Genomic DNA, 57,671 nt, shown 5'->3' with positions numbered 1-57,671 from the left:
GAATGTGAACGACGTGATGTGAAAGGATTATATGCCAAAGCTAGAAAAGCGGAAATTCCACAATTTACGGGCATTGGAGATCCTTATGAGTTGCCGGAGCAGCCTGACATCGTGATCCGTACGCATGTTGACGAGCTCGAGAGCAACGTAGCCTTAATCATGGACTTCATGGCTACGAAAATAGGTCGGGGTGAGTCTGTATGAATATCGTCTTCATTTCTTTGGACACCCTTCGCGCTACTCGGTTGGGCTGCTACGGTTATGCGAAGCCTACGTCACCGTACATGGATCAAATAGCCGCCCAAGGAGCATTATTTGAAAGAGCCTATGCGGCTGATATTCCGACTGAAGTGGCCCACACCGGCATTTTCACGGGAAAAGTTGGCTTACGAACGGGGGTTGTCGCTCACGGTTCGCCGCTAACTCACCTGCCTAAGAAGGAAGCGTGGCTCCCGTCTCTTATGCAAAACAATGGGTTCACGACAGCAGCAGTCGATAATTTATATCAACTGAAGGAATGGTTCGCAAGAGGATATCGGTATTACATTAATTCGGTAGGCAAGAAGCGCAGCATTGACGGAAAAACCATAAATCAATTGGCATTTCAATGGATTCGTGAGCATAAGCAGGAAGATTTCTTTCTATTTCTTCATTATTGGGATCCACATACACCTTATCAGCCACCGGAAGACTATATTTCACCGTTCTATGAGCAGAGCCGCGATCCGTATGATCCTGCGAATCGCAGTATGCAAGCCGCATATAATCATGCGGCTTACCCTTTTTTCAAGCACCATCATTATGATTTGTTAGGTCCTGTGACGGATGCTACCTATGTAAATGCATTGTATGATGCGGAAGTTCGTTATCTCGATGATCGTCTGCGCGAGCTTGATGAACAGCTTATTGCAGAGGGGTTATATGAGGACACCCTGTTGATTTTGTTCGGAGATCATGGAGAAAGCTTGACGGAGCATGATATTTATTGGGATCATTGCGGTCTCTATGAGACGACGGTTCAAGTCCCGATGATCATGAGATACCCGAGACGAATTCCAGCCGGACGCAGAGTCAAAGGGTTAGTCCAGCAGGTGGACATGATGCCCACGATATTAGAAGCCGCCGGGATTAAGGCGCCTCCTTCATTGGATGGCCGCAGCTTGTGGCCTAGCTTAAGGGGAGAAGCTGATGGGACGCATGACTTCGTTTACTTGAGTGAATGTGCTTGGCAGGCCAGCAGAGGTGTGGTTACGAAGGATTATAAATTTATCCGCACGTTAGACTCTGGGCCTTTTGTGCGTCCACATAGAGAGCTATATGATCTGCGCTCCGATCCAGAGGAAGTGAGGAATGTAGCCGAAAGCTCCGTTCCTATTGCGAATGATCTCGCTTATCGCTTGGATGAGTGGGTTGCGCAAATGCTAAATGGACGTATAGATCCTATGCTGACACAGATGGAAGCAGGACTCCCGTTCCGGAATAGAATCCATGAGATACTACAGCAGTATGGCCTGACTTGGTCGGAATGGATGCAAGATCCAAGGCGTGAGCGATTCGATGAAGCGTCCGCAGCCGCCCGACATACGGGGAGGCATTCGATTTGACTAAGCTGGCGCAGCAGCCCAATATTCTGATCATTATGGTCGATCAGCTAAGGTATGATTGTCTTGGTTATAGTGGTTTAGCCCCTGTCTTAACGCCGCATATAGACCGGCTTGCTGCCGGGGGCATGTGGTTCAACCGTGCCTACACCCCAATTCCTGTATGCGGCCCGGCGAGACAATCGTTCGTGTGCGGCAGGCGAGCTGAAGCCTTCGGCGGACTTTGGAATTTCAAACTTGGTATGAAGGTAAGTGCGCTCGAGCCCACTGACTATTCGTGGGCTCGCTCCTTACAGGAGGCGGGTTATCACAATGGTTATATGGGAAAGTGGGATGTTCATCCAACTAATGACCCTACCTGTTATGGGTATGACGAGTTTGTTCCTAGTGATGAAAGATACCGCACATGGCTGCAGGAGGCTTATCCGGAGCTAGCTTACACTAGTGGTTACTTCGGAGAAACGGATCCTCTACCACTAGCGGATACTCGCACACACCGAACAGGAGAAATGGCAGCAGTGTTAATGAGGCAGTTGTCCAAGGGAGGCTCCCCTTGGCATCTTCGAGTGAATTTCCAAGAGCCCCATCTGCCGTGCCGTCCGACAGCAGTGTTTGCTGAAAAGTATGCCATAGAGAGTATTCCGATGTGGGGCAGCTTCAGCGAAACGTTCGCTGATAAGCCTTATATTCAAGAGCAGCAGCTTCGGAATTGGCAGATCGAGAACTTAGACTGGGAGGACTGGGCACCTATCGTCGCCCGTTATTACGCTATCATTAGTCAATTGGATGATGCCATAGGCAGGCTTTTAGAGGAGCTAGATTTATTGGGGGAAAGCCAGGATACGGTCGTGATTTTCACATCCGATCACGGGGACATGTGCGGTGGACATCGGATGTTAGATAAACACTATGTGATGTATGAGGATGTCGTGAAAGTTCCGCTCATTATACGTTGGCCTAGTGTCATTCCCCCTGGCAGACGCTGTGATGAATTCGTGCAATCCTTGCTGGATCTGCCGCCGACACTGTTAGAGATCAGTTGTTCAACTCCGCCACCTGATCATCGGTTTCACGGAGAATCCTTACTGCCATTGCTCCGGGGCACCCATCCTGCGGTTTGGAGGAATGAAGTCGTCGCGACATACAATGGCGGGCAATTTGGGCTCTACACACAGCGAATGATTCGCAGCAAAGAATGGAAATACGTTTGGAATTCTACGGATGTCGATGAACTCTACGATATGATCGACGACCCATACGAACTTCGAAACGTCATTCAGCATCCTGCAAACAAAAGTATTGTTCTGGAGCTTCGCAAGCGGTTGTATGATATTCTGCATCGAGATGACGACGGCTTAGTACATAATCCATGGATGCGTGATCAATTGACCAAAGGACGGAAAAAGTGATGAAAGTACACGGTTTAAAGGAGGAATCAACTATGCTAACACAGGAGCTAATCAAGCAATTCGATGAAATAGGGTTTCTGAAAGGCGATGTCGTTTTATCCGATGAAGAGGTAGAAACATTACGTGAGGAATTGGCTATGGTGATGGACGGGAAATCCGTTAAAAAGCCCATTCTGAACCGAAATATGCTCGATAACTCCCATTATGGGATGACAATAACGAAGAAGGAAACGGTTGTTCAAATCGTGAATATTTGGATGGCTAGCGATGTCTACTTGCAACATGCAGCCAATCAAAGAATTTGTGAAGAGGTGGCGCAATTGAGCCATACGGACACCCTTCGGATCTGGCATGATCAGATTCAATACAAACCGCCTGTGATGGGAGGCCCAACGAATTGGCACCAGGATCATCCGTTATGGCCTGTTATTCAACCGGCTGATCTCGTTAGTGCTTGGGTAGCTTTGGATGATGCTGTGATTGAAAATGGTTGTATGTGGATGGTGCCTGGCAGCCATAAATGGGGTAATCATCAAAAGTATTTAAGCAGTAATGAACAATTTATGCCATATCACAAGCAGCCGGAGCTTCTTCCTGAAGGGGCTAAAGTGGAAGCGGTTCCTTTTGAAATTAAGAAAGGTCAGGTTGGTTATCACCACAGCTTGACTTGGCACGGTAGCCCAAATAATCGTTCTGAATTAAAACGCAGAGCCATTGCGGTTCACTATATGCCGGGGCACACGTATTTTGCACCGACGGGCAACCATCCGATGGAATCCCATATTCATGTACAGCCGGGCGAAATAGTATCTGGTGAGAGCTTTCCGGTTGTCTATCAAAGATAACGCTGCTGTAAAGGGGGGGGACATGGGATTTCAAGCACCGAATCCTACGCCATTTCCAGACGTAAATATTGTGCTGGAACAACTGCTCGTTGGGGTTGAAAGTGTTCTCAGACATCACTTTATCGGTCTATATATTCACGGTTCATTGGCAGGAGGTGACTTCAATCCGGAAAGCAGTGACATCGACTTTCTAGTTGTAACGTTGGATGAGCTGGCTCCCAAACATTTGCCCGCGTTGGCTCAAATGCACGCCAATCTTCGAGACAGGGGTCATAGGTGGGCTGCGAGAATGGAAGGCTCCTATATTTCGCAAGCCTCCTTGAGGTGCTATAATCCGCTTCAATGCTGGCATCCTGCGCTTCGCAGTGATGGAAGCTTCGCGGTGGATGGGCATTCCAGCGATTGGATCATTCAACGCTCGATTATTCGTGAGCATGGCATCGTTTTGTACGGACCTTCCCCGCCCTCGCTGATTGATCCCGTCACACCTTCGGAACTGAGGAAAGCGACTCAAGGGATTTTAAACGAGTGGTGGGCACCTTTATTCCAAAATGCGTCACGACTCCGTACGAGTGAATATCAAGCATATGCCATACTTACGATGTGCAGGTGCCTGTATACAATAGAGACAGGATTAGTTGCCTCTAAACCCGCCGCGGCAAAATGGGTGATTAAAACCCACGGCAGCAGATGGGAAGTGCTAATCCAGCGAGCTTTGACATGGCGCGAGGGTATAGAACTGGATGCGTTAGATGAGACCCTTGATTTGGTTAGGTATACGATTGAAAGCGGACAAAAATAAAAATCGTCCTATTTCCACATTACTGTGGGAAAAGGACGATTTCCTTTTTATAAATAATACAAAGCCTCACCCGCAACAGCCCCTAAGAGGACGATGCACCAAGGCGGTAATTTCCAGAACACCAGCAGGCCAAATAACACGATTACTAATGCAAAATCATAAGGACGAATAATGGCGGTTGTCCATAGCGGGTTATATAGTGCCGCAAGCAGGATACCGACAACGGCTGCATTAATGCCTACGAAAGCACTTTGAATTTTGACATTTGTTCGTAATGTATTCCAAAAAGGCAAGGCCCCTTTAATCAGAAGATAAGCAGGCAGGAAAATGGCGAAGGTTCCCACGAGGGCCCCTCTGAATCCGTCAATCATAGCACCCAAATACGTGCCAAATGTAAAAAGCGGACCCGGAACTGCTTGCGTAGCCCCATATCCGGCCAAGAAGACTTCTTTACTAACCAAACCTTGAGGGACAACTTCGCGTTCCAAAAGGGGGAGAATGACATGGCCGCCGCCGAAAACCAAGGAACCTACCCGATAAAACGAATCGAAAAGGGATAAGAGCTGCGAGTGCCATAAACCGCTGAAAATTGGAAGAAGCAGCAGCAGTAACACATAAAGGATCAAGCAAAAGATTGCAACAGAGCGATGAACACGTACTTGAATAGTACTGTTATCTTGGTTTGAAATGGTTTTGAAAGAAAATAACCCGATGATTCCGGCGAGTACAATAATAACAACTTGGCTATAAACAGCCTGCCATAGCAAGGTTACCGATGCGGCTGCAATGGCTATGGAGGCCGTGCTTTTATCTGACGCTAGCTTTTTTCCCATGCTGAGAACAGCTTGTGCGACGATGGCTACTGCAACGATTTTGAGACCGTGGATCCAACCGGTGCTGCTCACATCCATGGCTTTCATCAGTAGGGAAAAGAGTAATAAGAGGATAATAGAAGGTAACGTAAATCCTAGCCAAGCAGCTGCGCCCCCCAACAATCCGGCCCGAATGGTACCGATACCAACACCAACCTGACTGCTGGCTGGGCCTGGGAGAAACTGGCATAGCGCAACGAGATCGGCGTAGCTTTTCTCATCCATCCATTTACGTTTCTGAATATATTCGTTGTGAAAATAGCCCAGATGGGCAATAGGTCCACCGAAGGACGTCAATCCTAATTTTGTTGATACGAGAAATACTTCAAGCAATGCTCTTCGTTTACTTTGCTGTGGTTTTGCAGCGGTGTCCAACCCATTTCCTCCTCAATGACGCTTGATGAACATCTAAGTCATTTAAGTGTATCGGAAATTGCAGCGCGGTTCTACCGTTTAACACAAATAATACAACAATGAGGACCATCCGATTCTCTCTACGCATATAAAAGGATCATGAACTCTACTTAAGTAGAAATCATGATCCTGTTTCGTAACACGATCGTGGGAGCTCTTCAAATCATATTACTCCAGCTGATATTCCTTCATCTTGTTGTAAAGAGTACCGCGGGAGATGCCGAGCAGTTTAGCTGCTGCGCTTTTATTGCCTGCCGTTTTGGCCAGAGCTTCTTCAATCAGATGAATTTCTTCCACATCAGACACCTTCGCTTTTAATGAATTCGCCACATTATCTGCTTCTGAAGAAGCAAGACTTGGTTGCTGCTCCTGTAAAGTGACTGGCAAATGTTCTAAGGTGATCAGGTCTTCATCATTAAGTATGATGCATCGCTCGATGACATTTTTCAATTCTTGGATGTTCCCTGGCCATGAATAGTTGGTCAAAGCCAAGATGACCTCTGGCGAAAGTGTGGGAACAGGCTTCTGGTATTGCAGTGAAAACTGCTTGAGATACATTTGGACCATCGCAGGAATGTCTTCGGTTCTATCCCGTAAAGGCGGAATCCGAATGGAAATCACATTGAGCGCATAGTACAGATCCGAGCGAAATTCTTGATTGACTAGCTTGCTTGCTAAATCTTGTGTTGTTGCGATTATGATACGGGTACGCACGCTAATAGGTTGACTTCCTCCAGAGCGAACGATCGTTTGCTGTGTAATGTAATGATAAAGCTTAGCTTGAAGCTCTAAAGGAAGCTTCTCTATTTCGTTAATAAACAAGGTGCCGTCTTTGGCTAGCTCCAATTTACCAGCTTGTCCACTATCACTTCCTGTGAAGGCGCCCCCTTGATAGCCAAATAGTTCAGCTTCCAATAGACCTGAGGGAACGATGCCACAATTGATTGTCAAGAAAGGCTGCTCGGATCTTGAACTCGACTGATGGATAATATGAGCAAGCTGCTCTTTGCCAACACCCGATTCTCCAATCAGGAGGACGGGTGTTTCTGTAGCTGCCACCTTCTTGGCCCATTGGATGACTTTGCCGATAGCAGGTCCTTTTCCTTTAATTAAGGTAAAGAGATCTTCAGCCTGATCTTTTTGTGGTAGTCCGAAGGAATCGACGGTTGTTAATTGTTCGTTCAATCGTACCAATTGTGTGATATCCTGCTCGGTTGCAATGCCACCAATGATTTGCCCCTGAGCATCTCTGATAGGTGACGCATTAATAAGGACATGAGTGTCGGGCCGAGGGCGGTGGTAGGTATTACGAATCATCCTGCCTTCGTCCAAAATTTTCAGGACCATCAGTGTTTCGATATCAAAATGTTCGCCAATGCGTTTGCCTAAAATATCTGCTGCCGGAAGATGATAGAGTTCTTCAGCGACGGAATTCCAGCAGATCACAGCGCCGGCTCGATCAACGACCGTGACAGCATCGGTGACGGTATCCGCGAGTGCATTGAAATAGGCAGACCACTTTTGCAGCTCGGAAAGGGCGGAATTGAGATACGTGGATAAAACGGAGTATCCCCCGATGGTTCCATCCTTATCTTTGAAAAGTACCGGTCGATTTGTTCGTTGAGGCACAAGCGGCAAAGGGATGTTTTCGTCCACAGTAATAATCGCGGATACAAAGTGTTTGCTGCTCTCTACTAATTCTTGGATGTTTCTAGCTGAAAAGGCCGTCATAAGGCCTGCATCTTCCGGCGTAAATAAGCATATTTCATCATGCCAATGTGAAATAACAGCCGTTCCATTGTTTAAATAGGAAGAAAGCTCTTCAAGCGTTGTTTCAACAGGGAGTGTGATTATAGGGTTGTTCAATGGAAAGTGTTCATTAATGAACATAATTGACCTCATTTGTACCATTTATTTGGTTTAAATTTACCATGAAAGCAAGGGAGATTCAACACAGGAAGCCGAGAAGGTGAGTATGATAAAGGAAAAGAAATAAAAACTGTTCAATAATCAGAGAAATATGCATATAAACAAATAGTGTTCAAAATTTAAATTAAAGTGTATAATAAAATTAATATTTTTGACACTATTGTATAATTCCTTTTGGGGGAATAACAGATGGAACTTCTGATGAAAAATGTGTTTCAATCTTTAGGTAAAAGTCGCACTGCTAATCGATTAGCCAAAAAGTATGGTTTACGCTTTGGTGCAGCGCGTTTTGTAGCAGGAGAGACCATCCAGCAATCCATCGAAGCTGTGCGCGGACTTAATCAAGATGGTCGTGTAGCGACTCTGGACCATTTGGGTGAGTTCGTCTTCAGTGAAGAAGAAGCGTTGGAATCAGCAGCCATGTGTATTCAAACGTTAGATGCGATTGCTAGTTCAGGCGTCAAATCCAATCTGTCGCTTAAAATGACTTCACTTGGGCTAGATATCAGCAGAGATCTCTGTGTAAACAACATGAAACGTATTCTTGATTGTGCTCGTCAGCATGGAAATTTCGTGCGAATCGATATGGAGGATTATGCGCATTGTCAAATCTCACTCGATATTTACAGAGAGCTTCGACAAGAATATGACAACGTAGGAATCGTCATTCAAGCTTATTTGTTCCGGACCATACAGGATATCGATGATTTACATGCACTCGGAGCCAATCTGCGACTTGTGAAAGGTGCTTATAAGGAATCTCCGCAAGTTGCTTTTCCAGAAAAAAGCGCAGTTGATGAAAATTACAAAAAAATCATTCAAAAACATCTTCTGAACGGTCATTATACAGCTATTGCAAGCCACGATGAGGCGATCATTCATTTTACGAAAGAATTTGTAAGGTCAAATCTTATCTCCATAGATCAGTTTGAATTCCAGATGCTCTATGGGATTTGTGAAGATTTGCAAAAGCAATTAGTGAAAGAAGGATATCGAGTTCGGGTCTATGTCCCGTACGGTGTAGATTGGTTCGGATATTTCATGAGAAGGTTAGCAGAGCGCCCAGCAAATGTCTGGTTTGTTCTGAAAAATATGTTTAAATAACACCCCATTTTTCCATTTGGAGAGGAGCACTTATATGAATACATTTACGAAAGTTAGTCCGTATGCAAATGAAGCTTTTACAAATTTTGGCTTAGAGGAAAATGTGAAGGCGATGCAAGCTGCTATTGCCAAAGTGAAAAGTGAGCTGGGACGCGAATATCCGCTATATATCGGTACGGAGAAAGTAGTAACCGAGGCAAAAATCACATCGATTAACCCGGGGAATGTAGACGAAATTATTGGATATGTAAGTAAAGCAGATAAGAAGCTTGCGGAAAAAGCGATGAATGTTGCCCTCGAAACTTTCGAAACTTGGAAGAAGGTTCCAGTAAGAGAGCGTGCGGAATATTTATTTAAAGCTGCTGCGCTAATGCGTGATCGTAAGCATGAATTCTCAGCGTTGATGATTTTGGAATCAGGCAAAAACTATGTAGAAGCGGATGTAGATACCGCTGAAGCGATTGATTTCATCGAGTTCTACGCGCGCGAAATGATTCGTTTGAGCCAAATTAACGAGACGCAGCCATTAGCCAAAATTCCTGGTGAAAATAACCAAATTAGTTATATCCCATTAGGCGTCGGCGTTATCATCCCGCCATGGAATTTTCCATTAGCGATTTGTGTAGGCATGACGATTGCGGCGGTTGTTTCTGGCAATACCGTTTTGCTGAAGCCAGCTTCAACAACGCCTGTTATTGCTCACAAATTCGTGGCTCTTATGGAGGAAGTAGGACTTCCTGCTGGTGTAATTAATTTCATTCCAGGGAGCGGTGCGGAAGTAGGAGACTACTTAACGACTCATCCGAAGACTCGTTTCATTAGCTTTACAGGCTCCAAAGAGATCGGTTTGCGCATTAACAAGTTGGCCGCGGATGTGGCGCCTGGTCAAATTTGGATCAAGCGTGTTATTGCGGAAATGGGCGGCAAAGACGGTATTGTCGTGGACGAAACAGCGGATCTCGACGCGGCTGCCGCTGCGATTGTGGCTTCTGCTTTCGGCTTCCAAGGACAGAAATGCTCGGCTGGTTCGCGTGCTATCATTGTTGAATCTGTTTACGACGTAGTTGTAGACAAAGTAGTTGCTCTGACGAACCAACTGCAAAGCGGTCTACCTGAGCACAATTTCGCAGCAGGTCCGGTCATTGATAAAAGTTCCTATGATAAAATTTTAGATTACATTGAAATTGGGAAAACCGAAGGAACACTCCTTTCAGGTGGTGAAAAAGCCGAAGGAAACGGCTATTACATTCAGCCAACTGTGTTCGGCGATGTAAGCGGCAAAGCGCGCGTTATGCAGGAAGAGATCTTCGGACCAGTCTTGGCTATCGCTAAAGCGAAGGACTGGAAAGAAGCCATCGCGATGTACAACGATACGGAATTTGGTTTAACGGGCTCATACTTCTCCACGAATGAGGAGCGGATTTCTGAGGCATTAGACACTGTTCACTGCGGCAACTTGTACATTAATCGCAAATGCACAGGTGCATTAGTGGGTGTACATCCTTTCGGCGGCTTCAATATGTCGGGAACAGATTCCAAAGCAGGCGGTTACGACTACCTCATGCTTCTTACACAAGCGAAGCTGACTTCACGCAAAATATAATGGTTAGCAAAAAGAGGGCGGACGATGAGTCTGGCCTTCTTTTTTATTAGGATCGGCAGGTGAGGTTCCGGAAACATAGGGGACTAGGTTCGCTGCAAGGATTGGATGCGAGTAACGAAAGGAACTAGTTTCTCATAATGATTTAGACGAGAGAAGTTGTCGTCGAGAAGAGAAGGGAGCAATTCGCCTCAATGATCGGTCGTCGAGCAGCGAAAGGGAACTACGATCCGCTATTTATCAATATAGCTGCATTTTCGTGATCAGAGGGAACGTCGATCCGCTATTTTGCCATTTTTTGCTGAAATGCTGAACAAAATGGGGAAATAAGGGCTTGTAGTTCCGTCAAGGTAGCTAAATAGGCAAAATTAGCATAAATAGCGCTCGTACGTTCCCTTTCAGTAGTATTGATGACATTCTCGTCCCGACATGGGTGAATTCAGCCTTCCGGTCGAATTGCGTACCCAATGCTGAATAGGGGAGAATGGTCGCAATAGTCTTCGCGCGAATCGGACTGTTTCGCTTTCTAGCCAAGAGAGTGACTCTGGTACATTGGATGAGATGAATTTGCCTACAAATGAAAGAATAAGCTGCTGACACTGCTTCGGTGACTCAACAATGGATGGGTAGGCGATAGGCATATCCAGCCATCCATCCAAGGCAAGATGGCAATGCCGGAGACAGAGGTCTTTGAATCTCCAAAGATCAAGATCTCGAGCATGGGAGCTGTAGCCTTGGATTTCAATTACACCCCTAGTATCTCCTGGCATATAAGCGAAGTCCAAATAGCGGTAGCCGAACGGTTGTTGGTTAAAAACAAAACCCGCTTCCGTCTATATTTGCGAGGAGTTGACTCCTTACGAAAATAGATGAAAGCGGCGCATGCTTCACGACCAGCTTGATTGAATAACTCTAGAAAAGTGGAAAATGATACTGTTGTGCCACCTCATTTTTGGAGGATCGATGCTTTACAAAGGTAAATCACGCTTGCGGAACAGCGCGATTCCCGCCGCAAAGGTCACGAACCCAATCACAATCAATACCGACCAAGCAAGCGCGGTTTCCGTCTGTCCACCGATAATGCCACTCGGATCATATAACGAGAAGTACGTCAGGTTGCGCAGCCAATTGATTTTTTCGCTCAATTTGCCGATAAAATCCAGACTGAAGAACCCGAAGGTCAGCACGGCCGAAATCCCGAGCGCCTTCTTCTCATCGTTGGCTAAAGAAGAGACGAGGAAGGCGATTCCGCCTACTGCGAAGAACAGCAGCAATGCCGCCAAGTTCATCCGTAGAAATGCCGCTCCGTGAAAGTCGCTCAATTCCCCTATAAATAGGGCATACCCCGCAAACCCGCATAATGTCGTCACCGCCATGATGGACAAAAGACCAGTCACAAAAACGGCTGCCTGCGTCATCGCCACTTTCCCGCGAGTGGTGGGAGTCGCGAGCAAATACGCCATTGAACCTTGGTCAACCAACTTCGCCATCAGCTGTGTGGAGAACATGATGCAAAAAATCGAAACGATCAGTACGAGCAGCAGGCCGTAATATTCGCCTGAGATGAATCCCTCCACGGTGCCGAAGCCGCTGCCCAAGTTGAACGCATTGGTCATGCCGGGCGGCAAGGACTTGATCAACTCATCTAAGGCCGCATTATTTCCTGCGAAGCTTGGGAACAGCCAGAACATGAGCAGGATATAAAAAGCTGATCCGAACGCGTAGTTCATCATCCCTTTGATATGAATCTTCATCATGTGTTTATAGAGAGCGGAATTCATTGTAATGTCCCCTTCCGGTCGTAATAGTTCATGAACACGTCTTCGAGGCTTTGCGTGAATACGTCCAAGTTTCGGACAGGGTACTTAGACGTCTCCGAGAGGAAACGAGCATACTCTCCCTGCACAGCCACCCGCACTCGATTACCTTCACGCGATTCGACTATTATGCCGGAAGTCCGCCCGAATGTTTCCGCATCCTCTGCACGTTCGAACGTCACTTCGAACAATTTTCGCTGCATCGACTGCAGCTCGTGAATATCTTTGACGGTAAGGATGACCCCGTCCTTAATAATGGCCGCGCGGTCGCATGTCCGCTCAATCTCGGGAAAGCTGTGGGACGACATCAGGAATGTTGTACCCCGGGCTTTCTCCTCCAGCACGAGGTCGATAAACACCTTCTGCATGAGCGGGTCTAGTCCCGAAGTCGGTTCATCTAGGATGATTACCTCCGGCTGATGCATGAAAGCGGCGACGATGCCGACCTTCTGCTTCATTCCTTTGGACATTTTGCGGATAGGAGTCCGGACGTCGAACTGAAAGCGGTCGATCAGCTCTTCCCGCCGCGCAGAATGCTTCGACCCTTGCATTTCCGCCATAAAATCAAGAAACGTTCGCCCGGTCATGCCTTCAATAAACGCGATCTCTCCTGGCAAATAACCGATATACCGCTGGACGGTCCCCTGTTTAGCCCAAGTATCCAATCCGCCAACCTTCACTGAGCCTTTCTCCGGTTTCATGAATCCCATGATATGCCGAATCGTTGTGGATTTTCCGGCACCGTTTGGACCCAGAAATCCAAACACCTCTCCTTTTTTGACCGAAAACGATACGTCAAAAATCCCTTTTCCGTTCGGGAATGTTTTGGTCAGCTGCTGAACAGTCAACATGCGCGGCCACCTCCAAATATGAAAGTTATGAAATATTCATTATTTATAATTTCAAAACTTATGTTACTCCTGAATGTTCACCTCGTCAATACTTTTGAAATATATTTATGCTATAATTTCATTATTCCAAAAAAACGGGTGATTCAAATGAACGGCTACGAAAAAAGAGCCCAGCAAAAAAAAGAAAAAATCATGCACGCGACCTTGAATATGTTGAAAACGTCCGATCCCAGAAAAATGCGGATCGCCGAAATCGCTGAAGCTGCTGGCGTATCACAGGTAACCATCTACAATTACTTCGGTAGCAAGGAAGCCTTGGTTCGGGAAGTGTTCAAAGATTATGCAAGGACGGCATTGAAAGAATTTGGGGAGTTTCTCTCCGGCGATCACTCTCTGAAGGAGAAGATCGAGTACATCGTTTTCCAGAAGAAGAAATCGTCAAGAACGTTTAGTCTTCAGGTCATGAAGCAGATATGGCAAGACGATCCGGAAATGGGACACTTTCTCAAAGAGGAATATATGGCCAAGGGTGTTCCACTTGTCATTCAGCTCATTGAAGACGGCAAGAAAAATGGGGAAATCACCGGGGCGCTTTCTACATCCACTATCATGATGTATATGCAAATGTTGACGAGCCAGGCGGACACCATGCTGGAGTATGCCGGAATACATGGTAATATGGACACGTTGATCGAGGAAATGGTGCATTTGTTTTTCTATGGGATCGCCAGCACGCCTCAATCGATCGTTCATACATAAGTTTGAGTTTTGTTGCTCCTTAGAAGAGGATTTGAGATAATGCTGATATTGATAACAGAAGAATGGGAGTGGCATTTTTGGAAAAGAAGAAAAGAACGTTAGCTTTTATAGGTTCATATGCGGATTCGAATAATCCTGGGGTATACACCTGCCGATACGATGAAGAGAATGGAAGCTTGGAAATCACCCATCAAGTAAATGGTTTGCAAAACCCGACGTTCTTGAGTGTGGATGCGAGCAATTGGAAATTATATGCGTTAACAGAGGGTGTTGACGCTAATCAGCAGCGCTGCGGGGCGGCATCTTCTTATGATATTGATTCAGCTACAGGAGAATTAACGTTTCTGAACAACGAGATCACGCTGCCTGCGACGACGTGCCACATTACATTAGACCATACGAACCAAGTGGTGATGGTATCCAGTTATCACGGGGGTATGGTAGGCTTGTCTCCTGTGTTAGCAGACGGTCGTTTAGGTACAACGGCTGATATCCAGCAACATCATGGCGCAAGCATACTATCGGTGCAGGATAGACCGCGTGCTCATTCTGTTTTCTTGGATCGAACAAACCGTTATGCGGGAGTCTGTGATCTAGGTTTGGATCGGATTATGATGTACAAGCTCGATATCCCTGCCAAAGTGCTTATTCCTCATAATGAAGTGCAAGTAGCACCCGGTTCAGGTCCGCGGCATTTTACTTTCCACCCGTCCTATGCCTTTGGCTATGTTATTAATGAACTTGGCTCCACAGTTACGGCATTCAGCTATGAGGAAGAACGAGGAGAGCTGACCGAAATCCAGACGATTTCCACACTTCCCGAGTCTTTTGAAGGGGAAAATGCCTGCGCGGACATTCATGTTTCACCAGATGGAAAGTTCCTATATGGATCTAACCGCGGGCATGATAGTATTGTCGTGTATGCCATCGATCCAGTTACGGGTAAGTTAACAGTAGTGGAGTATACGCCTACGTTAGGGAAGCATCCACGTAATTTTGCGATATCGCCGGATGGACAATTTCTGCTGGTAGCTAACAAAGATTCGGATCATATTGTATCGTTCTCACGTGACACTCAATCGGGGAAACTCGTTCCAACCGGAAGTGTGCTAAATGTGTCTAAACCGGTATGCATTAAGTTTGCTAGTGTAGAATGACACCTTTCACGGAGCGAGTCATTCACATCATTCGGAGTATCCCCGAGGGCAAAGTCATGACCTATGGTCAGATCGCCAGGCTCGCTGGAAGCCCAAGGGCGGCTCGACAAGTCGTACGCATTTTGCATGCAATGAGCAAGAAGCATCGCCTTCCTTGGTACAGAGTCATTAATGCAAAGGGAGAGATTGCCATCATGGATGATGAAGGTTCTCATATGCAAAGTTTTTTGCTGCAGGCTGAAGGAGTCATAATCACGGATCAGCGGTATATTTCCCTTGAGCATTACCAGCATCAAATAGAAGAAGATGCTTGAATGTACATAGAAAGCCTCACTTCTTGCAACTGGAAGAAGTGAGGCTTTTTGCAAGAAGGAATTGAGCCTAAGCTTTGTCGAATCTTGTAAGAAGGAAGATCAATTCGCGGAGGTTGTTATGAATCAGGATCAAGCTTCACCGGCAACGATATATAATTTAATAACGATGAAGTCAAATCCTTCACAGCGGCGGTTTGCTTTTATTATTGGGGCTATTGTGGCTTTGATTTCACTGCTTTCTGTGCCGTTTGTAAGGATTCAGTTGGTTGAACTGCAGGCCTATCAGCCGGCCATTTTTTCCACGGTTATTTGTTTCGAATTAATTACTGCTTACGTGATTTATAGTCAATTCAAAATCAATCGTTCACCGGCGGTACTCGTCCTGTTTGCATTGTATCTGTACTCCGGTGGTATGAGTTTGGTCTATATCCTCACGTTCCCTCGTGTTTTCGCTGAAAATGGCTTGTTCCATGCAGGAACACAAACTTCGGCTTGGCTCTACGTGATCTTGCACGCAGGATTTCCTCTAGCGATTACCCTCTATATGATGATTGAATCGAAATATGCGAATGTTAATTATAGTGCAAGTAAGACTAGGAGATTAGGTCTGTACACCTTGATAGGTGTCGTTTTACTAATCACAGGATTAACTTACATCACGACGCATTTCAAAAATCAACTGCCAATCGTGTTGTCTCAAGGTAAGCTAACGCCTTTGTTTCTATATGGTCTTGGGCTGCCGATGTCATCATTACTTTACTTACATTAATTGTCTACTATAAAAGAACCAAAGCGAGTACGGTCACTTCGACTTGGCTATGTGTAGCCATATTGGCTTCAATGCTTGATGTGGCGATCATTCTTTGTGGCGGCGGGCGCTTCAGTGTGGGATGGTATGTGGCTAGGTGGAACAGCTTTGTATGTGCAAATATTGTGCTTGCGGGAATGATTTATGAGTTTACCAAAATGTATCTGAGAATGACGGAGCTCTTCCAGCAAGTGAAGGACAGTGAATATAATTATAAGGTGCTGCTTGGTGAAAGCCAGCTGGCTGAGAGGAAAATTTCGGAACAGAGCGACATTATTGAGCGAATGCTTGAATCCAGCCATGAAGCCATTATCATGTGTGATATAGAAGGACGGGTCATCTTTGCGAATCGCCGCGTGGAACATTTCTTTGAACGTCCACTCGAAAGTGGAGAACGAATGTCTAGCTATTGTCTAGGAATGAAAACCGTAGATGCTGCTTTTGATGAGGTCATCGACGCTTATTTCGAACAAACCATCCCGCCTTTTCGTAAGCGAATATCTAGGTTAACTTCGAAAGGCGAAACAAGGCACTACGAATGCTATGTCAATCCAATTTCAGGTGAAATGGAAGGGACGCTCAGGGGACATCTAGTCGGATTCAGAGATCGTACTGAGGAAGAGCGAATTGATGAGTTAAAAAATGAGTTCGTCAGCATTATTTCTCACGAAATTCGGACACCATTATCCTCGATTGTCGGTTTTATTGAAATCCTGGCAACACGTGCTGTGACAGAAGAGAAGCGTGCTAAATATATTGAGACGATTCATAAGGAATCCTTACGGTTATCTAATTTGATTAACGATTTTCTTGATTTGCAGCGCTTGGATTCGGGGCGGCAAGAATTTCATTTCCAATCTTTAGATGCTGTTCTACTACTCCGCGAAATCGTTGAGCAGTGGCAGGGGAAAGACAATCATGAAGCTGAGCTGCATGCAGCAGCTGAGCCCATATTTGTCCAAGGGGATGAAGACCGTTTAAAGCAAGTGTTCCATAATTTGATCTCCAATGCGATTAAGTATTCGCCGGGTGCGACGAAAATTGATGTTTATGTTGAAACCGATAATGGAAAAGTGTTAATCAAGATACAAGATTATGGTCTTGGCATTCCAGCCGATGCTTTGGACAAATTGTTTACAAGGTTTTACCGTGTCGATAATTCGGATCGCAGGAAAATCGGAGGAACGGGTCTTGGCTTATCTATTGTCAAGGAAATCATTGAAGCACATCATGGGAAAGTGGTTGTTGATACGGAGTTGGGCAAAGGCTCAATCTTTATTGTGCAGTTAGTTGAAATAGATGCAGATTAGTCGGGTAAAAAAGAGCATGATCAAACCGTGGAAACCTCGCGGATTGACATGCTTTTTTTCATTTTAGTAGTACTTGAATACTGCTCCTACCTAATGTCGAAATATAAAGGAATTTGTCAAAATATATCGAATTCACATGAAAGATTATTGATCAAATGGAGGAGTCATAAGGAATGAAGCCACAGAGAACAGCAAATGTAAAAGGATGGGTAAGAAAGCTATCATTTAAGTCGTTTAAAGCAAGAATGACAACCATGTTTCTTGTTATTGCGTTAGTACCGATGCTGTTTAGTATTATTTTTTCTTCTTACTATTTGAAGAGTGTCGTGACAGGTGAAGTTCACTCCAAGGAAGAGAGTGTCGTTAAAGCCAATGTAACAGCAATTGATTATTCCATCCAGCGGCACATAGCGATTTTGAAAGAAATGCAAAAGTTTGACGAGTTCAAGAGTGGTAATGAACAGGAAATTATGAAGACGCTTAAGAAATTTGAACTAGCCAACAAAGAAGTTGAACAGTATGTTTATGCAAATAAAGACGATACTGCGCTTACTTCAGCCGGTCAAAAGATTCCAATTGGCGAACGCGATTACGTTAAGCAAGCCAAGCAGACGAAGCTGCCTGTGAGTAGTGATTTGCTCGTCAGTAAAGCTTCGGGTAAAAATGTCATCATTGTATTTGTCCCGCTGCTTGATGATAAGCAAAACTATATTGGTGGATTATTCTGTCCACTAACAACGGATAATCTTACCGTCTACACAAAGACGATAAAAATAGGGGAGACAGGATACGGTTACTTAATGTCTCCTTCCGGAATGCTCTTAACCCATCCTGACGCAGGTAAAGTGGGCAAAAAAATGGAGGATGTATTTACGCCTTCGGAAGCAGCTAAGTTTAAAGATATTGTTTTGAAAGATGAGAAAGGAACGTTTCAATTTACTCGCGAGAATGGGGTCGCTGCAGAAATTAGCTTTGATACAATCCCGTCAACTGGTTGGCGCTTGATTACGAATTTAGTGAATGAGGAAGTATTTAGCTCGGTAAAAACAGCAAATCAAGTATCGATATGGCTGACTGTGATTACGACTATCGTAGTAGCAGCTTTCGCACTGATTGTCTCGACGAAAACAACGAAACCAGTTATTGCTATTACGGAAGCAGTGAAGAAGATGGCTGAGGGCGATTTAACTCCACGTCTTGCTATCAAGCGAAGTGACGAGCTCGGACAGCTTGCCGATAACATGAATCTTATGCTCGATTCTTTCTCAGACATTGTCGGAAAGGCTAGATACACCGCGGAACAGTTAGGCGCTTCGTCGGAGGAGCTTACGGCTTGCGCTGCGGAATCGGTCGACATTTCCACTACGATCGCCGAATCGATTCAAGAAGTGTTCAATGCGAGTAAAGGACAACTGCAAGGAGCGGAGCAGACATCTACCGCAATGGGGGAAATGGCTATTGGGGTACAACGGATTGCAGAATCTTCGTCGGTCGTGACAGAAGCATCACATGCTTCACTACAAGAAGTTCAGCAAGGACGCGTTGCGATCAATCAGGCTGTTGAACAAATGAAGTTCATTAATGAATCCGTCGGGAAATCTGCGGATGATATGAGAGCACTTGAATCGTACTCACAAAAAATCGGTGAAATTGTGTCGGTTATTACTGAAATTACAAGCCAAACCCAACTTCTCTCACTCAATGCTTCGATTGAGGCAGCACGCGCTGGCGAACAAGGACGCGGCTTTGCGGTGGTGGCGAACGAAGTCAAGAAGCTGGCGGAACAGTCGTCATCCTCTGCAGCAGATATTTCGAGTTTGATTCGGGAAGTGCAGTCTTCGACGTCAAGAGCTGTACAAGCAATGAATAAAGGTGTGCTGGACGTAGAGAAAGGTTCCGAGCTTATTGATGCAGCAGGGCAGGTCTTTAACCGTGTTACCTCGACGTTCCAAGAAATTTCCGACCAAATCCAGGAAGTATCGGCAGCATCTCAAGAAATGTCGGCTGGAACTGAGGAAGTAACGGCTTCCATGAGTGAAATTGTGCACATGACCAAAGCCTCTTATGACCACGGACAAGGCATTTCTGAAGGGTCGAAGAAGCAGCACGCGACCATGGAGGAAATATCTGCCTCAGCAGAAGATTTAAGCAATATGGCGCAAGAGCTGCAAGAATCGCTTGCTAGATTCAAAACTCGTTAATATTTTCAACATTTGATACAAGCATGCCAAATGGGATTTAGGAGGTCAACCAACGGGTTGGCCTTTTTGTTTTTGCCCAAAAATCCAGAAAAGAAAGGAAAAAGAGTTACAAAGTCTGTAAAACGAGAATAGACTAACGTATCAGTAGGCCATGCGGACAGGAGGCATGCTATGAATGACAGGACCTTATATCTATTCGATGGCATTAATAAAAGCTCTGTGAAAACCATTGTCGAGCAAATCATGAGAATTAATCAATATGATGATGACAAAGATAAGAAAGAAAAAGACTTCAAGCGTCTGCCCATCGACTTAATTATTAATAGTAATGGGGGTAGTGTCTATGATGGTTTAGGATTGATCAATGTGATTGATAACAGTAAGACGCCGGTGCATACATACGTGTATGGACTTGCTGCTAGCATGAGTTTACTAATCGCTGTTAGTGGTCATAAGAGGTACGCTGGCCGACTTAGTACATTCATGTATCATTCTGTATCTACACATATCGACGGTCATTTGGAACACTTGAAGAATCGTGTGGATGAAACGCAAAGGCTGCAAAACATTTATGATGACTACATCTTATCCAAAACGAAGCTGCATACAGACGAGCTGCATCGTGTTCAGGAGCATCAACGCAATTGGTATCTAAGTCCAGATGAGGCCTTATCATTTGGGATTATTGATGGAATTGTATAGGCATGGCGGAGAGGAGCCTGAGGGATTCTCTTTTTCTTTGTTTTTTCTTTGCTTTTGGTGTTTAATTGAGAGATAGAGAGAAGAGGAGCAGCCGTGCTGCCCCCTAATGAAAAGGAGATCCATACCGTGTATAAAATTGTATTTTTTGATATTGACGGCACATTAGTTAACGAAGAAAAACAAGTTCCTGCCAGTACGATCATTGCTATTCAACAATTAAAGCAGCAGGGGATCGAACCGGTTATTGCAACAGGACGAGCTCCCTACTTCATCAAGCCCTTGGCTGAGCAGCTTGGGATCGATTCCTATGTATGTTTGAACGGCGGCTATGCCGTTTATCGTGGTGAACCGCTCTACAGACGGATTATCGCAAAGAGCAGCATAGAAGCGCTGGTGAAATTGGCGGCTAAGCATAAGCATTCCCTCGTATTCGAAGGGGAGCACAACTTCTTCACGGATACTGATGACGACCATCCTTTTGTTGTAGGATCTATTTCTTCATTGAAGGTTGATTTGCCGGCGTATGACCCGGATTTCTGGAAAACCAACGATATTTATCAAATCTTCTTGCATATTGAAGACACGGATGAGCATTTGTACGAGGAATTACAATCGGAATTTAAGTTGATTCGCTGGCACCAGCATGCGATAGACGTATTACCAGCAGGTGGTTCGAAAGCTCAAGGGATTGCCGCGCTTTTAGAGCTTGTTGGATTGAAACCGGAAGATGCCGTGGCTTTCGGGGACGGGTTAAATGATATGGAGATGCTTTCGTATGTCGGATTTGGTATCGCGATGGGGAACTCCCACAAAGACTTACTACCTTATGCTGATCATGTAACGACACATGTGGATGAAGATGGCATTCGAAACGGACTTATTACAGCAGGATTGCTGTAGAAAAGAATCAATACATACAGGGTGAAGATAATGAGAATAGCTTTTTTTGATTCAGGGATAGGCGGTATTACGGTCTTACACGAAGCCATGAAGCAACTGCCTCATGAAGATTTTCTATATTTTGCGGATACCCTTCATGTTCCCTACGGGACGAAATCGAAGGACGAGGTTCTTGCTTTTGTCAAAAAATCCGTTGACATGATTATCAAAGAAGAGGTCAAAGCGCTCGTCATTGCTTGCAACACAGCAACTAGTATAGCCATTGCAGAATTACGAAAAACCTATGAGATCCCGATTATCGGCATGGAACCCGCGGTAAAACCAGCACTTGAAATGAATCGTTCATCTGGTAAAAGAGTGCTCGTTTTCGCTACGCCTTTAACGCTCAAGCAATCGAAATATAGAGAGTTAGTTTCTCGTATGGATGATATGGGTATGGTGGATTCGGTGCCGCTGCCGGAATTGGTTGAATTCTGTGAACAGTTAAATGTGGAGAGTCAACAAATCATTGATTATTTTCATGCCAAGCTGGAGCCCTTCGACCTGAAGATGTATGGGACTGTTGTTCTAGGATGCACACATTATCCCTTTTATAGGGGAGTTCTAAGAAAAATCCTGCCAAGTCATATCCAAATTGTTGATGGAAGCTCGGGTACTGTGAATCGGTTGATACAACTGCTTAGTGACCGAAACCAATTACTTGGCGAGGGACAGTCCAACATCAAATTCATGTGTTCCAGCAATGAGACAGCTTATATTCAGAAGATGGAAAAAGCCTTGGAAATCATTCAAGCTATTGCTGATTAAGGTTTGAGAACAAGTCAAAAAGGCATTGCCGTGCAGCCGTCGCTGCATGACAATGCCTTTTATTATGTTTAGTAGAAGGATTGCGTCAAGTTACGCTCTGATTTCAAGCAGCTCATAGCTAATGACACCCATTGGTGCATTAACACTAATCACATCGCCAACCGATTTACCCATGAGGGAAACGCCAAGTGGACTTTCGTAGGAAATTTTATTTTCATTCACATCGGCTTCCTGCGAACCGACGATTTTATACTCAATTTTCTCAGCAAATTCCACATCATTGAGAATAACGGTAGAGCCAACTTGAACTTTGGATGTGCCGATATTCTTTACAACTTTAGCCTTTTTCAGCATTCTTTCAATTGTCAATATTCTGGTTTCCATAAAAGACTGGTCATTTTTGGCGGAATGGTACTCACTGTTTTCCTTGAGATCACCATAGCTAATCGCTGTTTTAATACGGCTGGCTAGTTCTTTGCGTTTGACGGTTTTGAGATCTTCAAGCTCTAATTCTAAACTACGTAATCCTTCTGGAGTTAGAATAATTTCATCATTGGACATATTTTTTGCAGCTCCTCATTCATTCGATACTAGATATACTACTAAAGTAACTGAGGCAAGTAAAGTAAGTAAGACAAGGAGAACTGTCTAACTTGATCTCTTTTTCATAAGCTTGGCTGGATATAAGCAACTTTATGGCTATGACTGGCGTCTAATAAATGGTAAGTTTTACCTAATTTATTCAAGTCAGGATGTGATTGTTCCAGATGATTAAAATGAAGATCTTCGCTATCACGATCCTAGCTGCAGGACTAGGATTGGGCAGTTTGCCGCATCAGACGAAAGCTGAACCTATTTATGGAGGATCCTACGCGCCTGAAGGAATTAGATTCCCTGCCACGATTGAGCTTTTGGCGGAGACGCCCTATTATGCAGATCCTAATCAGCCCGATGATGCGCCGGAAGGTACTTTTGCCCCTCAGGAGGTAAATGTCCTCACTGTAGAAAGCTCATGGTCGACTGGTTTATCCACCTGGAAGATTGAAACGATGTTCGGGCCGCGGTGGATTAGGCCAAATCCATGGGAAGTTGACATGAAGCCACCAAATCGAATTACGCTTCTGGAAGAAACTCCGCTATATCGCAGTCAAAGCACCAAAGGCGGACCTGCAGCCTCATTATCCGCACAAGAGGTTGAGGTAGTTGCGGCCGAAAAACAATGGTTCTATACGAACAATCCCAGCAGTAAAGCTTGGATCAAGGTGCACACCACCTGGTTAGGTGATCTCTGGGCGCATATACCCGTCAATCAAATAGGTACTGTACATAGGGTGCAGCGAAAAGCGCATTATTATGGGCTACCATCCAATAGTGATCTTGGAACGGCTATGGGGATTGGCGAGCAGAAGCAAGATTGGTCAAACTCCAAGGCAGGCGATTACATGATCGCAAGGGAGTTCACAACGATCTATGATCGTGCATTCGAAGTTCAAACGGATCAAGGGACCACGTGGACACGCGAAAAGGGAGTCCCGATCCTTAGTACGAATGAAACCATAAATATCGTGCGAGAAAAGCCGCTAATTCATGATGTATGGGATGGACTGAAGAAGGAAGATGCCGTTCTAGCAGGTGAAAAGGTTACTGCTTTTGAGAAAATCGAAGAGCGATTATGGACGGGGAGAGGTCCTTATCCGATTTGGTACAACAGTACTTGGTACCATGTACGTTCATCCAAAGGCACAGGATGGATAAACAAAAATGTAGGCGAGCCTGAAGCAGCGATACCGGTTCATTGGAAAGTCTTAGTAAAGGATCCAAAGGAGCTGCAGCGCTATCCGGAAACTCCGTTCAGCTCATCGACACTACTGCTGCGTGATCAAACAGTGGAGGTTACCGAGGTTTGGAATTCACCCAATAGCGGCCCCATTTGGCTGAAAGCTCATGTGGATGGGCGGTCTGGATGGATTCCGTACTGGGATAGCTTGCAAGATACGATATGGGATGAAGATACACAAACGGTATCTCATATTTCAAAAACAAACACGAATAGTTTAGGAATTGCCCCTGCCGCGAAGGATGGATTACAGCTTTACAATGGTCAGCGGATTGGATATACGGAAAATAGTCAAACTTATTTGGATGTCATCCAGCTTGCCGAACATTTTCAATACAAAGTTGAAAAAGTACCGAATACGAATGCAATCTCATTGAGCAAGGGAGAATATTCCTTTGTGCTGCAGACTGATTTGGGCAATGCGTCGGTGAATTGGCACGGTACTAAGGATAAAAGTGTTCAATTGGCAGAGATACCGCGTCATTCCCGCGATAGTTGGTATCTTAATTTGAAAGACGTTCAAGCCCTTTTTGGATTAACTCAGGTATTTGCTGGGAAAGAATACAGTTTGTTTGAGAAGAATTATAACGTGAAGTCAGGAGAATTCCAGACCCGCGCGGAGAAGGGGCAGTTAGAATTGCAAGCATTTGTCTATGATTGGACCAGTCTGGAAGATTATAAGTCTGGGCAGCTGCCGCTTCAAATGGTCATTGAGGAGAACGGAGATCAAGGTGGAGTCGCACATGTTTCCAAAACGGAAGGGATCGTTAACAAGCCAGATGCTAGTGATTCGTCAGTTGCTTTGTTTAGCTTGAAAGCGTCTCGACCGCTGGCAGCCGGGACTCACCATGTGAATGTTGTTATACGTATCGGTGAAAGGATCATTTGGAAGAAGAGCGTTGAAATAGTAGCTAAGTAAACCTATCACATTATGAATAAACGAAAGAAGGGCTTCCTCCATCATTTTACAATGACCTTGGGATAGCCCTTCTTTTTGTCTTTTAATCATCCTATCATCAAAATCTCCCGAATCTCTTGCTCCGTCAAGGCGGACAATGCCTCTTGGCCCGGCTGAATCACTTCATCAATCAGGTTCTTCTTTTTCTGTTGGAGTTCATACATTTTATCTTCCACGGTACCTTGCGCAACAAGACGGATCACCTGCACGACCTTTTTCTGCCCGATACGATGTGCACGGTCTGCTGCTTGCTGTTCCACAGCAGGGTTCCACCATAGGTCGTAAAGGATAACGGTGTCGGCTCCGGTAAGGTTTAGTCCAGTACCGCCAGCTTTTAATGAGATGAGGAACAGGTCTCGCTCGCCTTCATTAAATTTGTTGCACAGCTCTACACGTTCAGCAGTTGGGGTTTTACCGTCTAAGTAGAAATACGGCACCCCTTGATAGCCTAAGTCACGCCCGATCATGCCCAGCATCGCTGTAAATTGCGAGAATATCAGCACCCGCTTGCCGGCGCTTCTGCATTCTTCGATAATCTGCATGAGCTGCTCAAATTTGGCCGAGCTTCCGGCATAATCTTCGACGAACAGAGAAGGGTGGCAGCACAGCTGGCGAAGTCGGGTCAAGCCTGCCAGAATTTTGATTCGATGTTTATTAAAGCTGTCTTTGTTCAGATGCTTCAGTGTTTCCTGTTGTAATTCGGCCAAATAGGCAACATACAGCTTCTTCTGCTCTGGCAGCAGCTCGGAAGCTTGCAGCGACTCGATCTTCTCCGGCAGTTCCTTCAGAACGTCGGTCTTCAACCTTCGCAGCAGAAACGGCCGTACCCGCTTGGCTACACTTTCACGTGATAAGTCATTGAATGCTCTTCTCCCGGAGAACAATTGAGGGAACACCGCGTCAAAGATGGACCATAGTTCCTCAAGCCTGTTCTCCACTGGAGTTCCAGTAAGGGCAAAACGGTATTGGGCCTGAATCGCCTTCACCGCCTGGGCCGTCTGCGTAGTGTGGTTCTTGAACACCTGCGCCTCATCCAAAATAAGTGTATGGAACGATTGCTCCGTGTACAGGTCGATATCCCTACGCAAAAGCGGATATGAGGTTATGAGGACATCCACTTGTGACGCATGTTTCAGAATCTTGCTGCGCTCTTCTCTGCTCCCATCGGCAATGGAGGCCCGAATCTCTGGCGCGAATTTCTTCAGCTCATTGAGCCAATTGTAGACGAGAGAAGCGGGAGCAACAATGATCGCCGGCAGCGCCTGTTTTCTGATCTCGGGCAGCACAGAGACAATAAAAGCGATACTTTGTATGGTCTTTCCAAGGCCCATATCGTCTGCCAAGATGCCGCCGAAACTATACTGGGCCAGCGTCTTCAGCCATTGGAATCCATACTTCTGGTAATCCCGAAGAACAGGTTCCAGACTGGCCGGCACAGTGAAATCCAGATTATCCGGATTCCGCATGTTTTCTAGTAACTGGCGGAATGTTCTACCCAGCTTAACGGTATTTCCTTGCCTCTCAGAGTCCATCAAGATGAGCCCGCGGACTAAGGGGAGGCGGATTTCTGCTGCCTTCACGTCCTCCTTGGTAATGCCCATTTCGTTCATGACGCGGACAATTTCCTGAAACTCCACGCTCTCGAGCGGCAATAAAGCTCCATCCGGCAGCCGGTGGTATTTGCGCTTCTCCCCAAGGGATTTCAACAGCTTGCGGATTTCCGATTCAGGAATACCTTCCATATCGAACTTGAATTCCAGCCAATCTGTACGTTCATCCACATCAACCTTGACCTTCGGGACATGTCCGGTTAGAAGTCTTGTTTTCACGGCAGACGTGGCATAAACAGTCACCAGCTTCTCCAATTGCGGAACGACGTGGTACAGAAATTCGTATTCCTCGTCTTCGCTATCCATGAAATATCCCCCCTCCGTCTTAGCGAAGGGACTTTGCTCCATAAGCTCTAGAATTCGTCGCTCCTGATCTCCGTCTCGCATTAGAATGCGGTCGGTTCCGCGCCTCTGTTCATTGCCTTCTAGTGGGTTAATGATAATATCGCCGTATTGAAACTCCAAGCCGGCAAGCAGTCGATCTTTCACTCGGTCCAAAAACAACTTAGCTTTTAACGGCGTTCGCATAATACGGTCAGAAATGGCCCCAGCGATATGGACACTGCCTAGCTTCATCAGGCCAGGAATCACTTTTTCCATAAAAGGTTCCATTTGTGCGGGCGGAATCTGAATTTGGTGCTTGCTGGAGTTTTCGAGCATTTGCTTTAGCTCCGAAAGGCGCTTGCACGGTTCAGCCTGGATGTGCAGCAGCTTTCCTTCAGAAAGGACAACCCCATACGATTCCATAACCGTAATCTTGTCCAGACCTTTGACATCCAATTGGAAGTCTTCGGCCTCTGTTTGGTCGAACTCAAAGTGGAGCGGGATGGGTTCATCGGATACACGTATTCCATCGAATGTGCGGTCATTCTGCTCAAGTTTTACGGACTTAGCCTCGGTAAGCGCGGGAAGAAAGGTTGTCCATGAGAAAGGAGGGATAAGAAGCATCCGATCACCACTCAAATGATTCGCACGAACGGAGTACGTAGTTGAAGTCTCAAGGTACATCTGCTCATTGCGATAAATTTCGATGAGCTGCCGAATGACCGCATCATCTTCTTTTTGAAAACTATGGAGCTTAGGGTCGTAGGTGAAATGCTTTGAAAATGCATAGGCTTCTCTCCGCTCAATATGATCAAGAAATTCTCTTAATCTTTGGACGATATACAGTCGTTTAGGACCGACCTTCATCTCAATCCCGAACATGAACTTCCGGTAGCCGTATTGGAATGGTTTGCAGGTAAACTCCAGTTCTAGTTCATCTCTTGTATCGAAAAGAGGTTGTGAACGGCTTGGACGCTGCGGTTTGTTCCCGAACAAATCCAGTATATGGCTCGTCAACCTACGATCTCCCTCTGAATGTCCAATAGGCCGGGCAATTGTACCGACGACTCGAGATACTTGCTGAATAGCATGAATATTCAGCAGCACGGCAGCGATATGTTCGCAGTATTTATCGTCCGGATCATACGCAGGACAGGTGCAATGGGCAATAACATCCCCGTTTGTATCATCTTCAACGGTTACTAGGTAGGTGCCGTTATATCCTTCGACCGTGGCTTCATAGAGTGGTGTTTCAGGATCTTCATTTAGGAAAGTCACTTGTCTTTCATGGTAGTAGGCTTCTCCTTTTTCATAAGAAAACCGGCCGCACAACAACCTAATGATCCCATCTGTCAGCTGAAAGCTCATTACCTTGATCCTTCCTTTTGAAAATATATATGTTCCAGAATTGTTATTGGTTGAATTCATTATAGCAAACATTCGTTCTCGTGAAAAACAAGCTCTAATCAAAGAGGACGCGTCCCCTACGATCCTAATTCTATTGATTTCTTCCCTATATTACCAAACGTTTTGATGCGTGTATATTAATAGATAGACAACGCTTTCGTATCCAACTATACTACTGAAAGAGGGATATTTCCTCGGTTTGTGTCGAAAATTATTTCACGTCTACGTTGTAATATTGAGTTTACATCAAAAAGAAAGTGTGAAACTTCATGAGAATCAACACCAAAGTCATTTATGTCACCTTTGCTATTGTTATTTTATTGCTTGTAACGAATAACACCTCTTATTATTGGTTCACGAAATCTCTCTTAACACAAGCGTTATCTGAACGCATGGAATCGACTGCGAGTCAAATTCGCACATCCATTGAGCAATCAGAAGAAGGTTCATTTTTTGTAGAAGATTTGATTGGCGAGAATCTTCGTTCAGTCGCGCTTTTCGCCAAGAGTCAGCTAGATCCGGATATTAATAAAGTTACGAATGAACAATTAATTGAGCTTGCCAAGCAAGCGGGTGTTGATGGTTTCTCGCTGATGAAGCGAAATGGTGATGATATTATGATAGCTAAGTCATCCGAGCCCAAGGAGCTTCAGATTACAAGTACCAAATCATTCGGGTATTGGTTTACGGCTTTTAGCCAGCTTCTGGATAACCATCAAGTTACGATTGCTGAGGGGCAAAAGCTGCCTAATTTCTGGTCGGGCATCTATGAAGTTCCGGCTTCAGGTTCGAGCAATGTTAGTAAGTTTGGGTACTTTTATGATGGAAGCACGAATTATTTAATATGTGTGTTTGTCAATGCGGATAAAATTCAGAAGTTCAAGCAAATCGTAGGCGCGGATACAATCGTGAAGAAAACGCTTGCTTCGAATCCAGATATCATGGAAATATCGGGACTGAACGGGACAACTTTTGGTACAAAGCCGATTGAGTATAAAGACAGTAATGGGGTTCCATTCATATCGGTCTATGACCGCCCGGTGTTATTTGGTACATATAACATAACGAGTACGAAAGATTTGGATAATTACAAGGAGTCTATACTGGAAAATAAACCAGTTAGCGTTGTAGAGAATTGGAATGGGAAGCCCATTCTGAAAACGTTCATGTATGTTCCTGTTAAGAAGAAATTGACCGAAGTTCAAAGGGAAGTTCCTTATGTGATTACCATCGTCTCGGATTATCAAACGATTCAACGCACTTTAAACAAGCAGCTCGTTCAGCTTACACTTCTCATTGTTTTATTTACGATTTTTAGCTGTGTATTATTATATTTGGTTTTTCGGTTTATTACGAAAAGCCGAGAAACAGCCGTTCAGTCCACACAAGAAATGTACATTCAAAACGTGGATCTCATGTTTGCTACGATACGCAGTCAACGGCATGACTTTCTAAACCATGTACAAACCATGTATGCTCTGCTGTCTAAAGGGAAAAAAGAAGACCAAATGAAATACATGAAGGAATTAATAGAAGAAATCAACGAAGTGAACGATATTATTCGAATCGGACATCCGGCTATTGCAGCTCTTATCCAAGCAAAGATTGCGCTTGCTATGAGAACCAAAATCGATTTCAATTACCATTTTACCGGCCTAGAAGGCTTGTCATTAGGTGTGAAATCCGTTGATATCGTGAAGATTATTGGGAACTTGATTGATAATGCATTTGATGAGGTCAATAAATTCCCACCAGACGAACGTGAAGTCATGGTTAACGGATGGTCGGAGTCAAACCATTTAACCATATCCGTAACCAACCCGGTTGATCCCGAATTCCAACTTGATGATTATAACAAAATGTTCACGATTGGTTACAGCACCAAAGGTGGAGGTGAGCACCAGGGGCTTGGTCTATCGGTTGTGAAGGAACGAATCGAGTATTACAAAGGAACCATCGAAGTGACAGTTGCAGACGGCTGCATCTGTTTCCAAATATCGGTTCCGATGCAATAATCATCGTATCCAAGCTTCTTTTAATAACTGAATCCCGCGCTCCATATTCTTCATAGTTATTCCACCAAAGCCCAAGTAAATCTTGGGCTTTTTGTTATTGGCTATTAGCTCTGCCTGTTGAGCGCTGTATACACGAACCCCTTTTGCAAGGGCTAGGTCTTTTAACTTTTTCGCTGAACATGTACGATTGACCGTCAATTCAATGTGCAGTCTTGCTCCCCCGCCTTCTACTTGAACAAGAGAGCCTAGATGAGTGTGGATAAGCTGTAGCATTTTCTCATGCTTTTTCCGATACGTATTACGCATACGCCTGATATGACGGTACCAATGTCCACGTTCCATGAACAGAGCCATGGCGAGTTGATCCATACGTGAGGGGCTCGAGAGCGTGCGTTCCATAGTTTGAAGTTTAGGCAAAAGTTGATGAGGCAGCACCATATAATTCATACGTAATGCAGGTGTGAAAGCTTTGGAAAATGTTCCGATATAAATGACCACACCATGCTGATCAAGGCCTTGAAGCGAAGGAATGGTTTTGCCAGCATGACGAAATTCCCCATCATAATCATCTTCAATAATATGGCTTTGATTGTGATATGCCCAGTGAATCAGCTCCTGCCTAATCGCATAGGATAAAGAGTTTCCTGATGGCCGGTGGGAAGGAGTAACGTATACCGCGTCTATATTTGTGGGAATGATCTCAGCAATGGAAAGTTCATTTTCACTTAGCGGAAAAGGGACAACCATATATCCGTTCTGTGAAAATATATCACCGACCTGAGCTATGGCATTCTTTTCAAAAGTGACTCGTGCCGATTGCCCGATTAGTTTCGAGAGGAGATGCAGGCTGTTAGACAATCCCGTTCCAACAACGATTTGTTCCGGGGAGCAGGATACACCTCTGGATTGCTTTAAATAATGGGTAATTTGGAGTCGCAGTGCATATTCGCCATTGTTATCGCCATATTGGTGAATGCGGCCGCTGTTGTAGGAATAGGATTCGTTTAAACAAGCCCTCCACGCTTGAAGCGGGAAAGACTCGCTGTCGATTTCTAATAGACTAAAATCAATAGGAGCTTCGTGTGAAGATTGCAGAGCATTCACGTTGGGAATTTGTGTGTCTTTCGTTAGATTGAACGCATGTTGATTTGGGATCGGTGGATGCAAGAAAGGAGCGACCACATAAAGACCTGAACGAGGTTTACTAATCACATATCCTTCTTCAATAAGCATTTGATAGGCAGTTTCAATTGTATTTTTACTGAAATGTATCTGTTGCCTCAGCGTGCGAATGGAAGGTAATTTCGTTCCGTCTGGGACGTCACCGCGCTGGATAAGACCTCGGATATGTCGATATAACTGTATATACAGCGGGCCTTGTTCATCACTTGTAAGCAAAATATCGAACATGGAAGACCTCGAATCTGACCCCTGAATTTGATAGGAAACTGAGCCTAATGTCAGGGTCAATTATAGTATAGACTCTAGGATAAGCAATGATCAATATCGTCAGAGGTGAGGCATAATGACAGAATCGATTGAGATGAAGTTAAACCAACTAGGTATCGTGCTACCTGAGAACAGTGGCCCTGCTGCAAACTATGTTAATTATGTTGTAACTGGTCAATTGTTGTTTATTTCTGGAAAAGGGCCATCTGGGAAGCCAAGAGGGAAGCTTGGGTTGGATTACAGAACAGAAGAAGGCTACCAACTAGCACGTAAGGCAGGCTTTGAAGTGCTAGCTGCAGCCAAACTTGCACTTGGCAGCTTGGATAGGATTACACAAGTCGTTAAGGTTCAAGGTTTCGTCAATGCAGATCCTAATTACGTCGAACATCATTTGGTTTTAAATGGGTTCTCTGACCTTATGCAGGAGGTATTCGGTGAGAAGGGGGCTCATGCTCGATCGGTTCTGGGAGCTAATTCTTTACGAGATAATCTTCCTCTTGTCGTGGATACTATATTTGAGATTACAGAAGTAATTTAGGGCACAGAAAAACAAAAAAATGAGGTGGCGAGGTTACTTGCCTTCTCATTTTTTTGTTTTTCTGTCAATGAAAACCACTCGGCCACTGGTTAGTGGAACGTAAATGCGTTATTTTGGGAAATCCGCGCTTGAAATCTAATAGGAGGAACGTAGAAGCGCTATTTGATCAATAGGAACGATTTGGAGGCAAAAATCGCGAAATAGCGCATCGTCGTTCCACTTCCTCCTGATTTCGGGTGTATTTCGTCCAAATAGCGAATCGACGTTCCCTCAGCAAAAGCTGGTTACCGATTTTTGGGACAGTTTATTTTCTTTTTCAATAAAATCGTTATATGTAGTTTTCAAATACTTATGAATGGGGTAAGGATAACTAACGAGTGAAATGAATCGTGATATGTAAATTAATCGCAAAGGGGGAGCATTGATGAAGACGTCAAAGTGCCGCTACAAGGAAGAGTTTAAGAAAAGTTTCATTCATTTATTTCCTCTGTTTCTGCTGTTTGCATTCATTTCTCCTGAGAAAAGTATGATGTCGATGGAAGAATTTCAACCAGGTCCGGCATATGTGGCAGGAATGGTCATGCAAGTTAAAACCAATGATACAGAAACGGTTTTATTGGTCTCCGTTCCTGACAACTTGGAAGTTCCGAGCAATTTGCAGTATCACTCTGAATTATGGGATGAGAATAATCCGATTCATTTGAGCCATCCTGTTATTTCTCCGAGAACTCAGGGGAAAGAAGTCGAGATCCTTTTCCAATCGACGATGAAAAAGGAATTGAACGACTTCTTAGGTGTTCCTGCTGTTGGCGAGATCGTGCAGAGCTTAGCTGAGCCTGACGCTCAAGGAGCTTATCATGCGCAATTTCTACTCAATGCCAATGGGGATTACATTGTTGCAACTCATTAAAACAAAGCGCTATGACTTAAGATTTGAGGAAGTATATAAGTCCAAAAAGGGATGATTAGACTCAAAGCCAGAAGTAACCATCGGAAAACGGTCTCGCTCACTGAACCCGTGTCAATAGCTATCCATTTAGGGAGTAAACGAATCTTGAAGGGAATAGGCCAGAAGAGCTGAACCCCTCTATCATTGAATAAATCGATAAACGAGTGTGACGCGTAAGAGAGGATGAATACCCAGAAATATAAAGGTGATAAGGGCATTGCAATTACGACTAAGAGAAGTAGGAAAAGCAGGGAATGGGTGACGGTTCTATGCTTTACCTTCAGCAGCCGCAGCAGAGCAGATAAAGGAAAAAGAACCTTCGCCATTGTAGAACCTGGTTTATCGACATCCGCTAGCGTGCCAGCCAAACAACCAAGTAGAAGAGCCCCAGCGGCATCCCATGTGAAGAAACTAATATCTTGATACGTGAGAACGATTTCCGCGGAAATGAATCCGGCAATACTGTGTGTTTTTTGTAACATCTTAAGCTCCTACCCATACGTGATTTTGCGATAACTGTATACTATTCGCATGCGATTCCTAAATTGAGGGGAAGCCGAAAAAAATAAATATTCCGTGTCGTATTCTACCTATAAGATTGTCTGAATCCACCTTCATATTGCGTCATAAGATGCTCTACAATAGGACATATTGATGCTTACTTTATGAATAGGGTATACGACATTTTTGATAAAAGTAGGAGGATTTTTGAATGACGACACTCAAGATTTCTAACTTAACATGTGAATACCGCGTCAACCCGATTGGATTGGATACGACCCAGCCGCGCTTTACTTGGCAACTAGATTCGGACAGCAAACATACCATCCAATCAGCTTATCACATCCAGGTTAGTATGGTTGAAAATTCTTTCGAACCGAGTCATTTGGTTTGGGATTCCGGTCACATACAATCGGAACAATCTGTGCTTGTTGTTTATGAGGGTCAAGAGTTGCTGCCCCGAAATCGTTACTTTTATCGTGTCCAAGTTTGGGATCAGTCTGGTTTGCAATCGATTTGGAGCGAAATTGCTTTCTGGGAAATGGGGCAGCTAAGCTCAGCTGATTGGACAGCAAAGTGGATTACACCTGATGCAGCTTCCATTGATCCTGACGCAGAAGAAGCTTTCTATTTGAGGAAGACATTCACAGCACGTAAGGGAATTCGTAAAGCGACTATTTACGCAACGAGTCTAGGCATTTATGAGCTTGAACTCAACGGATCTCGTGTCGGAGATTGGGAGTTCACACCCGGCTGGACCAGCTACCGACACCGACTGCAGGTTCAGACGTATGAGGTAACGAGCCTGCTGCAGCAAGGTGAAAACCATACCATTGGCGCAGTGCTGGCAAACGGCTGGTACAAAGGTAATTTGGCTTGGAAGAATCAACGAAATATTTTTGGGGATGTTAGAGCTCTTTACCTCCAATTACATATCGAATACATAGACGGAACTTCGGAAATAACCGTTAGTGATGATTCCTGGCATGCTTCATTAGGACCGGTTCGGATGTCTGAGCTGTACCATGGAGAAACCTACGATGCTAACTTGGAGCTTAGCGGCTGGAGCATGCCCACGTATCAGGACGATAATTGGTGCCCAGTAACGGTTCTTGATCATTCCAAAGACATTCTAGTCATGCAAGAGAATGAGCCATCACGCATTACCCAGCATTTGAAGCCGATAACCGTTATTGAAACACCTTCTGGTGAAACCGTTCTTGATTTTGGGCAAAATATGGTCGGAAAAGTGCACATGCGATTGGAGCTGCCTGTTGGAACTCGTCTTCAGCTGCTGCATGCAGAGGTGCTGGATCAAGAAGGGAACTTCTATATTGGGAACTTACGCCATGCGAAGCAGACGGTTACTTATATATGCAAAGGTGGCGGGGAGGAACAATATGAACCCCATTTCTCATTCCAAGGCTTTCGATATGTCCAAGTGGTTGGCTGGCCCAATGATGTAGCATTCGATGCAGAGTGCTTCACGGGATATGTCATTCATACGGACATGGCAGCTAGCGGCACTTTTGAATGTTCCCATCCTTTGTTGAATAAACTTCAGGAAAATATTGTGTGGGGACAAAGAGGTAACTTCCTGGATGTACCGACCGATTGCCCGCAGCGTGATGAACGATTGGGTTGGACAGGAGATGCGCAAGTATTTATTCGCACGGCAGCATTTAATTATGATGTGGCTTTGTTTTTCACCAAATGGCTGCGCGACTTAAAAGCGGATCAGCATGAGAATGGCGGTGTTCCATTCGTCATTCCCGACGTACTTGGTCCGAATGACCACTCTTCCTCTGCATGGGGCGATGCAGCAGTCATATGCCCGTGGACGTTATATCAGGTATATAGCGATAAACGCATTCTGGAGCAGCAGTATGACAGCATGAAAGCGTGGATTACTTACATGCGAAGCCAAGGAGAGAATGAGTATCTGTGGAATACTGGCTTTCATTTTGGGGATTGGCTTGGGCTTGATGCCAAAGAAGGCAGCTATGTAGGAGCGACCCCTAGAGACTTAATCGCGACATGCTTCTATGCCTATTCGACTTCACTTTTCGTGAAAGCTGCGGAAGTGCTGGAACGCAGCGAGGATGTGGCTAAGTACAGTGAGCTTTATGAGCGCATTGTTGAAACTTTCACACAAGAATTCCTTACACCAAGCGGGCGTCTGGCCGCGCATACACAGACAGCACACGTGCTCCCGCTGATGTTTGGACTCGTGAAAGGAAGTACGCGTGATCGATTAGCAAAGACGTTAGCCGAATATGTAGCGGAGCAGAAGAATCACCTGACGACCGGTTTCGTAGGTACGCCATATTTGTGCCATGTTCTTTCCGAGAATGGCTATCATGATCTGGCTGTTAAGTTGGTTCAACAAGAAGATTATCCATCATGGCTGTATTCGATTCACAAAGGAGCAACTACGATATGGGAGCACTGGGATGGCATCAAGCCGGATGGATCATTTTGGAGCGATAATATGAACTCCTATAACCATTATGCATATGGGTCCATTGGGGATTGGCTGTACCGCGTAGTGGCAGGTCTCGATTCCGATGATCAGCAGCCTGGATACAAACGGATTCATTTCCGTCCGCGACCAGATTCCGGCCTTGAATACGCGAAAGCATCGCTCCATTCCAGCTACGGAGAGATACGCAGTGAATGGAAGAAAGAGGCCGATGGCAGGGTCGTTTATGAGTTCCAACTACCTCCGAATACGACAGGACTAGCAACCTTGCGAGGGGCGTCATTAGCAATAGCTACAGTTAATGGTCAAGCAGCTCAGACAGCATCAGGGGTCCTATCAGCAGTGGAAAGTGATGGAGAGCTGCGATTAGAACTTGGATCGGGGATATACTCCATTATTTGTTGAGAAATGAGGATATTAGATGGGGCTGTTCCAAAAGGGTTATAGACCTTGAGGGGTATCAACCTTGAAGATGGTTACACATATCCATGAGGACTTCCGCCAGTAGGGGGAGGTCCTTTTTAGTGTCAGAGTTGTTCTTAACGGAACGACAAGCCGCTAAAGTGGATGAAAGGAGCTGGAAATTGAATTAGCGGAACCAGATACGTTCCCTTTGGTCTAAGCCTACCATTGGTAGCATGGATGCATATATCCATGTTACATTTTCATCCATGATGGTGGCCGGAAGGGAATGTTAGTTTGGGACAGCCCTTCTTCTTTTTGATTAGGAGGATATGAGTTATAATAGAGATATAGTTGAATTAAGAAGGGGTACCCACAATGGCAGTCTTCAATGCAATGGAAACGATAGTGATGAATTTGTTTGATGAGTTTCAAAAAAACTATGAAATGAAATGCGATTGCACTACATGCAAAGAAGACGTGCTTGCTTTGGTTTTAAATAAAATCCCTCCGCGATATACCTCTAGTGAAAAGGGGCAGTTATTTGTAAAAGGTTTATATATCAATCCACAGCTGCAGTCCGATGTCATGCGAGAATTAATGGAAGCGGCGACTATTGTGGAACATCATCAACATCATCGAGAAGAATCCCAAACATAAGAGAACTTAAAAAGACTGGTCTCTTCACTACGAAGAGGCCAGTCTTTCTTTTTTTCATCATTATCTATGGCCGCCGGTTAACTTCATAAATATGCTTGAATTGATTAAATTTATCTACCGCTTGCGCCCTTGATTTCACGCCTAATTTGTCATAAATTTTGCGTATATAATTATCTACGGTTCGCTTACTCATATGCACTTCCTCGGCCATTTGCTCATTGGTTAGGCCTTGGACAATCATGGTCATCATATGTACTTCATCGTCGTCCAAAGAATCAGTCTGATGCAAGTTACCGCTGTCCACTCTCATTTTATGGAAAACAGGAACGGGTATTACCGTGAAATTCTCTAACAAAAGGGTAACTAAGCTTTTAATAAGCGTACCGCTAGACTCCTTAGATATAACAGCACTAACCTCAAGTCCGATCAAATAATTGTAAAGATGGGATAATTCTATGCCCGAAAAAATGACAAGGTGGATGGCGGGATATTTCGCTTTAATGATTTTGGCAATCTCATCGCCGTATTGATCCGGAAGATTATAATCCAAAAAAACAATATTCGGTACATGCAAATCTACGAGTTCCAAGCATCGTTTGCCAGTACCAGCTATCCCTATAATCTGTATGCCTTCGATTTGCTGCAGTGTATTCGATGTCGCTTCCGCCATTAAGGGATGATCATCAACGATCAGAATCTTCGATTTCTTAATCATATGATACTTCCTTCCTGATTTGGTAAGGGGATCCGAATGGTGAATTCAACGCCGCTGTTTATCTCTTTCCTTAATTTTACCAAATTTCACAAAAAGATTGCAAATTAGATTTTATTTATCTGATTTTGCGTCGTTTTTTCGTTATGCGCAAAAAAAAATGCGCATTTATGGAAAAAAATGTGGATTTGCGAAAGAAAATATTGCGCTGTTATCAATGGCATTTCTATATATGATAAGTATAGGTAATCTTCCAAAATTAAGTAAATAAGGAGGGGATTCATATTGAAAAACGAGCAATTTGATTGCATGTTTGATTCTGTGTTAACGGATGTTGTGAAGCAAACGTACTGCAACTTAACCTTGCCCTCCGCTGAACAAATGCAGCTTTCGATGAAGAAAATGATGGATATCATTGAAGCCAAAGATGGTTGGAATTCAACGAATGAAAGATAGGAATAACTACAATTCGATTAGCGATGATTCGCTTGTATATATAACATACAACAGTCTATTTTCTCTGAGGAGAAATAGGCTGTTTTTTTAATTGACTAAGTCCGTTATACTATTTGTAAACGCTAACATGGAATGAGGGGGATGAATGAAGACTCGTTTGTTAGCTCTAGGCATGACTGTATCTCTGATGCTTACCGCTTGTCAAACCCAGACAGTAACGGTCGTTCCCAAACAGCAGCTCCAGGAGCAGACGCTTTCGTGGATACATCACTTTGATGAGGAAGGTGCACGGAAATGGTTGGAGGCGGGGACACAGCAATTTACTAAACAACATCCTTCTTATGTGTTTACGCTGACGGGAGTGGATGGTGGCAATTATATGAGCTTGCTTCGCACGCGTGTGATTTCGAATAACATGCCTGATATCTATATGCTGGATAATATGGAAGCAGCTCAGGATTTAATTCATAAAGGATATGCGATGGACTTAACGGGTCAACCCTTTTTGTCGCAAATCGACGAGAGGTTCCTGAATGGTGTGAAGACAGCTGATGGCAAAATATGGGCGCTTCCGATAGACGTGAATGGAGCGGGTGTCATTTACAATAAAGAAGCCTTCACCCAAGCAGGCATTCAAAGTCCGCCAACTACATGGCCGCAATTCTTAGCTGCATGTGAGGCGCTCCAGAAGGCAGGAATTATTCCTATTGCAGCAGGCTACAAGGATAGTTGGACCCTGACTTGGGACATAGCAGCGGATCTTTTGGCTAATCAGTACGCTGCCGGCCACAACTGGATTGCTGAGATTGAAGCAGGTCGAACTTCGTTCGCTGAGGATCAAATTCACTTCAAAGACATTTTGAAACGATATGGAGAACGCTTGCGTTATGTGAACATCAAGCCGTTCGAAACCGATTGGAACCAAGCCCAAGGGCTCCTTGCTGAGGGGAAAGCCGGCATGATTATTAATGGCACGTGGACGGTAGACGGTGTTAAATCCAAGAATCCTGCGAGTAATCTAGGACTGTTCGCTTTCCCTTATTCGAATAATCCCCAAGATGCCAAGTTTGGACTAAAATCAACAGGAGGGATTGTGATCAATCCCAAATCACCTCATAAGGAAGCGGCGCTTCAAACACTAGAACTGTTTGCTTCGAAGGAAATGGGGACCATTTTTCAGACGAAAAAGAAGGCTTTGTCTGTGATTAAAGGCTTGCCGAATGACTTTGATCCCACGTATGTGGAGCTGGATGAAAATTATATCCAAACAGGCCAAACGTATGACTGGTCGAGTTTGCCAACAGATTTTGTGAATCAGGATCTGCAAAAAGTGTTTGTAAATGCACTCACGAAGTTCGTTATAGATCGAAGCCATAATGTGGAGATCTGTATTCAAGAGTTGGATCAAGCATTCGATCGGATTCGCAAACCATCCAAATGACAGCAAGGAGATCTGCGTATGACAGCCACCCCGTGGAACTTAAATCGGGTCAAGGACTTTCGCATCCGAACGAAAATATTTCTATCTAATATGATTATTATTTTGTTCATTTCATCGGCGATTGGTGGAGTTGCCATCTATGCCTCTACGAAATTCATTGAATCGAATACAAGAGACCTCTCGATGCAGGTCATTCATCAAGTTTCCGACAATATTGAAATTAGAGCGAAGGAAGCATTCACTTCCTCCGTTTACGTTCTGAGTGACAGTAATATTCGGCAAATTGCTGCTGAACAAGGTGAACAAGTTACAGTTGACAACTATCCGGCGTTCCGCAGCCGTATGGAGTTCTTGCTAGCTCAGTACGGGAATGGGAATCCCTATATGAATGCCATTATGATTCAAACTCATAAGGGACAGGTGTACTGGTGGGAAAATAAAAAAGGTATGGATCGTACACTAAATCATGAAGATGTAACCGTGATGACGAACGATGCTTCTGATTATTTGAAAAAACATGAGCAAAGCATCAGCTGGTCGCCTTCTCTGAGAAAACAAAAAGAAGTGTTTCTTATCAGAGACTTCATTGATCTGAGTCAAATAGATCGTAGTCTAGGCACGATTGTAATCAGTATCGATTCGGATTATTTCTTGTCCCTGGGGAGTAATAGCTCTATCATTAAGCAAAATAATGTTGCGATTCTTAATCCCTTGAACGAACTGCTCGCTGGTGGCGGAACCCCTCAAATGGACAATCTCATCTCAAGGAGCTTGAGTTATACGCTTAAGGAGAATGATAACTCTATGGCAATTGTCGATAATGCTGCGGGAGGGAGTCATTTATTCGTCCAAGAACGAACATCTACGCTGGGCTGGCGGGTGCTTTGTTTTATTCCGATGTCTGAGCTTCTGTCCAGTACACGCGTGTTAGTTTTTGTGATCGCTCTTGTTTCACTGCTTGCCGTTCTGATATCTACCGGAATTGCCGTATTACTTTCCAATTCTACGACGCGAAACATCAAAATCTTGGAGCAAACGATGCGCCGAGTCGAAGATGGCAATTTAGATGTTCGAATTATTCCGCTGGGGCGAGATGAGATTGGGAGTTTGTCTATACGTTTCAATTTTATGCTGTCTCGGATTAACGATCTAATAAACACGGTATATAAAGAGCAAATTGCCAAACAACAGGCTGAATTTACCGTCCTCATGAGTCAGATTAATCCTCATTTCCTTTATAACACGTTAGGTACTGTGAAATGGTACGCTCGCATGAACCATCAAGCCGAGATTGAGCGAATGGTCACATCCGTTATTGAATTATTGAAATCCTCGGTACGACGTGTTGGCGAATTTCACAGCTTGGAGCAAGAGATTAACCAATTAAAAAACTATATTTATATTCAAAAAATTGGTTATGGCGATGCCTTTCATATGGACTATGAAGTGGATGAACGGTTGATGGAAAGCGAGGTGCCTTATTTCATTCTTCAGCCGCTAGTCGAAAATGCGATACTTCACGGCATCGAAATGTCCAAGGGGAGTGGACAAATTGTACTTTATGCACGCATAGAAGAAAAGCAGCTCCTACTCATTGTTGAAGATAACGGAATAGGGATGGAAGCTGAACAAGCGCTTAATCTATTGAACGAAGCAACACGTAAAGAATCGGTTCCAGGAGTGACGAGTATCGGCATTCACAATGTGAATGAACGCATTCAGCTGTATTATGGGGAGAAATATGGCCTTAGCTACGAAAGTGCACCCGGATTAGGTACGAAAGCTATTGTTCGAATTCCGCATAGAAGGCATCGTCAAAGGAGGAATGAGCATGTTGAACGCCATGATCGTTGAAGATAATGCGATTTATCGGTATGCGATTAAAACGATCATTCGTTGGGAAGATTACGGTTTCCAAATAGTGTGCGAAGCACTCAATGGCGTGCATGCACTTGATCTTCTGCAGCATCAGCAGGTTGATCTCATTGTGACGGACATTTCGATGCCTGAAATGAACGGCATTGATCTTATCCAGCAGGTAAAGCAAAAGGATGCTTCCATCAAAATTGTGGCACTCAGCTCCTTTGATGACTTCCGATTCGTGAAGGAAGCCCTCAAGCTCGGGGCAGAGGATTATTTGTTAAAACATGACCTCGAACCTGACGCATTACAACAGCTATTAGAACAAATGAGCAGCAAAATTATGGAAGATCATAGGCGAAGAAAACAAGCTAGTATTCGTGATGCCAGCTTTCAAGAGGTGCGCTGCCTGTTGGGGCGCAAGCTTCTCTTAGGCGAGTTGAAGCGAGCAGAGGACATCGAAGATCAAGCGAGCGCCGTTCATTTCCCAATTCATGGAGGTCCTACGGCAGTCGTTGTGATCGATGCTAGCTTTAAAGTCCTTGAGGATGGTTCTAAGGAAGAACAGTCAGCGTACACAAACATGGTTATACCGACTTCAGAGCGGAGAACTGCGGTCATTATCTATTTTCCGCATGAGAAGAGTGAACACAAATGTATGGAGGAGACTCTCCGGCAAGCATCGCAGCTATACACCCGGATGAAAAAGGTAGGCTCTTTAACAATGGGAATTAGCTCGATCGGCTACGGATTGAAGGATTGGGCAGTGCTATATAAACAAGCTGAAACAGCCTTAGATCAATATGTTTATGAAGGAACGGGGCAACTCTACGCCTATACGTCACTTCAGATAAATGACAAGGTTGAAAAGCTGGCTGGAATCTCGATTCAGCCTCTGGTTGCAGCGATGAAAAGTGGTCTATTCACTGATGTTGAAACGCAATCTGAGCTTTTGTTTCAAAGCCTCATTCAAAGGAAGCCGCCTATATCAGAGCTACGCAACCTGCTGGCAGAGGTAATGATGCAGCTGAAAACATTGGCTATGGAGAGGAACAGGTTCTCAGATCAGTTTGAACATGATTATAAACAGGTTAGCCAGGCGATAGAAGCCCTTCAGCCTCTACAGCAAGTGAAGCCGTTATTTCTAAATTTGAATAAGCAAATCGCTGGGAATAAGGCTGAGCACACGATGATGAGGAAGGAAATCCAAGGAGCAATCGCCTATATGGAAGAGCACTATGCCGAAGACATTACGGTAGCCAGACTGGCAGATGTTCTCCATTTGAGCGCGAATTACCTTTCCAATCTATTTAAAAGCGAGACGGGGATGCGGATCGTTGAATATATGAATCGATGTCGGATACAGAAGGCGAAACAGCTGCTTCAAGACCCTGCATGGAAAGTATATGAAGTCGCTGAGAAAACGGGATTTCAAGAAACTTCCTACTTTTGCAAAGTATTTAAAGAGCTTGAAGGGAAAACGGTTAAGGAATTTAGGCGCAATGGTTAATTGTTCAAGCTGAATGATTATAAATTCTGTGAATTATATAAGAAATCAGTGTTATATAGAATGCAAGGGGCTGCGAATTTGGATAAAATTCGCAGCTTTTTTTGTTTTACGTGGGGCTATATCTTCGTAGTTTTGTTATATAACTTGATGTTTCTTTCAATGTAAGCGCTTTTAAAAAAACTTATACTAACTTCATAAAGAACAGTAACTAGACATCCCTCGCAAATGAAACGGGTTTCATAAATGAATGAGGGTAGATCAAGGAGGCTAGCCATTGTATTTATCAAAAAGTGAAGAAGCAGTGATTCAATTATCGTCAGAAGCACTGCGTATAGATGGAAAGTCAGAAATTATACTTTGTGCCTCCTTATTTTATTTTCGATTACCACGCGGTTTATGGAAAGAGAGACTAAATAAAGTTAAAGCCTTTGGATATAACGCTATTGATGTGTACTTTCCATGGAATCATCATGAGACGGTTGAGGGGGTTTGGGATTTTACAGGAGAGAAGGATGCGGCTCAGTTTCTACAGGATGCTGCAGATGCAGGACTGTGGGTGATTGCACGACCAGGTCCGTATATTTGCTCGGAATGGGATGGGGGAGCACTCCCCGCTTATCTTTTCGTGAAAGAAAATCTTCGCTTGAGGGATAACGATCCTGTCTTCTTGCGGCATGTGGCTAGGTGGTATGAACAGATTCTCCCTATTCTGAAGAAATATGAAACGGGTCAGGGTGGCACCATCATTGCTGTCCAATTAGACAACGAGCTTGATTTCTATCCTTGCTCTGATCCCAAAGGGTATATCTCTGCCTTAAGAGATTTAGCTTTGCAGCATGGGATAACCGTTCCGCTCATTGCTTGCGCCGGACAAGGCGGCTTGTATGAGGCTTCTGGTTTTACTGAAGGCGTGGTGCCTACATGTAATTTCTATCCAAATGACTTAGACCCTGCTTTCGAAGAAAAGGTGCTCTTCTACAGAGAGGAGTTGGCTCGTCGCGGACTGCCATTACTCGTCACAGAGACGAATCGCTCGCACTTCCTGCTTCGCAGATTATTATCGTCTGGTGCGAAGCTGCTCGGTCCCTACTTGCAGGCTTCAGGGACGAATTTTGGCTTTACTAATGCAGCTAACAATTGGGGAAATCCACTTTCTTTTCTTACCTCGGACTATGATTTCCATGGGATGATAACACCTGAAGGACACATTCGAGAGGAAGCTTATGAAGGAAGAATGCTGCATCGTGTGATTCAAACGTATGGCGCTTCCTTGGCGGAGGCGAAACCTGAGCTCACGAGTAGTGCCTCAACCCCTTATCGGTTAGCGTTAAAGCAAGGCGGCGAGCTGCTCTTCCTTTGCCAAGTAAACGAGCAAGATGAAGACGCTTACTTTCACGTGGCAGAAGAAGTCATACCCCGTTATACCACACTTGTCGCCAAAGCAAGCCGCTGTCCAATTCTTCCCGTGCAAGTGCCGTTGCAGACTTGGGGGATCGCTGAAGGGACACTGGCCTATGCAACTGCAGAACTGCTGCTGGTGAAGCAGCTTGAGCAGCGCACGCTGTTCGTGTTTCATACGGATGGTGAAGGCGAAATTCGTCTCTGCTTTAACACGGAGGTGCAGACAGAGGCTGGCACGATGACGGTACACGATGCCGAAGCAGGAGATCAGGTGACGGTATCCTTTCATTCGGGCGAGCAAGAGAGATCAGCTCGGATTCACTTGCTAAGCGGTCACGTTATCGAATTGATCGGGATGAGTCGTTCACGTGCTTTGCTGTTAGAAAATTTAGATGATGAAGGCGAGCTGCATGTTGGCGAATGGGTAGAACGAGTCCAGGGAACCCACGAAGTTGAACTCAGCTGGTCACAAAGCTTAGTGAATCCCTTGGATACCCTTGCGGATGAAAACTTATCGATCGGTGATACCGCCGATTATCTGGAGAAGCATGGTGTTTACCGAGGTTTCGCCTGGTACACCGCTCAATTATCACTACCGCAGGGGAACAGCTGTCTAGGAATTATCGTTCAGCAGGCAAGTGATGTCGTTTCCGTCTATACCGGTGAAACGTACCTTGGTACAGCAACACCGGGAGGAGGAAGTCACTTCCTTCCGATTCCTACCGGCTCGCGGATAGAGCCAAATCTGGTTACTCGTGTCGAGATTTGGGGACATACCAATTTCCATGATACGAATTTGCCGGGTTTGCACTTAAATGCTCTGAAAGGGCTAACGGGCATTGTAGGGGTAACGTCGGTTAGGGAAATAAACCAAAACTGGCGATTCAAGCTTATGCAATACGGAGAAGACAAGGACGACTACGCAGCATCAGACTATGACGATCGACAATGGCCGATTGTGAGTGTTGGAGGGTGGCTCTCCGCAGAACAGCCCGCCCATCAATGCTACCGCAAACAAGTAAAGCTGTCGAAAGAATCGGATACATGGATTCTCCACACGCCTGGTAATTTCTCGCACGCCTATGTTTACGTGAACGGACACGCACTCGGACAATTGAATCCGCTCAATCCGTATCTCGATATTACGCCTTATGTAAAGGCAGGAGATACGGCAACGTTAACGCTATTTCTGGATAAATCGTATGGTTCCCTTAGCGGCAATATACGTCTATACGAAGGAAGCGCCGCTAAACAGTGGACATTATCCTCTTGTCAGGAGAATGGCTTACTGCAGCATGCCAAAGCGTCGGCGCTTAAGGCTCTCCCCGTAGAAGGAGCTATCTTCTTGATACCGGGTACCCTGTCATGGCTACATGGTGACCTCCGTGATGATAACCGAGGATTAGGCTGGAGGGTTTATGTCAAAGGCAGCAACATGAAGCTGACTGTGTTCTTCAACGGACACCTAGTTGGCCGCTTGTGGACGCAAGGCGGTGCCAACAGACCGATATTCCGTGGTGGCAGCGATGAATCCTTTTATTTACCGGGACCGTGGTTCCGCAGTCCTGAATCGGGAAATGAAATAGCCATCTTACTGGAGGCTGTAGCGACCTCTGAAGATGCATTACTGGAGCCTCTTCGTTTCGTACCCGTAGCCGCAGATTAACTTGGAAGGAGAGTACGCATGAAAACTGCCATCTCAGCAAGCTCATTAGAAGGGGCGCCTATAGCTGTCAAAAAGCGTGTAACCCCATTGCGCAGATTTTGGACGTATCGAACATTAGTCCTCATGTGTGTTCCTGCGATTTTATTTTTCTTAGTCATGTCTTACCTTCCAATGCCTGGGCTTTATCTCGCATTCATTAATTATAACTATACGGCGGGGATCTTCGGCAGTCAGTTCGTTGGGTTTGACAACTTCACATTTCTAGTGACCTCTGGCGCACTTTGGAAATTAACGTTTAATACGATTGCTTACAATTTAGCTTTTATTCTATTTGGAAACATTTTGCAGATTGGCATCGCCATTTTACTAAATGAGCTTCGTAAAAAGTGGTTTAAGAAGCTTGCACAATCACTGATGTTCCTGCCATTTTTCATCTCCTTCGTACTTGTTGGCCTTATTGCTTATAACATTCTCAGTTATGACTTTGGACTGCTCAATGGGATTCTCAAATCGTTCGATTGGGAGCCGCTTAAGACGTACTCGAATCCAACGATCTGGCCTTTTATCATCGTTATTACGTTTCTTTGGCAGTCGACAGGGTACGGCTCCATCGTGTATTTCGCTGCGATAATGGGATTGGACTCGGAGATCGTAGAAGCCGCAGAAATTGATGGGGCGAATGCCCTGCAGCGAATTCGCTATATCGTGCTTCCTTGGCTGAAGCCGACTTTCATTATTTTGCTGCTGTTCTCACTTGGCGGCATTCTCCGAGGAAACTTCGGCTTGTTTTATAACTTGGTCGGAGCCAACAATACAGCCCTTTTTGATGCGACAGATATTATTGAAACGTTCGTGTTCCGCTCTTTGATGAACAACTTTAACTTTTCTTTAGGAAGCGCTGTCAGTCTTTATCAGTCCGTGTTTGGCTTCTTTATTGTCATCACAGCCAACTGGCTGGTTAAGAAAGTTTCGCCTGAAAACACACTGTTCTAATTTCAACATGCAAGTGTTCGTCACTTTAGTTCGGTTAGGAGGGACATATGTGGAACAAGTCATCGCACGTCAAAGGGGAACTGATTTCTCCTCGGTGGCCATTCGGTTATTCGGCTACTTCTTTATTGGTCTGTTTGCAATCTTCTGCTTAGTGCCTTTTCTTCTTGTCCTTGGGACGTCGTTCACAGCAGAGAAATCGATCACGTTACACGGCTATAATTTGTGGCCAAGAGAGTTTAGTACGTTTGCTTATAAAATTGTCTTCGAGAACCCTGGCGTCATCATCGGCTCTTATGGGGTCACGCTCGGCATTACGCTGATTGGAACAACCATTGGACTATTTATCGTAGCCATGACGGGTTATTCCTTGCAGCGTCCTGATTTCCCTTATCGCAATCGGATCTCCTTCTTCATTTACTTTACAACGTTGTTTCAAGGCGGGGTTGTCCCCTTTTACTTAATTATGACGCAGTGGCTGCATCTGAAGGATAACTATTTGGCTGTCCTGCTGCCCGGATTGATGAGCCCTTTTCTCATTATTATGATGAAAAGCTTCGTTAGGTCCATCCCACATGCGATTACAGAATCGGCCAAAATGGACGGGGCTGGTGATTTCAAGATTTTCACCAAGCTCATCCTGCCAATGACAACACCGGCGTTGGCAACCATTGGATTGTTTATTGCTTTGGGTTATTGGAACGAATGGTACAATGCGATGTTGTTCCTATCACCCGATTTAAAGTATAGGCCGCTTCAATTGTTTCTGTACAACGTTGTAACAAGTGCCGATTTTATCAAAAACTCATCGGTCTCCTCCAATGTACAGCCTAGGGATATGCCGCTGGAGTCTATGAAAATGGCTACTGCCGTAGTCGCAACGGGACCGGTCATTCTCTTTTATCCGATGGTACAGAAATATTTTATTCAAGGTATTACCGTTGGTGCTGTAAAAGGCTAACGCAAAGCATATACCAATATGATTATGGGGAGGCAAATCCGTATGTTCAAGAGAAAAAAGAAAGCGCTTAGTGTAGCTCTGGCAGCAACGCTTGCTGTAAGCTTGACGGCGTGCACCACACCTAGCAGTACAGGAACTAGCTCCACGGATAAAGCGACAGCGACTGCTGCGGCAACGGGGACAGCAGCATCATCCGGCAAAATCGACACCTCCGAGTTCCAAACGATTTCCTACGTGATGTTGGGGGATAAACCGAAGAATGGTCAATTTGAAAAGGTGATGGAAAAGGTCAACGCCATTTTGAAACAAAAAGCAAATGCGAAGCTGGAAATTAAATGGGTTGAATGGGCCGATTGGCAAACCAAATATAATCTTTTGCTAGCTTCAGGAGAACCTGTTGATTTGATTACGGTTGCAACAGATTGGTTGGATACGTGGCAGAATGCACAAAAAGGTGCTTTTCAGCCGCTGGATAAGCTGCTTCCTGTGTATGCACCGTTAACTTGGAAGGAAGTACCGCCAGAGAACTGGGCTGAGACGAAGTACAAGAATCAGATCATGCTGATTCCTGAAGATCATTATACGCAGTGGGTTAATCACGGTTTCTTGTATCGGGGCGATTGGGCCAAAGAGTTTGGGATCACGGCGCCGATTACAGATTGGAAACAGCTGGAGACCTATTTCCAAGGTGTGAAGGATAAGAAGCCAGGCGTTGTTCCTTGGGATGCGAATGGTACCGCCGCAGGTAATATTGGCGGCTACATCAATTCCTACACAGATGCGATTGAACTTCCGGTTAGTACAGGTCTCTTCGGTCTAATCTACGGTAAATCATATGATGAGAAGTATAAAGCCTACAGTCCTGTTCTTGATGATACCTTCGTGAATTTTGCCAAACTCATGAAGGATTGGGGCGACAAAGGCTTCTGGCGCGAGGATGTGCTGAACTATAAGGGCGATAACCGTTCTGAGCTTGAGGCCGGTAAGTCAAGCATTGATCAGCATCACACGCAAACCTTCCTTGGGGAACGTATTAAAATGGATAAGCTGCAGCCGGGCTCAGATCTCCAATTCTTCCCATTCTCGTCTACTCGCAACAATCTCGTATCCATGTCGATCACGCACGGCGGAACTTCCATTGGTGCGAAAAGCAAGCATCCAGAGCGCGCGCTGATGGTCTACGAGCTGATTCGTCAAGACCCAGAAGTGTATCGTTTGATGAATTACGGCTTGGAAGGCGTGCAGTACGTCATCAAAGATGGCAAACGTTTCCGTCCAGATGGCTATGATGTTCAAAGAGACGAATTCTATTCCAACTTCTGGGGTGGACGCATCGATAAGAATGAAATTCCAGATGGGAATGATTGGTCAGGAAAAGGGGCGCTTTATGCATCCTATGACAAAATCAAAAAGCCATTTCCGTATGGCCGATTCGTTTTCGATAAGGGACCTGTGTCAAATGAGCTGACAGCGGTTACCCAAGTTGTTGGACAAATGGGACCTGCGATTCTTTATGGCAAAGCAGGAGACCCTGTCAAAGCGGTTGATGATTTCCGCGCGAAGCTGAAAACAGCTGGTTTTGATAAACTCATGGCTGAAGTCCAAAAACAATTGGATGCTTTCAAAGTCACTGTAGAAAGCAGTAAATAAGGATTTTGATATCGAAGGTCTGTCTCTAAACAGGCCTTCGATCTTTACATTTTGAGGTAACGGAGAGTGTATTCTTGGAATCTATAACCGTCTATGACATTGCCCGAGAAGCGAACGTCTCCGTCGCGACAGTTTCCCGTGTTCTCAATGATACCGCACCCGTTCGAACATCGACTAGGCAGAAGATTATGGCGATTATTGAAAAGCATAAGTTTCAGCCCAATGCGTTGGCGCGCAGTCTAGTGAATAAGAAAACGGGCATGATTGGCGTGTTATTCCCAGATAGCAGTAATATGTTTTTCCCTGAGGTGTTCGGAGGGGCAGAGAGAGCTGCGATGAAGCTCGGATTCACACTCTTTCTATGTAATACATTCAGCAACTTCAGCAGAGAATCTGAATATTTAAATCTGCTTTGTGAAAGGCAGGTGGAAGGACTCATTTTCATGGGTGGACGAATTAATTCACGTCATTGCCCCGAGCTGCTCGTACAGGAAGTCGTGGATATCCAGAAGAGAATTCCAATTGTCTTGATTAACGGCAGTCTTCCAGGCCATCCCTGTCATCGGGTGAAAACGGACGAATATGCGGGTACCCAGCTCATTATGCAGCACCTCATTGGTCGCGGGCATCGAAGCATCGGCTTCTTGGGGGGAAGCGCTGAAACGACAACAACAATGGAAAAGCTGCAAGCCTACAAAAGTACGCTAGGAGCGAATGATCTCCCTTTTCGCAAACAAATCGTACGCTTGGGAGACTTCTCTATGGAATGTGGCCGCAAGCTGATGGACCAGTTTCTTACCATGCCAAATTGTCCAACGGCCTTTCTTTGTATTAACGATTACGTGGCCATTGGTGCTATGAAAGCGGCTATTTCTCATGGACTGCGTATTCCGGAGGATATCGCCATTGCAGGGTTTGATGACACCCAATTAGCTTCTGCGATGAATCCCGAACTGACAACCGTTTCGCAGCATAGCGAAGAGCTTGGGAGTCAAGCGATGGCATTATTATCGAGATTGATTCAGAAAGAAAAGGTGAAGAAGCTGACGGTTCTGGAGCCTAAGCTCATTGTTAGGCAGAGTACATAATGAGAAAGTAGGTATAAACCGTGCTTGATGCTAGGTATAAAGCTGATTCTGGACAGTGATAACTGTTCAGATCAGCTTTATTTATTTGGAGTAGGTCAAAACGACTAATTCAATTTATTTTGCTATCGATTTTGCAATAAAAAATTCTTTTTAGAAGAAGGATTTACCAATTTAATGTCGAAAATAATCGAATAATGTTGATAGAGGAGGGGAAGTATTATGTTTCGTTTCGTTATGTGGATTAGAAAACGATTGGTCGTGCGCATCATTGCGGCCGTGATGATAGTCATTTTGGCATTGTCGGCAGGCAATATTTTCATTGAAATAAGGAATGCCAAGAAAGCGGGTATGGAAGCGATATCCAGCTATGGCGTTCGATTAGCAGAGAGCTACGTCCAAGGAGTCGATACAAGAAGATGGGAACAATTTTTAAAAGATCCAAATGAGACTGAGTTGTATTGGAATATCAGGCAGGAACTTGACCAATACCGTACGCAAATAGGAGCGCTATATGTGTATCTTGTTCGAATTGATGAAAAGAATCAGCCTCTGCTTATGATTGACGGACAACCAAAAGGAGATAGTTCGGCTTCACCAATCAATGAAGTGACAGATATTCCAGAAGAAGCTGTTCAGGCATTACTCAAGGGAAATTCGGCGAGTTCACCCTTGATCGTAAACCCGCAATACGGTAAATATGTCTCCACTTATGCACCTTTGAAAAACGCTGATGGTAAAACCATTGGTGTCCTAGGCATCGATACGGAGGCGGGGGTCATCGAACGTATTTCCAACAGCTTGATAATGGGGAACATATCTGTTTATCTGCTTATGCTCTTCCTCACCTTACTTGGACTTGGGGCGGTTATGCTGCTTATATCCCGTTCGCTGCGTCCGTTACAATGGATTGTTGCAGGTGCGGAAAGCATTGCGAAAGGAGACTTGCTCCTTGCTCATAAGCAATTAGCAGAAAATCCTGTTCATTCTATTGATGAAATTGGTGCCGTTTATCAGGCGATGAATAAGATGTCAGGCAACATCAATGACATTTTAAAAACGATTGTATCTAATGTATCGCACACCTCGGATCAATTTGTAGCGACGACGGAACGTTTCAACACGGAAGCTCATCATCTGCTGGAGATGAACACAAAAGTAAACGTCTCGATACAAATGCTCGCTGAAGGAGCCAATACCCAGCAGTCAAGTACCAATGAGAGTGCACATTCGATGGAAGAGATGGCCACGGCCATCCAACGTATTTCGGAGGCTTCTTTAACGGCCTCTGACGCATCCATGAATGCGCTGGAGAGTGCGGAATCCGGACAAACTATCGTAAGGAATATGAACGGTCAATTCGTTACCATTACTTCTGCAACGGAAGAAGCACTTAATAGGGCTGCCTTATTACGCGGCCATTCACAGGAAATTGGGGTTGCCTTATCGGCTATTTCGGATATCGCAGAACAAACGAAACTGCTTGCACTCAATGCGTCTATTGAAGCAGCGCGGGCGGGTGAGCACGGTGCTGGCTTCGCTGTAGTCGCGGGTGAAGTACGCAAGCTTGCGGACAATGCTACCGGCTCAGCTCATTTAATTGCTGGATTGCTGCAAAATATTCAGAAGGAAACTCAGCTTATGGGCGAGGCTATGGAAGAGGGCATGAAGGAGATCCAGACCGGGGCCGGTCTCACGATGAAAGCAGAAGCGTTCTTTAGCCATATCGTGGAACAGTTCCGTTATGTGTCTGAGCAAATTCATGATATCTCATCAGCAACTGAGCAGATGTCGGCAGGAGCCGAAGAGGTCACAGCATCTGTTATAGACATAGCGAATATTGCAAAATCTTCATCCGATGGAACGTTGAACATTCACAAGCTAACACAGGATCAACTTAAGATTGCTCAAGAAATTGCGGATTCAGCAACGGCATTGAGCGGATTAACGGATGAAATGCGCTTATCTATTCAACGAATTAATGTATAAATATGGATATAGACTTGGCTTGTTTCAATGATTAGTCGAATCCTATACAATATAACCGACAGGTATTGCCTGGTGGTAAATTGTATAGGATTTTTTCAGTTATTTATAAGTAGGGGGCGAATCATGCAGTTTCTACAAAAATATATAACCATGCCTTGGTTTCGTAATCAACGTATTCGCTATAAAATTATCATGATTTATTTTCCACTTATCTTCGTGCCTTTATTTGTACTAGGTTTTGTTTCGAATCAGGTGTACACGAATGCGATTGTCAAAAAGACGATTAAAAATGTCTCGGACAACTCGTCCCTCATTATTACACGCATCACGGGCATGTTAACGAATGTAGAAAGCTGCGCCAATATGCTGACGATCAATCTCAACAAATTGATCGTGGAAGACCCGCAATCCCAGGGGGCAACAGAAACGAGCTTACAGATGTACACGCAGATTACGAATCAATTGAGTTTTGCCCTGCTTGTATTTCCCGATGTCCAATCGGCTGCGTTTATAGATACGAATGGTCAGGTTTTTGGATCTAATCTCCTTATGGAACGGAATCGGGAGTTGATCGCGAGCAGTGAAATGCTTAAACAGGTTGACGCCTCCAGTGGCAATAAAAATATTTGGTTTCCCATGCAGCAGCGTAATTACTTGACCCCTGATTCGCAAGAAATTGTCATGACGCTAGGTAAGCGGATTGTAAATATTTATACGGGACAACAGCTCGGTATGCTCGTACTGAATATCAAAGAAAGCTCCTTATCTGCGATTTATCAGAAAATCGGCTCCATCCAGGATGGCAGCTATTTTATCGTGAATGAGGGAGGCGTCGTTATTTCATCGCAGCATCCTGAGGATTTGCTTCATGAAGTCGCAGATCCAACGCTGAAAAACTGGATTACTTCGAGTGAGGATGCGTCGGATCTAACCTCTTTTCAACATGAGAAAACGCTTGTAGTTAGCTCTGATGTTCCTAGCTTTGGGTGGAAGCTCATCTCGATGGCTCCGCTTGAATCTTTAACCGCGGATACGCGTAAAATCACTGTCATTATTGTGCTAATTGGGTTGATTTGTTTATTTTTTGCTTTGCTTGGAGCGGGTATGCTATCCCAATTAATTGCAAAACCGATCATGGGGCTAACCAAACATATGAAGAAGGTCAAGGAAGGCAGTCTGGACATAGAATTCCAGGTGAATTCAGAGGATGAGATTGGTTTATTGGCATCGGGTTTCAATGCCATGATAAGGCGAGTGCAAGAGCTGCTGACGAACATTAATTTTGAGCAAAAGAAGAAGCGTGAATACGAGCTGGCGCTTATTCAGGCACAAATTAAACCGCATTTTCTGTATAACACACTAGATGTTATTTACACCTTGTCTGAAATGGGACGAGCACGGGATGTACAGCGAACAACCAAAGCGTTGGCCGATTTCTATCGCGCAGCTCTGAGTAAAGGAAGAGAGACGATAACGATTGAAGAAGAAGTCCGCAATGTGAAGGATTATTTATCCATTCAGCGAATCCGTTATTCTGATGTTTTTACCTTTGAATTTGATATCCGGGGTGAAGTGCTCGGCGGTCTTATACCGAAATTAACCATTCAACCGCTCGTTGAAAATGCAATCTACCATGGTCTTAAAACGAAGGGCAGCCTGGGACTTCTGAAAGTAACGGGTGAAATCGTGGAAGGCAGAATCAAGATTATCGTCAGCGATGACGGGGTTGGCATGATGCCAGAGAGGCTTGAGGCTCTTATGATGAAGCCGGAATCTCCTCAGCAAGCTGTCGGTTTCGGGTTAAGGAACGTGAATGACCGTATACAGCTTTATTTTGGTGATGATTATGGCCTACAAATTGAAAGTCAATTGGGGCAGGGCACAGAAGTAACACTGTGGCTCCCTTTTCAAAGTGAGGAAGGTTAAGATATGCAGAAAATATTAATTGTTGATGATGAATCCATTTTCCGAGAATACTTGCGAACGGCATTAGATTGGGAAGCTTATGGATTTGAAATATGCGCAGAAGCCAAAAATGGGGTCGAGGCGTTGGAACAGGTCGACGTACTTCGTCCTGATATCGCTCTTGTGGATATTACTATGCCGTTTATGGATGGACTCACGCTGACAGAGCAATTGAAGCAGCGATATCCAGCTACAAGTGTGGTGCTGATTACGGGCCATAACGAATTTGATTATGCTCGAAAGGCGCTTAAGCTTGGGGTTGAAGATTACATTCTGAAGCCGTTTTCGAAGGATGAATTGGTGCTGACGCTGCTTAAGCTTCAGAAGGAGCATCAGCGTGCTCAGGAAGAGAAGTCCACATTGAAGGAAAATCAACTGTTGATGAAGGAGAGCTTTCTTAATCATTTGCTAAGCGGTGACTACAACCATTCCGATGAGGAGACAAGTTCAAGACTCCAGCAATTTGGGGAATCCTTCGACACCCTATGCTTTGTGGTGGCGTGTATTGAGATTGATAACATGGATCTCAAATGGAACAAAGTGAGTGAAAGATTACTCTGGAAATATGCGGTGACGAACATTCTGAACGAGGCGCTGGAGGAAACGGAGAATCACTTGATTTTCAATGGGCCTGAGGGGCGTATTATTTGCTTGGTGGAGCACCAAGGGTATGGTGAGCTGGAAACTCCTGCGTTAGGCGGTTATGAGAAATTATGTTTCCTGATCAAGAAATATTTGAAATTTACGATCACGGTCGGTGTTGGTCGAAGTCAATCCGGTTATCAGGGGATCCGTACTTCCTATTTGGAGGCGCTTGAAGCCTTGCAAAATAAGTTTGTATTGGGGAATGATCGTGTTATCGTTTACGGATCAGGAGCTTTGGAGTCAGGGACTCAAGCCTTCTATCCCACAGAAGTGAATGAAGAGCTGCTCGTTCAATTGCGCATGCAAAATGCGGAAAAGGTAGATGCTAAGTTGGAAGAAATTTTCCAATCGATTCGTGATCAGCGGCTATCCTTAGACTACACCTATGTCATTAGTATGGGACTTATTTCTGTTTGCTTGTCTTATGTAACGGAAACGGGGCATCCGATTGAAGATTGCTTCGGAGAAGCCTTTTTTCCCTATAGTGAAATCAAACGGTTGGAATCCATTGACGCCACATCCCTATGGATCAAGGAATTGTTCAATCAAGCGATCCTTTATACAGGTAAGCACCGAAAGACCCGATCGTCGAAAATTGCTCAATCGGCCAAAGAATATATTGAGCTTCATTACGGAGATCCCGAGCTGCAATTGGATCAAATTGCCCAACAGGTGTTTATCAACCCCAGCTATCTCCGGGCTGTTTTCAAGAAAGAAATCGGCATGACGGTGACAGATTATGTCACGCATGTTCGTATGCATAAAGCGAAGGATTTACTCGGTAAAGGGAACATACGCCTCGCGGATATTGCCGAACAAATCGGCTTTAATGATCCTAGTTACTTCAGTAAAAGCTTCAAGAAATTTTTTGGATATTCCCCTAGTGAGTATGAGAATAACCGCTTATAACGAAATTTCCTAAATGTGCGGATATTACAAGAACCCCTCGATTATTCCATTATCATAAGGGGTTTTTCCTTTTATACTCAGGTTGTAAAGAAGAGAAAGTACATGATGCCTGGGAGGTCCAACAAATGAAAAAAATGGGAGTCACTCTCGTAAGCTTGCTCGCGGCTACTAGCCTTGCAGCTTGCGGAACCACAAACACAACAAAAGATACTGGTGCAACTAGCGCGCCAACGGCTGCAGCAACTGCAGCACCCGTGAAGACAGATGCAAAGCCGGTCAAACTTAGAATTTATGCCCAGTACGCAGATGAAGATACGAAAACACCTTATGACTATGCGGTTGCAGAATTGAAGAAGGAAATGCCGAATGTGGAGCTAGAGCTCGATATTCAAGCGCAAGATGATGGCCAGAAGCTGAAGACCTATGCAGCTACAGGTAATCTGCCTGACATTTTCGGAGCAGGATTAGACATTATCGATACGTTTAAGAAATCCAATAATATTCTAGTTCTGGATGAGTACGTAACTAAATTTGGCTTCAAAGACAAAATGCAACCAAGCGCATTGAATACACTTGCAACCGATGACGGCCACACTTACGCATTCCCTTATGCGGGTAATGAAGTAGCACTGCTTTACTACAACAAAGATTTGTTCCAACAAAATGGTGTGAAAGTGCCGACTACCTATGATGAAATGATGACGGCTGTTAAAGCGTTCAATGGGAAAGGCATTACGCCACTATCCATTTTTGCGAAAGAAAAATGGCCCTGCGTAGCCCTTTATGACATGTTCGTTTCACGCGCTGAACCAGCTGGTGTGACGAAGCTTGATAAAGGTCTTGCCAAAGCAGATGATGCTGCTTACAAAACAGCTGCTGAGAAACTCATCGAGCTGGTTAAAGCAGGTATGCTGCCAAAAGGCGCTACGAACTTGAACTACGATCAAGCAGCAGCTCTCTTTCATGAAGGTAAAGCAGCGATGTTCATTAACGGACAGTGGGAAATCGAAGCGGCTACGAAAGCTCTTGGTGACAAAGCTGGCTACATGTACATTCCAGCTGCTGATGCAGCAGCTTATGAAAAAGGTAAAACAGCA

General features: G+C 44.7%; 44 protein-coding genes and 1 pseudogene (2 of these 45 cut by a window edge). 35 read left to right on the top strand and 10 right to left on the bottom strand.

The features are described 5' to 3' along the window. The 5 genes in view from cysC to AC58UU_RS04310 are tightly spaced (at most 32 nt apart) and all read left to right on the top strand, a layout consistent with a single transcriptional unit that may run on beyond the window. Window positions 1-204: the 3' portion of an adenylyl-sulfate kinase gene (gene cysC / locus AC58UU_RS04330; RefSeq protein ID WP_497313336.1), read on the top strand. It extends 336 nt beyond the left edge of the window; only the last 204 of its 540 coding nucleotides appear in the window; its start codon lies off the left edge, out of view; its stop codon occupies window positions 202-204. Then, window positions 201-1,604, top strand: coding sequence for a sulfatase family protein (locus tag AC58UU_RS04325; RefSeq protein WP_497313334.1), 1,404 nt, complete (start codon window positions 201-203; stop codon window positions 1,602-1,604). Before cysC ends, AC58UU_RS04325 begins: the two co-directional genes overlap by 4 nt. Further along, window positions 1,601-3,010 carry a sulfatase family protein gene (locus tag AC58UU_RS04320; RefSeq protein ID WP_497313332.1) on the top strand — a complete coding sequence of 470 codons (1,410 nt, stop codon included), beginning with the start codon at window positions 1,601-1,603 and terminating at the stop codon, window positions 3,008-3,010. Before AC58UU_RS04325 ends, AC58UU_RS04320 begins: the two co-directional genes overlap by 4 nt. Window positions 3,011-3,042: 32 nt before the next feature. After that, window positions 3,043-3,855: a phytanoyl-CoA dioxygenase family protein gene (locus AC58UU_RS04315; RefSeq protein WP_497313330.1), complete on the top strand. Its 813-nt coding sequence runs from the start codon at window positions 3,043-3,045 to the stop codon at window positions 3,853-3,855. Window positions 3,856-3,877: 22 nt separating this feature from the next. Beyond that, window positions 3,878-4,657 carry an aminoglycoside adenylyltransferase domain-containing protein gene (locus tag AC58UU_RS04310; RefSeq protein WP_497313328.1) on the top strand — a complete coding sequence of 260 codons (780 nt, stop codon included), beginning with the start codon at window positions 3,878-3,880 and terminating at the stop codon, window positions 4,655-4,657. Between the two features lie 47 nt (window positions 4,658-4,704). Here AC58UU_RS04310 and chrA read toward each other — a convergent pair whose 3' ends face one another. Beyond that, entirely contained in the window at window positions 4,705-5,904 is a 1,200-nt protein-coding gene (chrA, locus tag AC58UU_RS04305) for a chromate efflux transporter (RefSeq protein WP_497313326.1), read from the bottom strand. Between the two features lie 207 nt (window positions 5,905-6,111). Then, entirely contained in the window at window positions 6,112-7,833 is a 1,722-nt protein-coding gene (locus tag AC58UU_RS04300; RefSeq protein ID WP_497313324.1) for a sigma-54 interaction domain-containing protein, read from the bottom strand. Window positions 7,834-8,061: 228 nt separating this feature from the next. On the opposite strand from AC58UU_RS04300, the gene AC58UU_RS04295 reads away from it, so the two are divergent. Next, the gene (locus tag AC58UU_RS04295) at window positions 8,062-8,976 is read left to right on the top strand and encodes a proline dehydrogenase family protein (protein ID WP_497313322.1); all 915 of its coding nucleotides are present in this window, start codon (window positions 8,062-8,064) and stop codon (window positions 8,974-8,976) included. Window positions 8,977-9,010: 34 nt separating this feature from the next. Then, window positions 9,011-10,579: an L-glutamate gamma-semialdehyde dehydrogenase gene (gene pruA / locus AC58UU_RS04290; protein WP_497313320.1), complete on the top strand. Its 1,569-nt coding sequence runs from the start codon at window positions 9,011-9,013 to the stop codon at window positions 10,577-10,579. 467 nt (window positions 10,580-11,046) lie between these two features. On the opposite strand, the pseudogene AC58UU_RS04285 reads toward pruA, so the two are convergent. From AC58UU_RS04285 to AC58UU_RS04275, 3 genes and pseudogenes are all read right to left on the bottom strand, one after another. Continuing rightward, window positions 11,047-11,373: pseudogene (locus AC58UU_RS04285) on the bottom strand (transcriptional regulator); the annotation flags it as partial. A gap of 171 nt (window positions 11,374-11,544) precedes the next feature. Continuing rightward, entirely contained in the window at window positions 11,545-12,357 is an 813-nt protein-coding gene (locus tag AC58UU_RS04280) for an ABC transporter permease subunit (RefSeq protein WP_497313318.1), read from the bottom strand. Beyond that, window positions 12,354-13,244, bottom strand: a complete 891-nt coding sequence (locus AC58UU_RS04275) for an ABC transporter ATP-binding protein (protein ID WP_497313316.1) — start codon at window positions 13,242-13,244, stop codon at window positions 12,354-12,356. The genes AC58UU_RS04280 and AC58UU_RS04275 overlap by 4 nt, the downstream gene beginning before the upstream one ends. A 147-nt stretch (window positions 13,245-13,391) precedes the next feature. On the opposite strand from AC58UU_RS04275, the gene AC58UU_RS04270 reads away from it, so the two are divergent. The 9 genes from AC58UU_RS04270 to murI all read left to right on the top strand — a co-directional run bounded on the left by AC58UU_RS04270 (window position 13,392) and on the right by murI (window position 22,202). Then, a complete protein-coding gene (locus AC58UU_RS04270; protein ID WP_497313314.1) occupies window positions 13,392-14,003 on the top strand; it encodes a TetR/AcrR family transcriptional regulator in 612 nt (203 codons plus the stop codon). 77 nt (window positions 14,004-14,080) lie between these two features. Then, on the top strand, window positions 14,081-15,160 hold the full coding sequence (locus AC58UU_RS04265) for a lactonase family protein (RefSeq protein ID WP_497313312.1): 1,080 nt from the start codon (window positions 14,081-14,083) through the stop codon (window positions 15,158-15,160). After that, the gene (locus AC58UU_RS04260) at window positions 15,157-15,474 is read left to right on the top strand and encodes an MGMT family protein (RefSeq protein WP_497313310.1); all 318 of its coding nucleotides are present in this window, start codon (window positions 15,157-15,159) and stop codon (window positions 15,472-15,474) included. Before AC58UU_RS04265 ends, AC58UU_RS04260 begins: the two co-directional genes overlap by 4 nt. A 118-nt stretch (window positions 15,475-15,592) precedes the next feature. Then, window positions 15,593-16,243 (top strand): MASE4 domain-containing protein, encoded by a 651-nt coding sequence (locus tag AC58UU_RS04255; RefSeq protein ID WP_497313308.1) that lies wholly within the window; start codon window positions 15,593-15,595, stop codon window positions 16,241-16,243. Continuing rightward, entirely contained in the window at window positions 16,198-17,592 is a 1,395-nt protein-coding gene (locus tag AC58UU_RS04250) for a sensor histidine kinase (protein WP_497313982.1), read from the top strand. The genes AC58UU_RS04255 and AC58UU_RS04250 overlap by 46 nt, the downstream gene beginning before the upstream one ends. A gap of 173 nt (window positions 17,593-17,765) precedes the next feature. Beyond that, window positions 17,766-19,793 (top strand): methyl-accepting chemotaxis protein, encoded by a 2,028-nt coding sequence (locus tag AC58UU_RS04245; protein ID WP_497313306.1) that lies wholly within the window; start codon window positions 17,766-17,768, stop codon window positions 19,791-19,793. Between the two features lie 171 nt (window positions 19,794-19,964). After that, a complete protein-coding gene (locus tag AC58UU_RS04240) occupies window positions 19,965-20,495 on the top strand; it encodes an ATP-dependent Clp protease proteolytic subunit (protein WP_497313304.1) in 531 nt (176 codons plus the stop codon). A 117-nt stretch (window positions 20,496-20,612) separates the two neighbouring features. After that, window positions 20,613-21,395 (top strand): Cof-type HAD-IIB family hydrolase, encoded by a 783-nt coding sequence (locus AC58UU_RS04235; RefSeq protein WP_497313980.1) that lies wholly within the window; start codon window positions 20,613-20,615, stop codon window positions 21,393-21,395. A gap of 30 nt (window positions 21,396-21,425) precedes the next feature. Continuing rightward, a complete protein-coding gene (gene murI, locus AC58UU_RS04230) occupies window positions 21,426-22,202 on the top strand; it encodes a glutamate racemase (protein ID WP_497313302.1) in 777 nt (258 codons plus the stop codon). A gap of 90 nt (window positions 22,203-22,292) precedes the next feature. Here the strand turns inward: murI and greA are convergent, their stop codons facing one another. Further along, complete coding sequence (gene greA / locus AC58UU_RS04225) at window positions 22,293-22,763, bottom strand: transcription elongation factor GreA (protein WP_307554649.1); 471 nt, start codon at window positions 22,761-22,763, stop codon at window positions 22,293-22,295. A gap of 206 nt (window positions 22,764-22,969) precedes the next feature. Here greA and AC58UU_RS04220 point away from each other — a divergent pair, with 206 nt between their 5' ends. Continuing rightward, the gene (locus tag AC58UU_RS04220) at window positions 22,970-24,958 is read left to right on the top strand and encodes a hypothetical protein (protein ID WP_497313300.1); all 1,989 of its coding nucleotides are present in this window, start codon (window positions 22,970-22,972) and stop codon (window positions 24,956-24,958) included. 86 nt (window positions 24,959-25,044) lie between these two features. On the opposite strand, the gene AC58UU_RS04215 is transcribed toward AC58UU_RS04220, so the two are convergent. After that, on the bottom strand, window positions 25,045-28,299 hold the full coding sequence (locus tag AC58UU_RS04215) for a DEAD/DEAH box helicase (protein WP_497313298.1): 3,255 nt from the start codon (window positions 28,297-28,299) through the stop codon (window positions 25,045-25,047). A gap of 308 nt (window positions 28,300-28,607) precedes the next feature. Here AC58UU_RS04215 and AC58UU_RS04210 point away from each other — a divergent pair, with 308 nt between their 5' ends. Further along, window positions 28,608-30,353, top strand: a complete 1,746-nt coding sequence (locus AC58UU_RS04210) for a sensor histidine kinase (RefSeq protein ID WP_497313296.1) — start codon at window positions 28,608-28,610, stop codon at window positions 30,351-30,353. Here the strand turns inward: AC58UU_RS04210 and pdxR are convergent, their stop codons facing one another. After that, window positions 30,354-31,763 carry a MocR-like pyridoxine biosynthesis transcription factor PdxR gene (gene pdxR / locus AC58UU_RS04205; protein ID WP_497313294.1) on the bottom strand — a complete coding sequence of 470 codons (1,410 nt, stop codon included), beginning with the start codon at window positions 31,761-31,763 and terminating at the stop codon, window positions 30,354-30,356. A gap of 115 nt (window positions 31,764-31,878) precedes the next feature. On the opposite strand from pdxR, the gene AC58UU_RS04200 reads away from it, so the two are divergent. Together AC58UU_RS04200 and AC58UU_RS04195 are read left to right on the top strand one after the other, a co-directional pair. Next, window positions 31,879-32,340, top strand: coding sequence for a RidA family protein (locus AC58UU_RS04200; protein ID WP_497313292.1), 462 nt, complete (start codon window positions 31,879-31,881; stop codon window positions 32,338-32,340). A gap of 424 nt (window positions 32,341-32,764) precedes the next feature. Beyond that, complete coding sequence (locus AC58UU_RS04195; RefSeq protein ID WP_497313291.1) at window positions 32,765-33,250, top strand: hypothetical protein; 486 nt, start codon at window positions 32,765-32,767, stop codon at window positions 33,248-33,250. Here AC58UU_RS04195 and AC58UU_RS04190 read toward each other — a convergent pair. Beyond that, window positions 33,247-33,771, bottom strand: a complete 525-nt coding sequence (locus AC58UU_RS04190) for a metal-dependent hydrolase (RefSeq protein ID WP_497313289.1) — start codon at window positions 33,769-33,771, stop codon at window positions 33,247-33,249. The two genes, AC58UU_RS04195 and AC58UU_RS04190, sit on opposite strands and share 4 nt — an antisense overlap. A gap of 230 nt (window positions 33,772-34,001) precedes the next feature. Between AC58UU_RS04190 and AC58UU_RS04185 the strand changes: the two genes are divergently transcribed. Next, a complete protein-coding gene (locus AC58UU_RS04185; protein WP_497313287.1) occupies window positions 34,002-36,677 on the top strand; it encodes a family 78 glycoside hydrolase catalytic domain in 2,676 nt (891 codons plus the stop codon). A 375-nt stretch (window positions 36,678-37,052) separates the two neighbouring features. Beyond that, entirely contained in the window at window positions 37,053-37,334 is a 282-nt protein-coding gene (locus tag AC58UU_RS04180) for a late competence development ComFB family protein (RefSeq protein WP_497313286.1), read from the top strand. Between the two features lie 64 nt (window positions 37,335-37,398). Here AC58UU_RS04180 and AC58UU_RS04175 read toward each other — a convergent pair whose 3' ends face one another. Then, a complete protein-coding gene (locus tag AC58UU_RS04175) occupies window positions 37,399-38,049 on the bottom strand; it encodes a response regulator transcription factor (RefSeq protein WP_497313284.1) in 651 nt (216 codons plus the stop codon). Window positions 38,050-38,331: 282 nt separating this feature from the next. On the opposite strand from AC58UU_RS04175, the gene AC58UU_RS04170 reads away from it, so the two are divergent. The 13 genes from AC58UU_RS04170 to AC58UU_RS04110 form a co-directional block, all read left to right on the top strand. Continuing rightward, window positions 38,332-38,502, top strand: a complete 171-nt coding sequence (locus tag AC58UU_RS04170; protein WP_171692162.1) for a hypothetical protein — start codon at window positions 38,332-38,334, stop codon at window positions 38,500-38,502. 145 nt (window positions 38,503-38,647) lie between these two features. Next, on the top strand, window positions 38,648-39,943 hold the full coding sequence (locus tag AC58UU_RS04165) for an ABC transporter substrate-binding protein (RefSeq protein ID WP_497313282.1): 1,296 nt from the start codon (window positions 38,648-38,650) through the stop codon (window positions 39,941-39,943). A gap of 18 nt (window positions 39,944-39,961) precedes the next feature. Next, window positions 39,962-41,797: a sensor histidine kinase gene (locus AC58UU_RS04160; protein ID WP_497313280.1), complete on the top strand. Its 1,836-nt coding sequence runs from the start codon at window positions 39,962-39,964 to the stop codon at window positions 41,795-41,797. Further along, entirely contained in the window at window positions 41,775-43,313 is a 1,539-nt protein-coding gene (locus AC58UU_RS04155) for a response regulator (RefSeq protein ID WP_497313278.1), read from the top strand. The genes AC58UU_RS04160 and AC58UU_RS04155 overlap by 23 nt, the downstream gene beginning before the upstream one ends. A gap of 274 nt (window positions 43,314-43,587) precedes the next feature. Next, window positions 43,588-46,380 carry a beta-galactosidase gene (locus AC58UU_RS04150; RefSeq protein WP_497313276.1) on the top strand — a complete coding sequence of 931 codons (2,793 nt, stop codon included), beginning with the start codon at window positions 43,588-43,590 and terminating at the stop codon, window positions 46,378-46,380. A gap of 123 nt (window positions 46,381-46,503) precedes the next feature. Next, a complete protein-coding gene (locus tag AC58UU_RS04145) occupies window positions 46,504-47,373 on the top strand; it encodes an ABC transporter permease (protein ID WP_497313978.1) in 870 nt (289 codons plus the stop codon). A gap of 49 nt (window positions 47,374-47,422) precedes the next feature. After that, window positions 47,423-48,331 carry a carbohydrate ABC transporter permease gene (locus tag AC58UU_RS04140; RefSeq protein WP_171692168.1) on the top strand — a complete coding sequence of 303 codons (909 nt, stop codon included), beginning with the start codon at window positions 47,423-47,425 and terminating at the stop codon, window positions 48,329-48,331. Window positions 48,332-48,373: 42 nt separating this feature from the next. Further along, complete coding sequence (locus AC58UU_RS04135; RefSeq protein ID WP_497313274.1) at window positions 48,374-49,981, top strand: DUF3502 domain-containing protein; 1,608 nt, start codon at window positions 48,374-48,376, stop codon at window positions 49,979-49,981. 74 nt (window positions 49,982-50,055) lie between these two features. Then, window positions 50,056-51,069, top strand: a complete 1,014-nt coding sequence (locus AC58UU_RS04130) for a LacI family DNA-binding transcriptional regulator (protein WP_497313272.1) — start codon at window positions 50,056-50,058, stop codon at window positions 51,067-51,069. A gap of 219 nt (window positions 51,070-51,288) precedes the next feature. Then, entirely contained in the window at window positions 51,289-53,055 is a 1,767-nt protein-coding gene (locus AC58UU_RS04125) for a methyl-accepting chemotaxis protein (protein WP_497313270.1), read from the top strand. Between the two features lie 123 nt (window positions 53,056-53,178). Beyond that, window positions 53,179-54,981, top strand: a complete 1,803-nt coding sequence (locus tag AC58UU_RS04120) for a sensor histidine kinase (protein ID WP_497313268.1) — start codon at window positions 53,179-53,181, stop codon at window positions 54,979-54,981. A gap of 3 nt (window positions 54,982-54,984) precedes the next feature. Continuing rightward, entirely contained in the window at window positions 54,985-56,574 is a 1,590-nt protein-coding gene (locus AC58UU_RS04115; protein ID WP_497313266.1) for a response regulator, read from the top strand. Between the two features lie 125 nt (window positions 56,575-56,699). Continuing rightward, window positions 56,700-57,671: the 5' portion of an ABC transporter substrate-binding protein gene (locus tag AC58UU_RS04110; protein ID WP_497313264.1), read on the top strand. 363 nt of this gene lie beyond the right edge of the window; the window shows 972 of its 1,335 coding nt (coding positions 1-972); its start codon is at window positions 56,700-56,702; its stop codon lies off the right edge, out of view.

Source organism: Paenibacillus sp. JT22N1 (assembly GCF_059692155.1).
This window is presented reverse-complemented; position numbering and strand designations above follow the sequence as displayed.

Bases quoted from the DNA above. Each gene is read 5' to 3' on its own strand.
- AC58UU_RS04325 (WP_497313334.1), top strand. From the start codon at position 201: ATGAATATCGTCTTCATTTCTTTGGACACCCTTCGCGCTACTCGGTTG.
- AC58UU_RS04315 (WP_497313330.1), top strand. From the start codon at position 3,043: ATGCTAACACAGGAGCTAATCAAGCAATTCGATGAAATAGGGTTTCTG.
- AC58UU_RS04310 (WP_497313328.1), top strand. From the start codon at position 3,878: ATGGGATTTCAAGCACCGAATCCTACGCCATTTCCAGACGTAAATATT.
- AC58UU_RS04300 (WP_497313324.1), bottom strand. From the start codon at position 7,833: ATGTTCATTAATGAACACTTTCCATTGAACAACCCTATAATCACACTC.
- AC58UU_RS04295 (WP_497313322.1), top strand. From the start codon at position 8,062: ATGGAACTTCTGATGAAAAATGTGTTTCAATCTTTAGGTAAAAGTCGC.
- pruA (WP_497313320.1), top strand. From the start codon at position 9,011: ATGAATACATTTACGAAAGTTAGTCCGTATGCAAATGAAGCTTTTACA.
- AC58UU_RS04280 (WP_497313318.1), bottom strand. From the start codon at position 12,357: ATGAATTCCGCTCTCTATAAACACATGATGAAGATTCATATCAAAGGG.
- AC58UU_RS04275 (WP_497313316.1), bottom strand. From the start codon at position 13,244: ATGTTGACTGTTCAGCAGCTGACCAAAACATTCCCGAACGGAAAAGGG.
- AC58UU_RS04270 (WP_497313314.1), top strand. From the start codon at position 13,392: ATGAACGGCTACGAAAAAAGAGCCCAGCAAAAAAAAGAAAAAATCATG.
- AC58UU_RS04260 (WP_497313310.1), top strand. From the start codon at position 15,157: ATGACACCTTTCACGGAGCGAGTCATTCACATCATTCGGAGTATCCCC.
- AC58UU_RS04255 (WP_497313308.1), top strand. From the start codon at position 15,593: ATGAATCAGGATCAAGCTTCACCGGCAACGATATATAATTTAATAACG.
- AC58UU_RS04245 (WP_497313306.1), top strand. From the start codon at position 17,766: ATGAAGCCACAGAGAACAGCAAATGTAAAAGGATGGGTAAGAAAGCTA.
- AC58UU_RS04240 (WP_497313304.1), top strand. From the start codon at position 19,965: ATGAATGACAGGACCTTATATCTATTCGATGGCATTAATAAAAGCTCT.
- murI (WP_497313302.1), top strand. From the start codon at position 21,426: ATGAGAATAGCTTTTTTTGATTCAGGGATAGGCGGTATTACGGTCTTA.
- greA (WP_307554649.1), bottom strand. From the start codon at position 22,763: ATGTCCAATGATGAAATTATTCTAACTCCAGAAGGATTACGTAGTTTA.
- AC58UU_RS04220 (WP_497313300.1), top strand. From the start codon at position 22,970: ATGATTAAAATGAAGATCTTCGCTATCACGATCCTAGCTGCAGGACTA.
- AC58UU_RS04215 (WP_497313298.1), bottom strand. From the start codon at position 28,299: ATGAGCTTTCAGCTGACAGATGGGATCATTAGGTTGTTGTGCGGCCGG.
- AC58UU_RS04210 (WP_497313296.1), top strand. From the start codon at position 28,608: ATGAGAATCAACACCAAAGTCATTTATGTCACCTTTGCTATTGTTATT.
- pdxR (WP_497313294.1), bottom strand. From the start codon at position 31,763: ATGTTCGATATTTTGCTTACAAGTGATGAACAAGGCCCGCTGTATATA.
- AC58UU_RS04200 (WP_497313292.1), top strand. From the start codon at position 31,879: ATGACAGAATCGATTGAGATGAAGTTAAACCAACTAGGTATCGTGCTA.
- AC58UU_RS04195 (WP_497313291.1), top strand. From the start codon at position 32,765: ATGAAGACGTCAAAGTGCCGCTACAAGGAAGAGTTTAAGAAAAGTTTC.
- AC58UU_RS04190 (WP_497313289.1), bottom strand. From the start codon at position 33,771: ATGTTACAAAAAACACACAGTATTGCCGGATTCATTTCCGCGGAAATC.
- AC58UU_RS04185 (WP_497313287.1), top strand. From the start codon at position 34,002: ATGACGACACTCAAGATTTCTAACTTAACATGTGAATACCGCGTCAAC.
- AC58UU_RS04180 (WP_497313286.1), top strand. From the start codon at position 37,053: ATGGCAGTCTTCAATGCAATGGAAACGATAGTGATGAATTTGTTTGAT.
- AC58UU_RS04175 (WP_497313284.1), bottom strand. From the start codon at position 38,049: ATGATTAAGAAATCGAAGATTCTGATCGTTGATGATCATCCCTTAATG.
- AC58UU_RS04165 (WP_497313282.1), top strand. From the start codon at position 38,648: ATGAAGACTCGTTTGTTAGCTCTAGGCATGACTGTATCTCTGATGCTT.
- AC58UU_RS04160 (WP_497313280.1), top strand. From the start codon at position 39,962: ATGACAGCCACCCCGTGGAACTTAAATCGGGTCAAGGACTTTCGCATC.
- AC58UU_RS04155 (WP_497313278.1), top strand. From the start codon at position 41,775: ATGTTGAACGCCATGATCGTTGAAGATAATGCGATTTATCGGTATGCG.
- AC58UU_RS04145 (WP_497313978.1), top strand. From the start codon at position 46,504: ATGTGTGTTCCTGCGATTTTATTTTTCTTAGTCATGTCTTACCTTCCA.
- AC58UU_RS04135 (WP_497313274.1), top strand. From the start codon at position 48,374: ATGTTCAAGAGAAAAAAGAAAGCGCTTAGTGTAGCTCTGGCAGCAACG.
- AC58UU_RS04125 (WP_497313270.1), top strand. From the start codon at position 51,289: ATGTTTCGTTTCGTTATGTGGATTAGAAAACGATTGGTCGTGCGCATC.
- AC58UU_RS04120 (WP_497313268.1), top strand. From the start codon at position 53,179: ATGCAGTTTCTACAAAAATATATAACCATGCCTTGGTTTCGTAATCAA.
- AC58UU_RS04115 (WP_497313266.1), top strand. From the start codon at position 54,985: ATGCAGAAAATATTAATTGTTGATGATGAATCCATTTTCCGAGAATAC.